Source organism: Acidipropionibacterium jensenii DSM 20535 (genome assembly GCF_000425285.1).
Classification (GTDB): Bacteria; Actinomycetota; Actinomycetes; order Propionibacteriales; family Propionibacteriaceae; genus Acidipropionibacterium; species Acidipropionibacterium jensenii.
Map to the genome: position 1 here is coordinate 115,124 of NZ_AUDD01000005.1, position 57,083 is coordinate 172,206.

Here is a 57,083-nt window from a genome sequence, read left to right on the forward strand (position 1 = left end):
GGTTGACCTGGGCGATCACCATCGGGGTCATCATCTTGACGACCTCGTCGAAGGTGAGCGGCACCGGGGTCATCGACTGGCCGACGAAGCCGGTCACCGACGGGGTGTGGCGCACCGCACCCCAGGACTCGTCGGTGAGGTCCATCCGCACCAGGACGTAGCCCGGCAGGTAGACCCGGGTGACGGTCTTGCGGGCGCCGTTGCGGATCTCCACGACCTCCTCGGTCGGGACCACCGTCTCGTAGATGTAGTCCTCCATGTTGAGGGTCTGCACCCGGGCGTCGAGGTTCTGCTTCACCTTGTTCTCCATGCCGGAGTAGGTGTGCACGACGTACCACTCGCCGAACTTGGCGCTCAGGTCGTCCTTGAGCTTCTCGATTGCGGCGTCGACGGCGTCCTGGTTGTCGTCGGCCTCCTCCTCGGGAGACTCCTCGTCCTTCTCCTCGTCGGCGCTCTGGCCGATACCGAGGTTCCGGGCGACGTCCTCATCGCTGGGCCCCTCCTCGGCGGCGTCGAAGTCGAGATTGAGGGCCGGCTCCTCCGGCTTCTCGTCGTCGCCGCCCAGGGCGCCGAGATCGATGTCGAAGTCGGGCTCGGACTCCTCGTGGTCGGAGTCGTCGGTTCCGACCGCGCCGAGGTCGATCTCCGGCTCTGCGGGAGTCGTCGGCTCCTCGGTGTTGTCGGGGTCGTTCACATCAGGGGTGTCAGTCACCGGTAAATCTCCGTTGTCGTCATGGCTCGTAGCGTGGAAAGGGGCAGGATCGCTCGTCGTCAGCCGAGGAACTTCAACAGCGCCTTCGCGAACAGCGCGTCGAGCCCGCCCACATAGGCGATGATCACCAGCACAAAGACCAGCACCACGATGAAGTACTGGCTGGTCTCCGACCCACTGGGCCAGCGGACCTTGCGCAGCTCACCGGCCGACTGGCGGACGAACATCACCGGGGTGGTGCGCTTCTTGCCGGACTTCCCGTCCTCGGCGCTGCTGCTCCTGCGGCGCACCGGGGCCTGGGTGAGGGTGCGGACCGGCTTGTGCTCGGATCCGTCCCCGGACTTCTCGGCCTCCGCCGACGCGGCGGCCTTCTCGGTGTCATCAGACTCGGTGTCATCGGCTCCGGCCGTCCTGCTGGCGGCGGCCTTCCTGCGCACCGGCCGGCTCGAACGAGCCTTGCGAGCGGCCCGCTCGGCGGAGTCGAGCTGCTGGGGGTCATCGATCACCACATCGGCGGGATCGCCCTTGTCCGGGGTGTCGTCGACGGTGTCATCGGCATTCTCGAGTTCCTCGGCCTGATCGTCGGCGATCTCCAGATCGTCGGTGCCGGGCAGCTTCCCGGACGCCAGGTCCTCGCCGCGGGGCGAGAGCTTCCCGTCTGAGGACGGGGATTCCCCTTCGTCTCCATGGGGGTGCTGCTCGTCTGTCACGCTCGTCCTTCGGGCTCGATGTCGTCTCTCGACCGTACCGCGTGGCCGCGAGAGACAGGATGCCGCAGTATCCGGCTTCGCCACGACTGCGCGCTGCAGGACTCTCGTCCTGCCTCGCAGGGCACGAGGGACTTGAACCCCCAACCTGCGGTTTTGGAGACCGCTGCTCTGCCAATTGAGCTAGTGCCCTTCGTCGCCGTCCACACGAGGACGCCGACAGCACAGGAAGTATACGGGCGCCGATCGACCGAGGACAAATCCTCACCGCGGGCGGCGCTCCCCCTCGCCTCCGCCGCCTCCCCCACCGGGCGCGGCAGCGACGAGGGGCCGGCTCTCAGCCCAGCAGCTTCTCGGCCGCTGCCACCAGGACGCAGGTCGCCACCCCGTCCATCGCCGCTGCCAGCTCCCCCTCGCTGGGGAAGCTCGGGGCCAGCCGGATGGTCCGGTCGTGGGGGTCGCGGTGCAGCGGGTGGGAGGCTCCGGCCGGGGTGAGCGCGATGCCGGCCTCCTTGGCCAGCGCCACCACCCGAGAAGCGGTGCCGTCCAGCACGTCGAGGGTCACGAAGTAGCCGCCACTGGGGTGGGTCCAGCGGGCCACTCCGGTACCGCCGAGTCGGTTCCCCAGGATCTTCTCGACGATCGCGAACTTCGGGGCCAGCAGTTCGCGGTGCCGGCGCATCAGGGCGCGAACCCCCTCGGCGTCCTTGAGGTAGGTGGCGTGACGCAGCTGGTTGACCTTGTCCGGGCCGATGCTGCGGATCCCGGCGTGCGACAGGTACCAGTCCAGGTTGCCGGTCGAGGAGGCCAGGAAGGCCACCCCGTCACCGGCGAAGGTGATCTTGGAGGTGGAGGCGAACTCGAAGACCCGGTCGGGGTGCCCGGCCTGCTGGGCCATCTGGAGAATCGGAAGCGGTCGCGGTTGCGCATCGGTGAGGTGGTGCAGGGCGTAGGCGTTGTCCCACCAGATCCGGAAGTCGGGGGCGGCCGGCATCGAGACGAGCCGTCGGGCGGTCTCCTCGTCGTAGATCACCCCGTCCGGGTTGGCGTACATCGGCACCACCCACATGCCCTTGACCGACGGGTCGGCGGCCAGCGCCTCGACCTCGTCCATGTCGGGCCCGTGCTCGCCCATCTCCACCGGCACCATCTCGATCCCGAGGTGCTCGCAGATGGCGAAGTGCCGGTCGTACCCGGGGACCGGTGCGATGAACTTGATCTCCTGGCGGCCCCAGGGCTCGGTGGCGCCGTGGATCCGGTGCAGCATGGCGTAGCTGAGCAGGTCGTGCATGATCGACAGGCTGGAGTTGTCGGCGGCCAGAATGTGGTCGACGTCGACCCCGAGCAGGTCGGCGAAGATCGCGCGGATCTCCGGCAGACCCTTGGCCCCTCCGTAGTTGCGGACATCCTGACCGTCGGCCGCGTGGACCGGGACCGTGATGCTCAGCAGCTCCCGGCTGAGATCGAGCTGACGCGGGGACGGCTTGCCTCGGGTGATGTCCAGCTTGCCCCCCCGTGCCTTGAGCTCGGCGTGCAGCGACTGCTGCTCCTCCAGGAGATCGGACAGCTCATCACGGGACATTGCTGGCAACTCAGTGCTCATGCAGGCATCGTCCCATAGTTCCCTCAGAGGGTGGCACCCCCCTCGGATGCCGGCCCCTCAGACCCCGCCCCTCATGACCGACCCCTCAGATACCAACCCGCCAGACACCGACCCTCAGATACCGACACAGCGGGGCTCGGGAACCAACGCGATGCCGTAGGCGCGCTGCACCCCGTCGATGACCGTTCGGGCCAGATCGGCGATCTGCGCGGCACTGGCCCCACCGCGGTTGGTGAGGGCCAGGACGTGCTTGGTCGACAGGGCGGCCCGGCTCTCGCCGATCCGGAATCCCCGGCCGAAGCCGGCGTGGTCGATGAGCCAGGCGGCCGAGGTCTTGACCCTGCCGTCGGGCTGGGGGAATGCCGGGGCGCCGTCGGGGACCCGGTCGCCGGTGATGATCGGGTTGGTGAAGAAGGATCCGGCGCTCCAGGTGTCGTGGTCGCCCGGATCCAGCACCATTCCCTTGCTCCCGCGGATCTCCAGGACGGTCCGCCGTACCGTGCTGGCCAGCGCCCGACCCTTCGGCTCGACGCCCAGCCGTCGCGCCAGTTCGGCGTAGCGGATCGGCAGGGACAGGTTCCCCAGCAGGAACTGCATCGTGACGTCGAGCACCACGTAGCGGTCCGGCTCGGCCTTGAACCGGCTGGTCCGGTAGGCGAATCCGCACTCGCTGGCGACGAAGGTGTGCTGCTCGTCCTTGACCCGGTCCCAGGTGCGCACCCGGGCGGCGAACTCGGACACCTCGACCCCGTAGGCCCCGACATTCTGGATCGGGGTGGAGCCCACCAGGCCGGGGATTCCCGACAGCGCCTCGGGTCCGCGCCACTGGGCGGCGATGCAGTGCTGGACGAAGTCGTCCCAGACCACGCCGGAGGCGATGGTCGCCAGCGCTCCCCCGCACCCCGAGACCTCTGCGGTCATCCCGCTGGTGGCCACCCGCACCACCGTGCCGTCGAATCCCTGGTCCCCGATGAGGATGTTGGACCCGCCGCCCAGGACCAGGCAGGGCTCGCCGCGGTGGTCGCAGTCGCGCACCGTGGAGACCAGCTCGTCGGTGGTGCGGGCCACCACCAGGTGCGCCGCCGGGCCGCCGACCCTCAGGGTGGTCAGCCCGGCCAGCGGGACGCCGTCCCCCGAGGAGGGCAGCGGACGGTCGTCGGCGATCGACGACTCCACGTGCTCCAGGTCGCAGGAGTCCACCAGTTCGGCGTCCGGCGAGTCCCCGTCGATACCGGTCAGAGCCTCGATGGAGGCTCCCCACGTCTCACTCATGCTGTCTCCTGCGGATTGCTGACCTCGACCTCGACGCGGCCGAGTACTGATCTGCCCTCGTGGCTGACGTCCAGCCTGAGAGTGGCCACCCCGTCGGCGACCGCGATGACGGTGCCGCTCACCTCGATCCGGGTGCCCTCGTCGGTGTCGGGGACCAGCACCGGACGGGTGAACCGGGCCCGCTGGGACCGGATCCTGCCCGGATCGCCGATCCACCCGACGGCCGCCCCGAGGGCGGCCCCCATCGTCCACATCCCGTGGGCGATGACCCCGTCCATCCCGGCGACCCGGGCGTGGCGGTCCGACCAGTGGATCGGGTTGAAGTCGGTGGAGGCGCCGGCGTAGCGCACGATCCGCGACCGGTCGACGGGAATGGTCCTGGGGCCGAAGGTCTGGCCCTCGACCAGCACGGTGGCCTCGCTGATGTCGGTCATGCCGCCTCCTCGCGGGTGTGCCACAGGGTGGAGAAGGCGGTGGCCAGGTGCTCGCCGCCGGGGGTGTCCAGGCTCACCGACAGCCCGATGATGTCGGTGTCGCGTCGCCGCCGCACCGAGGTGATCTCCAGGGTGGCGGTCACGGCGTCCCCCACCCGGAGCGGACGGTCCCACTGGAAGGACTGGTCTGCATGGATGGTGTGGTCCAGGCGCAGGCCCAGCTCGGGATCGGCGAACAGGTGGTGCCAGGCCTGGGCCGCGATCACCATCGCGAAGGTGGGTGGGGCGATCGCCCCGGAGCCGTGGTAGGCCGGGCTCTCATCGGCCAGGGCCGCGGCGAACTCGTCGATCTTCGCCGCCGAGACGACATAGGGGTCGGTCGCCGGGTACCGGCGTCCGACGTGGTCGGGACTCAGCCCCGCTGGCTCGGTGGTGGTTGGCATATTAGGAAGCCTAATCCCCTGCCCGGGTGCAGCACTGCGGAGCCGGAAAGGCCCGGCAGGACAGGAGCCCCGGGAGGCCACGACGCCGCAGGCGTGGAGCCCCGGGAACGCAAGGACTCGGCGACACCCGAGGGTGTTGCCGAGTCCAGAAGTCGTCGAGGCGGTGCCTCAGCGGGTCTCGCGGTGCGCGGTGTGCTTGCCGCACTTCGGGCAGAACTTGCTCAGCTCCAGCCGATCAGGATCGTTACGACGGTTCTTCTTGGTGATGTACGTGCGGTCCTTGCACACAGTGCAGGCAAGGGTGATCTTCGGTCGGACATCCCCGGACCTCTTGGCCATGATTCCTACTTTCACGAACTGAGTAAGCCTGCTGAACGGATGGAGCCTACGCCCCGTCTGGTAGCGGAGGCGGGAATCGAACCCGCGACACAGCGATTATGAGCCGCTTGCTCTACCCCTGAGCTACCCCGCCATGGTGATCACCGGCGTTGCTCGCGCAACCAGACCCACGGGCGATGGGGCCGGCTCCCACTCAGAGCCCCCAAGCAGAATCGAACTGCTGACCTTCTCCTTACCATGGAGACGCTCTACCGTCTGAGCTATAGGGGCAACGACGTAGAAAGCTACACGGGGCGAACCCCGCAACGCAACTCTCATTGTCTGCTGCATTGCGATCCGGCCCCGAGGGGTCCGATCACGACCTTCACCAGTGCTGCGATCGACGATCACGGCGCTGACGCCGGTATGTACAGCCTCCGGACCCATCCGGCCCGGAGGCTGCGTGGCAGGTGTTGGATTCGAACCAACGTAGGCATAGCCGACGGTTTTACAGACCGCTCCCATTGGCCACTCGGGCAACCTGCCGTGCTGGACTCAGCCAGCGACGAGAGACACTACCAGCCAGCGCGAGCCGTGCGCCAATCGGGTCGCGACAGGGCTCCCGAACCCGTCCCGCCCGCACCCGCCCGCACCCCTCCGGTGCGGCCCGTTACGATGGCCCCGCAGACCCACGGCACAGCCATCCGACATCACCCCAGCGCAGGAGGATCCCATGGCCTCGGAGAGCTCATTCGACGTCGTCAGCAAGGTCGACCACCAGGAGGTCGACAATGCCATCAACCAGGCGGCCCGCGAGGTCCGCCAGCGGTTCGACTTCAAGGGCACCGACACCACCGTCGCGTGGTCCGGGGACGAGGGGATCGAGATCGTCTCGCAGACTGAGGAGAAGGTGAAGGCGGCCCTCGACGTCCTGCAGTCCAAGCTGGTCCGCCGGAAGGTGAGCCTCAAGGCCCTGGACGCCGGCGAGCCCCGGGTCTCGGGCCGGACCTGGCACATCGACTGCGCCCTGCGCGAGGGAATCTCCACCGAGAACGCCAAGAAGATCTCCAAGCTGGTCCGGGACTCCGGACCCAAGGGGGTCAAGGCGCAGATCCAGGGCGAGGAGCTGAGGATCTCCTCGAAGAAGCGCGACGACCTCCAGGCCGTCCAGAAGCTCATCAACGACGCCGACTACGAGTTCGCGGTGCAGTTCACCAACTACCGCTGAGCCCCGGGCGGACCGCGGACACCCCACCTCCCGGCGTCGGGCGGTGGGATACTGCTGTGCCGTGAGAGTGGAGACCTGGGAGAGGAAGTCCGAGGTACCCCTCACCCTGCTTGCCCTGGCCTTCCTGGTCGCCTACGCCTGGCCGATCCTGGATCCGCGGATGGACGCCGACATCCGGACCTCCCTGAACCTGGCGACCTGGACCATCTGGGCGGCCTTCGCCGTCGATCTCGCCATCCGCCTGTGGTTGGCCGATCGCACCGCCAGCTACGCGCTGCACCACTGGTACGACGTCGCCCTGGTGGTACTGCCGATGCTGCGCCCGCTGCGCCTGCTGCGGCTCATCGCCCTGGTGCGGATCCTCGACCGCTCCGCCACTACATCACTGGTCGGACGGACCGCGGTCTATCTGGCAGCGGCGGCGTCGGCCTCGGTGGGACTCGGGTCGCTGGCGATCCTCGACGCCGAGAGGGGCGCCCACGGGGCCAACATCACCACCTTCGGGGACGCCCTGTGGTGGGCCTGCGAGACAGTCACCACGGTGGGCTACGGGGACCGCTACCCGATCACCGGCCAGGGGCGGGCGGTGGCCGTGGTCCTGATGCTGGTCGGCATCGGACTGATCGGCTCGGTCACCGCCACCGTGGCCGCCACCATCCTGGCCCGGGTGCAGACCGAGTCTCACAGGTCGTAGTCCACCACCACCGGCGCGTGGTCGGAGATCCTCTCCTCGTAGGAGTCCGCACGATCCGTCCCGCCGACCCTCGCGCGGGCCGCCAGGCCGGCCGAGGCGAGGTGGTAGTCGATCCGCCAGCCGGCGTCGTGGGTGAAGGCCTGACCCCGCCAGCTCCACCACGAGTAGGGGCCCTCCTCGCCGGGATGCAGGGAGCGCACCACGTCGACCAGGGTGCGCGGCGACAGGATCGAGCCCAGCCACTCCCGCTCCTCGGGCAGGAAGCCCTCATTGCGCTGGTTGCTGCGCCAGTTCTTGAGGTCCAGGTTCTGGTGGGCGATGTTGAAGTCCCCCATCACCAGGAACTGCCTGCCGCGGGCCGCAGCGGCCCGTCTGGCCGCGGTGAGGTGCCGGGCGAAGCCGCGGGTGAAACTCATCTTCCGGGCCTGTTTGACCAGAGTTTTCTGGTCGGCGGGGTCGGGGGTGGCCCCCTTCGGCAGGTAGAGGCAGCCCACCGTCAGCGCGGCATCGGCCAGGTCGACCTCGACATAGCGGCCCTCCTCGGCGAACGGGTGCAGGGCTCGCGGCAGCCCCTTCACCGATCCCTCGGTGACCTCCGGCTGCTCCCGGGGTCCACCGAGCAGCAGACCGGACCCCCACCCCCGGACCGCCTCCGGAGCCTGCCGGGTGAGCAGTGCGACGCCGTTGCGCCCGGCCAGGCTGCCCGGCTGCCAGGCCACGTGGTAGTCCCCGAAGGCCCCCTCGGGAAGGTCGGCGGGACGGCACCGCACCTCCTGGAGGGCCACCACGTCGCAGCCTCGCTGCGACAACCAGTCGGCGAATCCGCGTTTGTGGGCGGCCCGGATGCCGTTGACGTTGAAAGTGGCGATACGCATGGGCAGTACCCTGCCACGCCCGGCGGGGTACTTACCCGAACATCTTCTCGACCTCGGCCCGGGTGACGTCGGCCAGGCCGGCGTGACGCCACCTCGGGTGGTGGTCCTTGTCGACCAGCTGGGCCCGGACCCCCTCGCAGAAGTCGGACCGCCTCATGAAGGACCGGCCGAGCCTGCGGTCGGTGTCCAGCACCTCCTCGAGACTGCCGGCGTGCTCGGCCCGACGCACCGCCTCCAGGGCCACCGCCACCGACAGCGGGGAGCGGGTGGCGATGAGGTCGGCGGTGCTGCGGGCCTGGGGCTCCGGTCGTCTCCTGAGGGCCTCGACGACCGCCACCGGGTCGGCCGAGTCGTAGCAGGCCTCGATCCAGTGGGCCGAGCGGGCCAGCGCGCTGGCCTGCGGGTTGACGTCCAGCTGCCGGCCGTTCTCGTCGACCACGACGTCGACCAGTCCCGCCCACAGCGCCGAGGCGGCGTCGATGGAGCATCCCGTCATCGCCAGGTGCCGGCCCGCCAGCCTCGGTGCCCGCGACAGCTCGAAGGTGGCCCCGACATCGGGCCACAGCCCGATCCCGACCTCCGGCATCGCCAGCACCAGGTCCTGCCGGGCCTCCACCCGCGACAGCCGCAGGGACAGCCCCAGACCGCCCCCCATGCTGATTCCGTGCAGATGGGCGGTCCCGGTGCCGACCCGGGCGATCGCCAGGTCGATGGTGTACTCGACGTCGAGCCACTCCCCGGCCTGCTCGGGATCGCTCAGCGCCAGGGTGCGCAGCTCGCGGATGTCGGCGCCGGCGCAGAATCCCTTCGGCCCGGCCCCGGTCAGATCGACTCTCCGGGCCCCGGCCACCTCGGTGCCGATCGCCGCCAGCATCCGGCCGGACAGCGAGTTGATGGCCCGTGGCCGGTTCAGCTCGATGGACACCCCGGTGGGATCGCGGCTGATGATGAGATCACTCATTGCTGCTCCTTGTCTGCAGGCTCTCCGGAGACCGGCCCGGAGGAGGGTCGGGAGCACGGTTCGGGACCGACGCGGCTGCGGCGTCCGCGCCGGAACGCACCCCGCCTGGTCCAGGCCTGGCCGGTTCTGCGCTCGTGCCAGATCATGGTGACCACCAGCATGATGGCCGCCACCACCCCCAGTGAGAGGTAGTCGTTGCGCCACGACAGGTTGACCGCTCCGTAGGCCAGCAGGGCGGTGGTGGTCCAGGTGGCCGGCCGGACGTAGCGGGCGGCGTCGTCGACCAGCGGCAGCAGCAGGAATCCCCACAGCACGTACCACGAGTGCAGGGCCGGGGCGGCCACCGTGACGGTGAGATAGGCCAGCGCCAGGAAGGTCAGCGGCCGGCGCGGCAGTTCCCGGACGGCCAGCACGACGATGACGACGATGCCGCAGGCCAGCCCGATCGTCTGGCTCACCTGGATCGCACCGACCGCCGCACCGGTGGCACCCACCAGGTTGAGGACCTGGCGGACCCCCAGCCCGATGAGGGTGGCCGGGGAGACGGTGATGACCATCCCGGGCACCCCGACGGCGTGGTACCAGCCGAAGCCCAGGCCGGTGAGCCACGACACCACGCAGAACGAGATCACCGACAGGGCCAGCGAGGTGAGGATCCGGGTGAGCGCCAGGCTCACCTCCCGGCCGCGCCAGGATCTCATCGGGTGGCGGATCAGCGGCAGTGCCAGGGCCGCCATGAAGGCCGGCTGCTTGATGGCCGCCGAGACCCCCACGATCAGGGCGCCGAGCACCCAGGAGCGCCGCCCCAGGGTGGCGACGAACAGGGCCAGCACCACTAGGCCCATCATGAGGGAGTCGTTGTGCGCCCCGCCGATGAAGTCGATCACCAGGATCGGGTTGAGGGTGGCGAACCAGGCGGCGAAGTGCGGGTCGTGACCGGTGCGCCGGGCCAGCCGTGAGCTGAGGATGCCGATCAGGATGACCCCCAGCAGTGCCGGGATTCTCATCGCCACCGCGGACCAGTAGGGGTTCTGTCCGGCGAACTCGACCATCAGGTGCTGGATCTGGATGGCCAGCGGACCGTAGGGGGTCTTGGTGTAGCGCCACTCCTGGGCCACCTGGTCGGCGAAGGCGCCGGGCAGCAGCCCGGGGTAGCCGTCATAGGGGCTGATGTCGTTGATGACCAGCCATCCCTGGGCGGCGTAGGAGTAGGCGTCGTGGCTGAAGATCGGCGGGGCGAGCAGGAAGGGCAGCCCCCACACCCCCAGCACCGCCCATGGGTGGACGCCGGCCCGGAACCATCCGGAGCCGGCGGACCGGCGTCCGGGACGGACGCCGTGTCCATCACTGCGGCCCGGCTCCGCGCCCTCGCGGTGCTGGACCCGGCGACCCGGTCGCAGCCGCAACCAGGAGTCGATCAGCAGGGCCAGGCCGGTGAGGACCAGGGCGGTGCCGACGAACCGCCAGCTCGGCCCCACCAGCCCGAACCGGCCCAGCCTGGACCACCACGGGGAGTTGTTGGGGAGATAGGCGGGTGTCAGTGATCCCAGTGCGATGAGAGCGGTGCCGGCCAGCCCGATCAGCACCACCGGGCTGGACCACGCCATCAGGTAGCTCACCAGTCCGCGGCGGGCGAACCTCAGGACTCGCTGCCACGGGGAGGGCGAGGGGTCCCCCCGTCGAGTCTGGGCGACCACCCGATGGTCCCCCGGCAAGCCCGCACTGTGCACCGCCCCACCCTATCCGTGGACGGTCGATGTCCCCGCCGGGCCCGGGCGCCCCGGGCTGGTAGTCTCGCAAATCGGCCACATCTGAGAACCATCATGAGGAAAGAGGTCTCAGTGCCCACACGACCAGTGCACACCGCAAGTACAGCGCCGTCCAGCACCGCTGCATCGGCCCCACGTGAGGTCACGCCCCTGCCCAGGGTCGTCATCCGGTTCGCCGGCGACTCCGGCGACGGCATGCAGCTCACCGGGGACCGGTTCACCGCCGAGTCGGCGGTCCACGGCAACGATATTTCCACCCTGCCGAGCTTCCCCGCCGAGATCCGCGCCCCCCAGGGCACCATTCCCGGCGTCTCCAGCTTCCAGGTCCACTTCGCCAACTACGACATCGTCACCCCCGGCGACCAGCCCGATGTGCTGGTGGCGATGAACCCGGCGGCCCTGGCCGCCAACCTCAAGGACGTCCGCCGCGGCGGGCTGATCCTGCTGGACTCCGCCGAGTTCACCAAGCGCAACCTCACCAAGGCGCAGTTCGACGCGGATCCGCGCACCGACGGGACCCTGGAGTCCTACCAGGTGGTCGAGCTCGACCTCACCTCCCTGGCCGTCGGCGCCGTCGAGAAGTACGACCTGGGGCGCAAGAACTCCGAGCGGTCGAAGAACATGTTCGCCCTGGGGCTGCTCAGCTGGCTCTACGGACGTCCGCTGGAGCCCAGCGACCGGTTCCTCAAGTCCAAGTTCGCCTCCAAGCCGCTCATCCGGGACGCCAACATCGCCGCCCTGCACGCCGGTCACGCCTACGGCGAGACCTGCGAGCTGTTCACCGTCCGCTACCAGGTGGCTCCCGCCCCGGTGCCGGCCGGACGCTACCGCCAGATCACCGGGAACCAGGCCACCGCCCTGGGGCTGGTGGCCGGCGCCAACCGCGCGGGGCTGCAGCTCTTCCTGGGCTCCTACCCGATCACCCCGGCCTCCGACATCCTCCACGAGCTGTCCAAGCACAAGGCCCACAACGTGGTCACCTTCCAGGCCGAGGACGAGATCGGCGGAGTCGGTGCCGCCCTGGGCGCCTCCTTCGCCGGAGACCTGGGGGTCACCACGACCTCCGGGCCCGGGATGACCCTCAAGGGCGAGGCGATCGGACTGGCCGTGATGACCGAGCTGCCGCTGGTCGTCGTCGACGTCCAGCGGGCCGGCCCCTCCACCGGCATGCCGACCAAGCCCGAGCAGGCCGACCTGCTCCAGGCGATGTACGGGCGCAACGGGGAGTCCCCGGTCGCGGTGATCGCGGCCAAGTCCCCCTCCGACTGCTTCGCCACCGCCGTGGAGGCCTGCCGGATCGCCATCACCTACCGCACCCCGGTGGTGATGCTGTCCGACGGTTACCTGGGCAACGGCGCCGAACCCTGGGAGATCCCGACCCTGGCCGACATCCCCCGCATCGACCCGCACTTCGCCACCGCCCCCAATGCCACGGCGGCCGACGGGTCCGACCGGTTCCTGCCCTACAAGCGGGACCCGAAGACCCTGGCCCGACCCTGGGCCGTCCCGGGCACCAAGGGCCTGGAGCACCGGATCGGCGGCCTGGAGAAGGCCGCCGACTACGGCAACATCTCCTACGACCCGGCCAATCACGAGCAGATGGTCCACGACCGGGCCGCCAAGATCGCCGGAATCGTCCAGGACATCGACGATCTGACCGTCGACGATCCCAGCGGCCGGGCCGACGTCCTGGTGATCGGCTGGGGGTCGACCTTCGGGCCGATCACCGCCGCGGTGCGCCGGGTGCGCGACCGCGGGGACGCCATCGCCCAGGCCCACCTGCGCCACATCAACCCCTTCCCGGCCAACCTCGGGGAGGTGCTGCACCGCTACCGCCGCGTGGTCCTCCCCGAGATGAACACCGGCCAGCTGGCGATGCTGCTGCGCTCCCGGTTCCTGGTCGACGTCCGCAGCGTCACCCGGGTGCGGGGCATCCCGATCTCCCCGGTCGACCTGTGCGAGGTGCTGTGCGGCTACTGCGAGGAGACCACCGGCGCGACGCCGGCCGCCGCCCCGCAGGACATCTCGACGTCCGACATCACCTCGAAGGAGGCCCGATGAACACCCACCAGATCACCACCCCGACGGGCTCCACCACCTCTCCGGTCCCCGAGGGCCCGACCACCACCGCCGTTCCGGCGGGTCCGGCCGCCTCGGCCGCACCGGTCAGCGAGGGGCTGGCCGGCGTCCCGTTGGCCCTGACCGCCCTCAAGCGTCGCGACTTCGTCTCCGACCAGGAGGTCCGCTGGTGCCCCGGGTGCGGTGACTACTCGATCCTGTCGACCTTCCAGGCGGTCCTGCCCGAACTGGGGATCGCCCGCGAGAATGCCGTCGTGATATCCGGGATCGGCTGCTCCTCGAGATTCCCCTACTACATGAACGCCTACGGGATGCACTCCATCCACGGTCGCGCCCCGGCGATCGCCACCGGAGTCGCGATCGCCCGACCCGACCTGGCGGTCTTCGTGATGACCGGCGACGGGGATGCCCTGTCGATCGGCGGCAACCACCTCATCCATGCCATGAGGCGCAACATCAACCTCACGATCATCCTGTTCAACAACGAGATCTACGGGCTGACCAAGGGCCAGTACTCCCCCACCTCCGCCCAGGGGCTGGTGACGAAGTCCTCGCCGATGGGATCGGTGGACTACCCGTTCAACCCGCTGTCGGTGGCCCTGGGAGCCGGCTGCACCTTCGTCGGCCGGGCCATCGACTCCGACCGCAAGGGCCTGGACGCCACCCTGAGGGCCGCCGCCAAGCACCGCGGGACCTCCTTCGTGGAAGTCTTCCAGAACTGCCCGATCTTCAACGACGGCGCCTACAGGGACATCAAGGGGCCCGACGCCGCCGACCACCTGGTCCGGCTGGCCGACGGCGAGCCCGTCCTGCTGGGCGCCGACGGCAGTCGCGGGGTGGTGCGCGACCCGGTCTCCGGCGCTCTGACCAGCGCATCGGTCGAGGAGGTCGGGATCGACCACATCCTGGTACACGACAGTCACCGCGAGGATCCCTCGCTGGCCTTCGAGCTGTCCCACCTCACCGACTCCGGCCAGATCACCCAGACCCCGATCGGGATCTTCCGCGACGTCGTCAAGCCCGCCTACGACGACATGGTCCGCGACCAGCTCACCCGCGCGGCCGGCGACCACACCAGCCCCGAGGACCGTGACGACGCCCTCCAGACTCTGCTCAACGGGGTGGACAACTGGACCGTCACCGAGGATGGTCAGGTCATCGAGAACTAGGGTCGGCGATCCGGGGCCGGTCGGTGCCGCCCGCCCGTCAGAGGAGGAACACCGTGACCACATCCCTGCGACCCGACGGTCGACGTCTGCCCTGGTACGGCAGGTTCGGCGCCCCGATCACCCTGGTGGTCGGGGTCGCCGCCTATCTGCTGATCCTCGACGTGATGATGGAGACCCAGAACCTCAACCTCTTCCCGACCCTGCTGCTGGTCGGGGCGGTCACCGTCCCCGCCGCGGTGCTGCTGCTGGCCTTCGCCGTCGACCTGCCGGCCCGGGGACACGGCGCCCTCATCGCGGCCACCGCGGTGGCCGGCGGCGTCGTCGGCACCACCTCGGCGGGACTCCTGGAGTACCGGGCCCTCACCGCCATGCCCTGGCTGGGAATGGTCGCCGTGGGATTCATCGAGGAGGCCGTCAAACTCATCCTCCCGGTGCTCATCCTGATCTTCTACCGGAAGCACCCGAGGGGTCTCGGGGTCGTGCTCGGCATCGCTTCGGGAGCCGGCTTCGCGGTGCTGGAGACGATGGGCTACGGGTTCACCGCCCTGGTGACCACCAGGGGAGACGTCGCCGCGGTCGACAGCACCCTGCTGCTGCGCGCCCTGCTGTCACCGGCCGGCCACGTCGCCTGGACCGGCATGACGGCCTGGGCGCTGTGGCGGCTGCGCGACGTCCCCCGGCCCCGGCACGGGGTGCGGACCGCCATCGGCGCCTACCTGCTCGCGGTCGCCCTGCACGCGGCCTGGGACGGTGCCGGGTCGAGCCTGCCGGTCCACATCGCGGTGGCCGTCCTCAGCGTCGCAGTGCTGGTCGTCCTGCTGGTCGCCTCCCGAGCCCCCGGGCGGCCTGCCGGCAGGTGAATAGGGTGGGTTCGTGACTACTGCTGAACTCTTCCCCGACCTGGACTCCTCGGTGAGCCCCGCCGACGACCTGTACCGCCATGTCAACGGACGCTGGCTGGAGCGCGCCGTCATCCCCGACGACCAGGCCTCGACCGGATCCTTCAGGCTGCTGCGCGACGCCTCCGAGGAGGCCGTCCACCAGATCCTCGAGGAACTGTCGGCGGGCAATGGCGCCGATCTGGTCGCCGCCGCTCCCGAGGCCACCGAGCACGAGGCCGGACTGCTGGCCGGCCTCTACCGCCGGTTCATGGACACCGAGGCGGTCGAGGCGGCCGGCGTCTCACCGCTGGCCCCGATCCTGGCGGAGGTGGCGTCGATCTCCTCGGTCCCCGAGCTGATCGCCTTCCTCGGCCGCGGCGTGCGCCGGGGAGTGGCAGGACTGTTCTACCTCGAGGAGGACTCCGATCCCGGCGATCCGGACCGGTACGTGCCGTGGACCGGTCAGGCCGGAATCGGGCTTCCCGACGAGGCCTACTACCGCGACGACGACAAGGCCGAGATCCGCGACTCCTACCTCGCCCACGTCCAGCGCTCCCTGGAGCTGGCCGCGGTGCCCGGCGACGCCGCCGCTCTGGCCCGTCGGGTGATGGACCTGGAGACCGAGATCGCCTCCCACCACTGGGACCAGGTGCGCAACCGCGACATGCAGGCCACCTACAACCCGACCTCCTTCGCCGACCTGTCGACGTCCCACCCCGGACTCCTGCTGGACACCTGGCGGCAGGCCGCCGACATCCCCGAGACCGTCCTGAGCACCGTGGTGGTGAACCAGCCGAGCTTCTTCGACGAGGTGGAGCCGCTGCTGAGGGACGATCGCCTGGCGGACTGGCGGGCCTGGGCGGCCTGGAACGTGGTGCGCTCCTACTCCCCCTTCCTGTCGGCAGACCTGGTCGAGCAGAACTTCGCCTTCTACGGCCGCGTGCTGTCGGGCACCCCGCAGCTGCGGACCCGCTGGAAGCGCGCGGTCGGCTTCGTGGAGTCGGTGATGGGAGAGGCGCTGGGCAAGTTCTACGTCGCCCGGCACTTCCCGCCGGCCGCCAAGCAGCGGATGGACCAGTTGGTCGCCAGGATCCTGGAGGCCTACCGGGTCTCGATCTCCCGGCTGGACTGGATGGGCGAGCAGACCCGGGCCGAGGCCCTCACCAAACTGTCGAACTTCCGCCCCAAGATCGGCTACCCGGACAAGTGGCGCGACTTCAGCGGCCTCCAGCTGCCCGAGGGAGGCCTGTTCGAGGCGGCGCAGGCGGCCACCTCCTTCGAGGTGGACCGGATGATCGAGAAGCTGTCGGGGCCGATGGACCCCGACGAGTGGCTGATGTACCCGCAGACCGTCAACGCCTACTACCACCCGCTGCGCAACGAGATCGTCTTCCCGGCCGCCATCCTGCAGCCGCCGTTCTTCGACGTCAACGCCGATGACGCCGTCAACTACGGGGCGATCGGGGCCGTCATCGGGCACGAGATCGGCCACGGCTTCGACGACCAGGGATCGACCTGCGACGGCCACGGACGACTGCGCGACTGGTGGACCGAGGACGACCGGACCGCCTTCAAGGCCAGGACCAGGGCCCTCATCGACCAGTACGACGCTCTCGTCCCGGTCCAGCTGCAGCCCGACGGCCCGCACGTCAACGGAGCACTCACCATCGGCGAGAACATCGGCGACCTGGGCGGGGTCGGGATCGCCTTCCTGGCACTGACCCTGTCCTTCGCCGACAGCGGGGAGCCCGCCCCGATCGACGGGCTGACCTGGCAGCAGCGGTTCTTCCTGTCCTACGCCGCCATCTGGCAGGGCAAGTACCGCGACGAGGCGCTTCGGTCGCGGATCGCCACCGATCCGCACTCCCCCGACGAGCTGAGGTGCAACCAGATCGTGCGCAACGTCGACGCCTTCTACCGGGCCTTCGACGTCACCCCCTCCAACCGGCTCTGGCTCGACCCCGACCAGCGGGTCACCATCTGGTGACCCCCGGCAGTCCCGGGGCGGCTCGGTGCGCTGCGCCGCCCCGGGACTCTCGGCTGGCCGACACGCTCAGCCGGCCGAGATGGCCTGCGCTCAGTCGGTCGAGATGGCCTGCGCCATCGCCAGCACCCGGCGTGCCGTCTCGACGTGGAGGTTCTCGATCATCCGGCCGTTGTAGGTGACCACGCCGGACCCCTCCCCGGCCTCCCAGGCCTCGATGATCCCGTGCGCCTCGGCGATCTCGTCGGCGTCCGGGGCGAAGACCTCGTTGGCGGGGCCGACCTGGGAGGGATGGATGAGGGTCTTGCCGTCGAATCCCATCAGCATCGCCTCGTGGGCCTGGGAGCGGAATCCCGCGGCGTCGCGCACATCGTTGTAGACGCCGTCCAGGATCACCCGACCGGCCGCCCGGGCGGCCAGCACGCACATCTGCAGGGCGGCGGTGACCGGCCCCCGGCCGGGCACGTGGCTGGCCCGCAGCTCCTTGGTGAGGTCATTGGTGCCCATCACGAGCACATCGAGACGGTCGGAGGCCTCGGCGATCGCCAGGCAGTCCAGGACCGCCCTGGGGGTCTCGATCATCGCCCAGATCGACATCTCGGGGCCGGCTCCGGCGGCCGACATCTCGGCGGCGATGGTGCGCACCTGGTCGGCCGAACCGACCTTGGGCACCGCGATCGCGTCGGGGCCGGCGGCGACCGCCGCGACGAGGTCCTCCCGGTACCAGGGGGTGTCCATCCCATTGATCCGGATGACCACCTCGCGGGACCCGTAGGGTCGCGAGGACACCACCTGGGCCGCACGGTCGCGGGCCTCCGGCTTGGCCGCGGGGGCCACCGCGTCCTCCAGGTCGATGATGATCGCGTCGCAGGGAAGGGTCTTGGCCTTCTCCAGGGCCCGGGCGTTGGCTCCGGGCATGAACAGGGGTGAACGGCGGGGGCGCAGCACTGGATCCATGCCGCCAGTTTTTCACGCCGGCCCCAGACCTGCGCCAGACCCCTGCCGATCGGCCCTCGGACCGGCCCTGCCGATCAGTCCCCGGACCGGCCCCGCCGATCGGCCCCTGCCGGGCCGATCTCGCCGCGGTCGGGAGCGTCGATCTGTCCGCCGTCGTCCTTGAGACTCACCCCGGAACAGCCCAGCTCCATCGCCCCGCGGGCCAGCCGTGCCAGGGTGGCGGCGGCCAGCCGGTAACTCAGCCCGTCAGGACGGATGTTCGAGACGCAGTTGCGTTCGGAGTCGCGTCGGCCCGGCCGGGGACCATGGGTGAGATAGCCGCCCAGGGAGTCGCTGACCGACAGTCCCGGGCGTTCCCCGATCAGCACGATGACCTCGCCGACACCCAGCCCGACGCCGATCTCGTCCCCGATGGCCACCCGCGCCTGACTGGCCACCACCAGCGGGGCGAGCCGGAACTGCTCCCCCAGCTCGCCGACCAGGGCGCGGGCCACCGGCACCGCGTGGGCCGCCACGGCGGCCGTCGACAGTCCGTCGGCGATGACGATCGCCAGGCTCGGCTTTCCGTCGGACCCGCTGCCCTCAGACCCGCTGCCGGTGTGGCCGGGGGCCTGCACCTCGGTCCGGCAGGAGGGGTCCAGACGACGTCCCAGATCGGGCCGGCGCAGGTACTGGGACCGGTCGGCGGCCATCGAGTGGACCGCCAGGGGGTCTCCCAGCCGGGCCAGTTCGGGAACCTCCCGGATCTGGCGGCACAGCCGGTCGACGTCGAGGGGCAGGTGAATGGCGTCGCGGGCCACCGCGTGCGCCTCCCGCAGCTCCAGCAGGGCCGAGGTGGGCAGCGAGTCGCCGCGGCGGCCCAACCCGACCCGCGAGGGAGTGGCGGCCCGGACGGCCTCGAAGAAGGATGCCGGTGTGATCTGCGAGGTGCGCGTCATGCCGCCAGGCTCCTGTCCGCCAGGGCGGTGATCGCCGCCGGCAGGGCGGTCTCCCGGACCCGCCCGGACTCGTCCAGGAGTCCGACCCGGTCCAGCCAGGAGTCGAACTCGGGAGCCGGGCGCAGGCCCGCCACCCGGCGCGCGGTGAGCACGTCGTGGAAGCTCAGGGACTGGTAGCCGAGCATGATGTCGTCGGTGCCGGGCACGCAGATCACATATCCGGTGCGGGCGGCGACCAGCAGGGTGAGCAGGGTGGACATGTCGTCGGCGTCGGCCTCGACGTGATTGGTGTAGCAGACGTCGACCCCCATCGGGACGCCGAGCAGCCGGCCGCAGAAGTTGTCCTCGATGCCGGCGCGGATGATCTGGCGCCCGTCGTAGAGGTACTCCGGGCCGATGAACCCGACCACCGTGTTGAGCAGCAGCGGGTTGAACTCCCGGGCCAGCCCGTAGGCCCTGGCCTCCAGGGTCTGCTGGTCCACCGGCACCCCGCCGACCCCGTGGTGGGCGTCGGCCGACAGCGCCGATCCCTGGCCGGTCTCGAAGTACATCACGTTGTCCCCGACGGTGCCGCGGGCCAGCTCGTGGGCGGCCTCGTCGGCCTCCCGCAGCATCTCGATGGTCACCCCGAATCCCTCGTTGGCGGCCTGGGTGCCGGCGATCGACTGGAAGACCAGGTCGACCGGGGCGCCAGCCTCGATGAGGTCGATGGTGGTGGTGACGTGGGTGAGCACGCAGGTCTGGGTGGGGATCTGGGCCCCGGAGCGGATCCCGTCGAGCAGGTCCAGGAGCCGCCGCACGGTGCGGGGGCTGTCGGAGGCCGGGTTGACGCCGACCACGGCGTCCCCCGATCCCATCAGGAGTCCGTCGATGCACACCGCGGCCACCCCGGCCGGGTCGTCGGTCGGGTCGTTGGGCTGGAGCCGGGTGGCCAGGGTTCCTGGCCTCCCGATCGTCGACCGGAAGCCGGTGACCACGGTGATCGCCGAGCTCACCGCGATCATGTCCCCCACGGTCATCAGCTTGCTCACCGCCGCGACCATCTCGGGGGTGAGTCCCCACTTGAGGGCTGCCAGCACCTGGCTCGCATCGGGGCGGGCACAGACCGCCAGCAGCCAGTCACGGAACTGCCCCACGCTCATCGAGGAGACCGGGGCGAAGGCCTGCGGGTCGTGACCGGCCAGGATGAGCCGGGTGACATCGTCGGTGTCGCGGTCGATGACGTCCTCGGTGAGGAACTGCGTCAGCGGCACCTCGGACAGGGCACGTTGGGCGGCGGCGCGCTCGGCCGCGCTGCCGGCCGCACAGCCGGCCAGTTCGTCACCCGACCGGGCCGGGGTGGCCGCCCCCATCAGGACGGCGAGGCTGTCGAAGGAGTACCGGTGTCCGCCCGCCTGGGCGCTGTACCTCATGAGCGTCGCCCGCTGGGACCGCTACCGACCAGGTCTGTGCATGACATGGTGGTGAGGCTAGAGCGATGGTGTTTCGATCGTCCGCGCGAAGATCAACCGGGTGTTCTGGTCGTGTAAACAGTGTGTTGCGCGGCCCGGAGACCGAGTCACCGGGGAGGACCGCGCGGGGCTCAGGAGGAGCGGCCGACGACCTCGTCGCACAGTTCGGCCAGGGCGAGCCGGGCCTGCCCCTCAGGCAGCGCCGCCAGCTCGGCGCGGGCGCGATCGGCGCGGGCCCGGATGTCGGCCCTCGCCTCGTCCATCACATGGCTGGAGCGCAGCGCCGACAGGGCCTGTGCCAGTACCTCGTCGCTGGACAGGTCGGCGTCCAGCAGATCCTTGACGGGCTGGTCGGCGGGGTCGGTGGAGGCGCGCAGCAGCAGCACGGGCAGCGTCGCGACGCCCTCCCTCAGGTCGATTCCCGGGGTCTTGCCGGTGCGTGTGGAGGTGATGTCGAGCAGGTCGTCGGCCAGCTGGAAGACGATCCCGATCTCCTCGCCGAAGCGCCGCAGCACCGCGAGGGTCTCGGGGGACTGGCCGGAGACCATCCCGCCGAACACCGCCGCGGCGGCGATGAGGGAGCCGGTCTTGTCCGCGACCACGTCGAGATAGTGCTGGAGGGGGTCCTCACCGGCCAGCGGTCCTCGGGTCTCGGCGATCTGTCCCTGGACGAGCCGCGCGAAGGTCTGCGCCTGGAGGCGGACGTACTCGGTGCCCAGCCGCGACACCGTCTCCGAGGCGCGGGCGAACAGGAAGTCGCCGACCATGATGGCCACCGAGTTGCCCCAGCGCTGGTTGGCCGACTCCGCGCCACGGCGCAGCGTCGCCTCATCCATCACATCGTCGTGGTAGAGGCTGGCGACGTGGGTGAGTTCCATCACGACCGCGGCCCGCACCAGGTCCTCGTCGCTCACCCGGCCGCCGAGCTGGGAGCAGATCACCACCAGCAGCGGGCGGAACCGCTTGCCGCCGGCGGAGATGATGTGGTTGGCGGCCTCGGTGACGAAGGGCGTGTCGGCACCGGCCTGGCGGGCCAGCTCCTCCTCGACGAGATCGAGTTTTCCGGCGACGAAATCGGTGAACTCGTTGCTGACGGGTTGCGACACGGTGCTCCTGTTCCGACCGGGCGATCCCGGTGTTCCTGCCTGCGGTGGCTCGGCTGTGGGGCCGACCCGCACACTGCGCCATCCAGCCTAACGGCTGGATGGCGCTGGCGCCCACCCGTCCGCGGCGCACCGGCGGTGCGCCCGCGCGGGGGGTCGGCTCTCCACTACCGGAGAAATGTACCGGCCTGTTCGAAGACCTCGATGAGCGGCTGCGGGTAGACGCCGAAGAACACGGTGGCCAGGGCGCACACCACCAGGACGATCCAGGACCCGGCGCTGATGGCCGACACCTCCACCGACCTGGCGGCCTCCCCGGGTGCCCGGAAGAACACCACGGCGATCACCCGCAGGTAGAAGAAGGCCGCCACCACGCTGAACAGCACGCCGACCAGGGCCAGCCAGGCGAATCCGCCTCGCCAGCCGGCGCTCAGCACGAGCAGCTTGCCGACGAAGCCGGCGGTCAGCGGGATGCCGGCGAAGCTCAGCATGAACACCGTCACCGCCACCCCGAGCCAGGGGTACCGGCGTCCCAGGCCGGCCCAGGAGGCCAGGTCGTTGGACTCGCCGCCCGACCTGCGCACCATCATGATGATGACGAACATGCCGATCGTCGCCAGGCCGTAGCCGGTGAGGTAGACCATCACCGAGGCGACCGACCCCGAACTGTTCTGCGCCATCCCGGTCTGGACCGTGTAGGCACCGGCGATGGCCACCATGATGAACCCGGCGTGGGCGATCGAGGAGTAGGCCAGCAGCCGCTTGATGTCGGTCTGCACCAGGCCGATGACGCTGCCGAGCAGGATCGTGGCCACCGCCAGCAGCGCGATCAGCGGCTGCCAGTCCCAGCGCATCGCACCCAGGCCCACGTAGAGGACCCGCATCATGCCGATCACGCCGACGATCTTGGTGGCCACCGACATGAAGGCGGTGACCGGGGAGGGAGCACCGGTGTAGACGTCGGGCACCCAGTTGTGGAAGGGCACCGCGCCGATCTTGAACAGCAGCCCGACGCTGACCAGCACCATCCCGGCCAGGGCTACCTTCGAGGATCCCGGCTGGGCGACCATGGCGGCGTCGATGTTGGCCAGCTCGAAGGAGCCGGAGGCGCCGTAGAGCAGGGCCGTGCCGTAGAGGAAGACCGCCGAGGACAGCGCACCGAGCAGGAAGTACTTGAGCGCGGCCTCCTGGGAGATGAGCCGGCGCCGGCGCGCCAGGGCGCACAGCAGGTACAGCGGCAGGGAGAAGATCTCCAGGGCGATGAACATCACGATGAGTTCATTCGACGAGGCGAAGAGCATCATGCCGAGCACCGCGAAGAGCATCAGCGGGTAGACCTCGGTCTGCTCCTGGTGGGCTGCCGCGGCCTCCCTCTCGGCGGCCGACCCGGGAACCGTGGCCGCACTGGCCACGAATGCCGTCTCGGTTCCGCCGGTGCGTTCGGCGAACAGCGCCACCACGCCGATCGAGCAGATCAGCAGCAGGGTCCAGGTGGCATAGCTCGGGGCGTCCAGGGCCAGGGTCTGGCCAGCCGCCAACTGGTAGCTGGCCGCCGTCCAGTTCCCGAGGGTTCCGGCCAGCGCCGCAACCATCGCGACCAGGGTCAGCGCGATCTGGAGGGGACGCCGGGAACCGCGGGGTACGAAGGCCTCCAGCAGCACCGAGACGCAGGCCGCCGCCATCATGATGAACAGCGGGAGCAGGATGCCGTACTCGAGGGTGGGTGCGGTGATGTCGAGCGGGGTGGAGATCACTTGAGGCCCTCCTTGACGACGGGCTGCGGATCACTCATGCCCACCTGGGACATGGTGGCTCTGGCCGCCGGTTCGATGGCGTGCAGCATCGGTCGGGGGAAGAACCCGAAGACCAGCAGCACGATGATGAGCGGGGCCAGGACGAGCTTCTCGCGGCCCACCAGATCGGTGATCGGTGGCGCCTCGGGCACCATCTCGGTCGCCGGCTGCGCCTCCGGTCCGGTCATGGTGCGCTTGTAGGCGCGCAGCACGTAGACCGCGGCCAGCACCATGCCGATGGTGGCGATCGCCACGTAGACCGGGTGGCGGGCCCAGGCGCCGGCCATCACCAGGAACTCGCTGGCGAAGCTCGCGGTGCCCGGCAGGCCGAGGGTGGCCAGGCCGGAGACCAGGAACAGTCCGGCGAGCACCGGCGCGCTGTGCTGGATGCCGCCGAAGTCCTTGATCTGGGCGCTGCCGCGCCGGTGCACCAGGAATCCGAGGACCAGGAAGAGCGCCGCGGTGGAGAAGCCGTGGTTGAACATGTAGAAGATCGATCCGGTGATCGACGGGGTGGTCACCGCGAAGATGCCCAGCACCATGAAGCCGAAGTGGCTCACCGAGGTGTAGGACACCAGCCTCATGAGGTCCTTCGAGGTGGCGGCCATCATGGCCCCCCACAGGATCGAGATGACGGCCAGAACCAGCACCACCGGGGTGGCCCAGGCGGCGGCCTGGGGGAACAGCCCCAGGCACAGCCTCAGCATCCCGAAGGTGCCGATCTTGTCGAGGATGCCGACCAGCAGGGTCGAGGCCCCGGGACTGGCCTGCTCGGCGGCGTCCGGCAGCCAGGTGTGCACCGGGACCATCGGCGCCTTCACCGCGAAGGCGATGAAGAACCCGACGAACAGGTACCGGCCGATGGACCCGTCGAAGCTGGTGCGCGCCAGATCGGCCAGCAGGAAGCTGGGCTGACCGGAACCACCGGAGTGGACGCCCAGTCCGATCACGGCGGCCAGCATCACCAGTCCGCCGGCCAGCGAGTAGATCAGGAACTTGATCGCCGCGGCGCGACGCCGGGGACCCCCCCAGCCGCTGATCAGGAAGTACATCGGGATCAGGGTGGCCTCGAAGAAGAGGTAGAAGAGCAGGACGTCGACGCTGACGAAGCAGTAGACGGCCAGCCCCTCCAGGACCAGTGCCAGCCCGAAGAACATCGAGGTGGGCAGCGGCGCGGTGGACTCGGCTCCGGCCTGCACGGCCCGCTCTCCGATGTGCCACTCGGCGCCCAGCACCACCGGCACCAGGGCGACGGTGAGCAGCACCATCGTCATCGACAGCGGATCGGAGCTCAACGCGTACCAGGCGCCGATCGAGGAGATCCACTGGTGCTTCTCGGACATGTCGGTGCCGTTGACGGAGGCCACGAAGGCCACCACGCCCAGCACCAGGACCAGCAGGGAGGCCAGCAGACCGACCGCCTTGGCCAGGCCGCCTCGCAGGAACATCACCAGCACGCCCGCCACGATGGGCAGCAGGGCCAGGACAGTGAGGACAGGGAAACTCATCTCATCTCCTCCCTCAGGCCATCCGGCCGAGGATGACGACCACACCGATGACGACCACGCCGATCGCCGTGGTGAGGCCGTAACTGCGCACATACCCGGTCTGCAGCTTGCGCAGTCCGGTGCCGAGGCCGGCCATCAGGCCGGCGCTGCCCATCGCCGCGCCATCGACCACGTGCCGGTCGACGGCGGCCACACCATGGGCCAGGGCGGTGCCGGGCGCGACGACAACAGAGTCGTTGACGGCCCGTCCGTAGAGGTCGTTGCGCCCCATCAGGGCGATCGGGTTGCGGGTCCAGGGCTGTTCGTCCGGGACGTCGCGACGGTTGAGCAGCCAGCCGACCACGATGCCGGCGGCCACCACCACCAGGGTGATGACGCCGATCGCCGAGAGGTGGAACAGACCGGTGTGCTCGACGTGGGAGCCGGTGGCCGGAGCCAGCCAGTCCCCGATCCAGTTGTTCATCACCGCACCGGCCCCGATCGACAGGATCGCCAGGATCACCAGCGGCACCGTCATGGTGGCCGGCGACTCGTGCGGGTGCACCCCCTGGCGCCAACGACGTCGGCCCCCGAAGGTGAGGACCATCAGGCGGGTCATGTAGTAGGCGGTGATGCCGGCTCCGATCAGGGCCAGCACCCCGAACACCGGGCCGCGCTCGAAGGCGGCCTCGATGATGTGGTCCTTCGAGAAGTAGCCCGAGGTGCCCGGGAACCCGATGATCGCCAGGTAGCCGCAGGCGAAGGTCCAGAAGGTGATCGGCATGACCTTCGCCAGGGCGCCGAAGTGGTACATGTCGGTGTCGTCATCGGTACCGTGCATCACCGATCCGGCTCCCAGGAACATGTTGGCCTTGAAGGCGCCGTGGGTGATGAGGTGGAAGATCGCGAAGGCCGCGCCGATCGGGCCGAGCCCGGCGGCCAGCATCATGTAGCCGATCTGGCTCATCGTGGAGCCGGCCAGCACCCGCTTGATGTCCTTCTTCGCCGAGCCGATCCAGGCTCCCATCAGCAGGGTGATGGTGCCGATCACGGCCACCGCCAGGGAGGCGGTGTAGCTCTGGGCGTAGATGGCGTGGGAGCGCACCACCAGGTAGACGCCGGCGGTCACCATGGTGGCCGCGTGGATCAGCGCCGAGACCGGGGTGGGACCCTCCATGGCATCCATCAGCCAGTCCTGCAGGGGGAACTGGGCGGACTTCCCGCAGGCGGCCAGCAGCAGCATCAGGCCCAGCAGGGTGGCCCAGCCGCCCGACAGGCCCGAGGCCCGCTCGGAGACCTGGACGAAGTTCACGGTGCCGAACTGGGCGAGCATCGTGAAGATCGCCATCGTCAGTCCCAGATCGCCGATCCGGTTCATGATGAAGGCCTTGTTTCCGGCTGCTGCGGCGGCCGGTCGCTGGTACCAGAAGCCGATCAGCAGGTAGGAGCACAGCCCCACTCCCTCCCAGCCGATGAACAGCATGAGGTAGTTGTCGGCGAGCACCAGGGTGAGCATCGAGGCGATGAACAGGTTGAGGTAGCCGAAGAACCTGCGCCGGTTCGGGTCGTGGGCCATGTAGCCCACCGAGTAGATGTGGATGAGGGATCCGACGAAGGTCACCAGCAGCACGAACAGGATCGACAGCTGGTCGATCTGCAGGTTCAGGGTGAGCTTCCAGGAGCCCAGGTCGATGAAGTCGTAGACCGGCACGGAGACGGTGCGCTGGGCGGCGTCCCTGCCGAGCAGGTCGATGAACAGGACCAGTCCGATGACGAAGGACACCACGGGGGCCAGAACCCCGAGCAGGTGGCCCCAGGCGTCGGCGGCACGGCCCAGCACGAGCAGCAGTGCGGCGCTGAGCAGCGGGACGGCGATCATCAGCCAGGACAGGCTGAACAGCCCGGTGGCTGCGACCGGATTCACGGTTTCGAGAAGATTCACGCCAGTGCTCCTCAGTGCTTCAACAGGTTGATGTCGTCGACCGAGGTCGAACGGCGGGATCGGAAGATCGTGACGATGATCGCCAGTCCGACGACCACCTCGGCGGCGGCCACCACCATCACGAAGAACGCGCCGATCTGCCCGTCGAGGGTGCCGTGCACGTGGGAGAAGGTGACCATCGTGAGGTTGACGGCGTTGAGCATCAGCTCCACCGACATGAAGATCACCAGCGCGCTACGCCTGTAGAGGAACCCCAGGACGCCAATCGAGAACAGGATGGCGGACAGCACCAGGTAGTCGTTCGGGTTCATTTCAGTTCTCCTTCGGGCAGCGTCCCGTCGGCCTGGGCCCGGGCAGCGGTGATCGTCGCGAAGGCCCTCTCGGTCGGGGCCCGCAGCTGGCCGGCGTCGACGATGCCGCCGCGGCTGCGCAGCGCCTGGGAGACCGACTCCGGGGCGACCGAGCCGTCGGGCAGCAGGGCCGGCGCTCCAATCTGGTTGTTGCGGGCGTAGACCCCGGAGTTCGGCTGGGCGCCGGGGTGGACGCCGTCGGTGGCATAGGCCTTCATCCGATCCTCGAACCGTTCCCGCTGGTGCTTCTTGCGGTGCAGCAGTTCGCCGTGGGCCAGCACCATGGTGCCGACCACGCCGGTGATGAGCAGGGCCGCGGTGGCCTCGAAGGGGATCACGTAGCGGCTGAACAGCAGGGCTGCCAGGGAGATGACGTTCGTGCCGTGCTCGGCATTGGCGCTGGTCAGCCCGGCGGCCCCGGTGATCCCGAGCTGGCCGCGGGTCACCGCGCTGCCGACCGCCACCACGAGCATCGCGGCCAGGATCACCGCGGTGATCACCGAGGCGACCCGGTGGCTGCGCAGAGTGTCCGAGACGACGTCGCGGGAGTCGCGCCCGATCATCATCACCACGAAGACGAAGAGCATCAGGATGGCGCCGGTGTAGACGATGATCTGCACCACGAAGAGGAAGGGCGCCTGGAGGCTGGCGTACTGGACGGCCAGGCAGATCATCACGACTGCCAGGCACAGGGCCGAGTGCACCGCCTTACGGGTGAGCACCATGGTCAGGGCCGCGATCACCATGATCGGGGCCAGCAGCCAGAAGGCCCACTGGGCGGCTGTCACCATTGCGATCATCAGTGACCCTCCTTGGTGCCGGCGGTCCGGGTGTCCGGCTTTCCGGTCGCCGGCAGCCCGAGGAAGTAGTCCTTCTCGGAGTCTCCGAGACGCCGCGGATGGGGCGGCTGCTCCATCCCGGCCACCAGCGGGGCGAGCAGCTCCGCCTTGGTCCAGATGAGCTTCTCCCGGCTGGTGTCGGCCATCTTGAAGTCATTGGTCATGGTGAGGGCGCGGGTCGGGCAGGCCTCGATGCACATCCCGCACAGGATGCAGCGCAGGTAGTTGATCTGGTAGACGCGGCCGTACCGCTCCCCCGGCGAGTAGCGCTCATCCTCGGTGTTGGCACCGCCCTCGACGTAGATCGCGTCGGCCGGGCAGGCCCAGGCGCACAGCTCGCAGCCGACGCACTTCTCCAGACCGTCGGGCCAGCGGTTGAGCTGGTGACGCCCGTGGAAGCGCGGCGCCATCACCTTCTCCTTGCCCTTCTCCGGGTATCCCTGGGTGAAGGTCTTGCGGAACATCGTCCGGAATGTGATTCCGAACCCGGACCAGGCTCCCATCAGTGGGCTCCCTTCTGAGTGGTGGCCTTCTCGGTACCGGTCGGCCCGGTACCCGTCGACGCAGTACCCGTCGGCCCAGTTCCCATCGACCCCGAGGGGACGCCGTCCGCAGCGGCCACCAGGGTGTCGGCCTGCTGACCGGGAAGCGGAGGCACCGGGTATCCGCCGGCGAAGGCGTCGAACTTCTGGGGTTCGGGCTCCGGCTTCTCGGCCGAACCGCCGAACAGGATGTAGATGATGAGCCCGACCACCACGACGAGCAGTCCGCCGAGGAAGACCGGGTTGCTCATCCAGCCCTGGGCTCCGGCCGCACGCATCACCGCGACGAGCATCACCCAGACCAGCGAGATCGGGATGAGGAACTTCCAGCCGATGTTCATGAAGTGGTCCCAGCGGATCCGGGGCAGGGAGGCCCGCACCCACACGAAGAAGAAGATCACCAGCTGGGTCTTGAGCATGAACCAGAACAGTCCGAACCACCCGCTGTCCAGCACCCCGATGAGGTTGAACGGCCAGGGGGCTCGGTAGCCTCCCAGGAAGAGGGTGGTGCAGACCGCCGAGAGGGTGGCCATGTTGATGTACTCGGCCAGGTAGTACATCGCGTAGGGGAATCCGGAGTACTCGGTGCTGTAGCCCGAGACGAGCTCTTGCTCGGCCTCCGACTCGTCGAAGGGCAGCCGGTTGGACTCGCCGAACATCGTCATCACGTAGATCACGAAGCTCGGCAGCAGGAGCAGCCAGAAGTGTCCGGGGATGTGGGTGTTGTGGCCGAACCAGACCATCGTGCGGGCCTGGGCGTTGACGATGTCGGAGGTCGCCATCGACCCCGAGATCATGAAGACCGCGGCCAGGGACAGTCCCATCGCCACCTCGTAGGAGATCATCTGGGCGCTGGCGCGCAGCGAGCCGAGCACCGAGTAGGGGCCGGAGGAGGACCAGCCGGCGAGCACGATGCCGTAGATCCCGATGCCGGCGACCGCGATGATGAACAGCACCGCCACCGGGACGTCGGTGATCTGGAGCATGGTGCGCTGCCCGAAGATCGAGACCTCCCCGCCCAGCGGGATCACTGCCCAGGAGGTGAAGCAGCAGATCCCGGCGATCACCGGTGCCAGGTAGAAGACGATCCGGTCGGCCCCCTTGGGGGTGACCATCTCCTTGAAGACCAGCTTGATGCCGTCGCCGACGGCCTGGCCGAGACCGCGGATGAAGGCGGCATTCATGATCGGGCCGAGGCGGTTCTGCATCCGGCCGAGCACCCGGCGCTCGAACCAGACATTGAACAGAGTCCACATCAGCAGCAGCATGAAGACGCCGACCACCTTGATGATGGTGATCCACCAGACGTCGGCGCCGAACAGGGCGCTCTCCAACGGGATCATTCCGCACCTCCCTGTGTCGTGATCGATGAGCTCGCCACCGACAGCTCAACCGGGCTGCCGGGCAACACTCCGAGTGCCTCGTGGATCGGCGGTTCACCGGACCGCGGCCCGACGGGCCCGCTCCAGGGCACCCAGACGGCGCCGTCGATCATGGTCGTGTCGACCGCCAGCGGCAGGGTCACCGATCCGGACGCTGCACTGACCGTCACCGGCGTCCCCTCGCTGGCACCGAGCCGGTCGGCCGCCGCCGGGCAGACCCGGACGACCGCGGGGCGGGCGCTGGCCTGCAGGTCCGTGGCGCCGTCCAGTCCGGCGGACCGGTCGAGCAGCTGCTGCCAGCTATCCAGCACCGCGGCCGGGGAGCTCCCCGGGGAGTGCGGGCGGCGGGCCGGGGCGGCGGTCGCCTCGGGACCGTCGGCGGTCTCGCCCAGGGCCGGACGCCGTCCGGTCCAGGCGCCGGTCTCGGCCCAGGACTGGTGGGCCTCGACGACCGTGCGCATCCCCAGGTCCGATCCCATCGCGTCGGCCAGTGCGGCCAGCACCCGGATCTCGTTCATCGGGGTGGCGGCCTGGGTGTTGACCACCCGGACCCGGCCCGGCCGGTGCTCCCAGTCCAGGAAGGTCCCGGAGGTCTCCTCGAGCAGGCACACCGGCAGGACCACGTCGGCCCGCTCGGTGACCTCGGAGGCGCGCTGCTCCAGGCTCACCAGGAAGCCGACCTTCTCGAGGGCCTCCCGGACCTCCGACGGGTCGGCGAAGTCGCGGGGCTGGACGCCGGAGACCATCAGGGCCCCGATCGCCGGCTCCGCCTCGAGCTCCTCGCCCTGGGGCTGCAGCACTGCGGCGAGCATCTGCTGGGCATCCAGGCCGATGGTGGCGGGCAGTGTCCGGGCGGACCAGATGGCCCCCATCTCGACCCTGGCCACCGGATCGGTGACCGGCCGGCCACCGGGCAGCAGGCCCGGCAGACAACCGGCCTCCACGGCCCCGACCTCACCGGCGCGGCGAGGCACCCAGGCGAGCCGGGCGCCGCTGACCCGCACCGCGTCGACCACCGCGGTGAGAGCCCCGGGGCTGGCCGCAGCGCGCTCGCCGACCAGCACGATGGTGTGCTCGTCGACCGCACCGCCCTCGACCAGCCGCACCAGGGCGGCGTCCTCGTCGCCGGGCAGGCAGGGCTCCAGGGTGGCGCCCATCTTGAGTGAGCCGCGGGTGAGATGACTGCCGATCACGGTGACCGGGAGTTTCCTGGCGCGCCACGCCTTGCGCAGCCGCAGGAAGATGATCGGCGCCTCGTCCTCGGGCTCCAGATCGACCAGCACGACGCGGCCGGCCCGCTCCAGATCCCGGTAGCTCACCGACTCGGCGAGATCCCGACCGGCCACCTGGGAGGCCAGGAAGTCCGCCTCCTCGGCCGAGGAGACCCGGGAGCGGAAGTCGATGTTGTTGGTGCCCAGCACCAGTCGGGCGAACTTCGACCAGGCCAGGTTGGCCTCCACGGTGAGCCGTCCGCCGGTGAGCACGCCGACCCGGTGGCCGGCGGCCCGCAGCCCGGCGACCGCCGCATCCAGGGCCTCGGCCCAGGAGGCCGGCTGCAGGACGCCGTCGCGGCGCACCAGCGGCCGGGTGATCCGGTCGTCCTGATGGCCGTAGCGGAAGCCGAACCGGCCCTTGTCGCAGTTCCACTCCTCGTTGACCTCGGGCAGGTCGCCGGCCAGCCGGCGCTTGACCCGGTACTGGCGGTGGTCGGTGCGCAGCTCACACCCGGCGGCGCAGTGCTCGCAGGTGGTGCGGGTGGAGACCAGGTCGAAGGGCCGCGAGTGGAACCGGTAGTCCTTGCTGGTCAGGGCTCCGACCGGGCAGATCTGGATGACATTGCCCGAGAAGTAGGAGTCGTAGCCGTCCTTGACGTAGTCGCCGATCTGGGAGGCGGCGCCACGCTCCTGGAGGTTGATGAAGGGGTCCCCGGAGATCTGGTCGGAGAACCGGGTGCACCGCTGGCACAGCACGCAGCGCTCGCGGTCCAGCAGGATCTGCGCCGAGATGCTGATCGGCTTGGGGTAGGTCCGCTTGACGCCCTTGTAGCGGGACTCTCCGCGACCATCGGCGATCGCCTGGTTCTGCAGCGGGCACTCGCCGCCCTTGTCGCAGATCGGGCAGTCCAGCGGATGGTTGATGAGCAGGAGTTCCAGCATCCCCTCCTGGGCGTTGCGGGCCAGCTCGGAGGAGACCTGGGTGCGCACCACCATGCCCTCGGCCACCGGCATCGTGCAGGAGGGCTGGGGCTTGGGGAAGCCGCGTCCGTTGCCGGCGTCGGGGATCTCGACCAGGCACTGCCGACAGGCCCCGGCGGGGTCGAGCAGGGGGTGGTCGCAGAACCGCGGGATGGCGGTGCCGATCTGCTCGGCGGCCCGGATGATGAGGGTGCCCTTGGGCACGCTCACCGTCCGCCCGTCGATGGTGAGGGTGACCAGGTCGGGCCGGGCCACCTCTGCCGAGTCGCTCTTGGTGTCGACGCTCATGCCTTCACTCCCACCCTGGAGTCGAGTCCGCTGTCCGCGAGGTCCTCATCGTTGAACACCGTGCTGCGCTCGTAGGGCAGCAGCTGCCATGCGGGGATCCCCCGGCAGCCGGCCTCGAACTCATCGCGGAAGTTCTTCACCGCACCGTTGACGCAGCCGACGGCGCCGTCCGCCAGGGTGCAGAAGGATCGCCCGCCGATCCGGTGGTTGATGTCGAGCAGCTTGTCGACGTCACCGGGCTCCCCCTCGCCCTGCTCGATCTTGCGCAGCATCTGCACCATCCACCAGGTGCCCTCCCGGCAGGGGGTGCACTTGCCGCAGGACTCGTGCTTGTAGAACTCCATCCAGCGCAGCACGGTGCGCACCACCGAGGTGGTCTCGTCGAAGCACTGCAGGGCCTTGGTGCCCAGGATCGATCCCGCCCCGGCCACCGACTCGTAGTCCAGCGGGACGTCGATCTCGGCGGCGCTGAACATCGGCGTCGAGGATCCTCCCGGGGTGAAGAACTTCAGCTGGTGACCGGCGCGCATCCCGCCGCTGATGTCGAGCAGCTGGTGCAGGGTGATGCCCAGCGGGGCCTCGTACTGCCCCGGGTTGGCGACATGTCCCGACAGCGAGTAGAGGGTGAACCCGGCCGACTTCTCGGTGCCCATCGACTGGAACCAGTCCTTGCCGTGGGCCACGATGGCCGGCACCGAGGAGATCGTCTCGGCGTTGTTGACCACCGTCGGGCTGGCGTACAGACCGGCCACCGCGGGGAACGGCGGGCGCAGTCGGGGTTGGCCCCGGCGTCCCTCCAGGGAGTCGAGCAGGGCCGTCTCCTCGCCGCAGATGTAGGCGCCGGCACCGGCGTGCACGATGATGTCCAGGTCGTAGCCGGAGCCGAGGATGTTGGCCCCCAGGTATCCGGCGGAGTAGGCCTCGCGGACCGCCTGCTGGAGGCGTCGGATGATGTGCAGCACCTCGCCGCGCACGTAGAGGAAGGCCATCTTGGCGTGCACCGCGTAGGAGGCGATGATCGCCCCCTCCACCAGGGTGTGGGGGGAGGCCATCAGCAGCGGCATGTCCTTGCAGGTGCCCGGCTCCGACTCGTCGCAGTTGACCACCAGGTAGGTCGGGTTGGGGTTGTCCTTGGGGATGAAGGACCACTTGAGGCCGGCCGGGAAGCCGGCTCCGCCGCGTCCCCTCAGGCCGGCGTCCTTCACCAGGGAGATGACCTCGTCGGGGGCCATCGACAGGGCGGTGCGCAGCGCCCCGTAGCCGCCGCGGCGCTCGTAGTTGAGGATCTTCCAGGCGCGCGGGTCGTCCCAGTTCGCCGATAGGACCGGGGTCAGTGGTGCGCTGCCCTTGGACATCTCGAGGCTGACGCGGGTCTCGGTCACTTCGACTCCTCCTTCGGCTCGAGCTTCTCATCGGTGCCCGGAGCGCTCCAGCCGTGCTGGCGGGCGATCTTCAGGCCGCGCAGGGAGGCCTCGCCGGCGGTCGGACCCTCGTCGGCCCGGTCGTCGGGGAAGCCGGCGAGCACCCGCTCGGACTGCTTCCAGCTGGTGATGGTGGCTCCACGGGTGGACCGGACCGGCTCATCGGCCGCCAGCGCATCCAGGATCTCGTCGGCCTTGCGCGGGGTCATGTTGTCCATGAACTCCCAGTTGACCATCATGATCGGCGCGAAGTCGCAGGCCGCGTTGCACTCGATGCGCTCCAGCGAGAACTTCCCGTCGGGGGTGGTCTGGCCCTCCTTGATGCCGAGCTTGCGCTCGACCCGGTCGAGCAGCAGGTCGCCGCCGAGGATCGCGCACACCGAGGTGGTGCAGATGCCGATGTGGTGCTCGCCGGCCGGGCGCCGCTTGTACATCGTGTAGAAGGTCGCCACCCCCGACACCTGGGCGGCGGTGATGTCGAGCACCGTGGCGCAGGCCTCGATGCCGGCCGGGGAGACCCGTCCGTCCACCGACTGCACCAGGTGCAGCATCGGCAGCAGGGCCGATCGCGGCTCGGGGTAGCGGGCGGCCAGCGAGCGCAGCTCCTCGATGGTCTCCTCGGTGATGGCGGTCGACTGGTCGGACTGGTCGACGCCGCCGGTATCGGAGAAGTGCGAGTGGAACTCCTCCTCGAAGGGGTAGGACGACTGGGTTGACTCGCTCATCGGTCAACACCTCCCATGACAGGGTCGAGAGAAGCCAGGGATGCCACCACGTCGGGCAGCAGCGAGCCCTCGCAGATGGCCGGGATGGACTGCACGTGAATGAATCCGGGATCGCGCAGATGGGAGCGGTAGGGCCGGGTCCCGCCGTCGGAGACGAGGTGGCAGCCGAGCTCCCCGGCGGGCGCCTCGACGGTCTGGTAGACCTGCCCGGCCGGCACCTTGAATCCCTCGGTGACGATCTTGAAGTGATGGATGAGAGCCTCCATCGACTCCCCCATGATGTGTTTGATGTGCTCGTTGGAGTTGCCCTGGCCGTCGGGGCCGATCGACAGCTCCGCGGGCCAGGCGATCCTCTTGTCGGCCACCATGTGCGGGGCCCCCTGGGTGTCGATCAGCCTGGTGAGGCACTGCTTGAGGATCTTGATCGACTCGAACATCTCGTGCAGCCGCACCAGATAGCGCCCGTAGGCGTCGCAGGAGTCGGCGGTGCACACCTCGAAGTCGTAGTCCTGGTAGCCCGAGTAGGGCTGCTTCTTGCGCAGATCCCAGTCGAGACCGGTGGAGCGCAGCACCGGACCGGTGGCCCCCATCGCCATGCAGCCGGTCAGGTCCAGATATCCGACTCCCCTGGTCCGCGACCTGAAGATCGGGTTGGCGGTGAAGAACTGGTCGATCTCGGGGATGTTGTCCTCCATCCTCTTGATGAGATCGCGCAGCCTGTCCAGGCCGTCCTCGGGAAGGTCGGTGGCGGTTCCGCCGGGGCGAATCCAGGCGTTGTTCATCCTCAGCCCGGTGACGGCCTGGTTGAACTCGAGGCAGATCTCGCGCTCTCTCAGGCAGACCTCCTGGACGGAGGTGGCGTTGAGCTCCAGGGCGCCGGCGCCGACCCCGGTGAAGTGGTTGGAGATCCGGTTGATCTCCATGATCATCACTCGCAGGATCTGGGCCCGCTCGGGGACGTCGTCGGTGATCCCGAGGAGCTTCTCCACGGCCAGGCAGTAGACCGCCTCGTTGAAGAAGTTCGACACGTAGTTGCAGCGGGTCATGAAGGTGACCCCCTGGGTCCAGGTGCGGTACTCCATGTTCTTCTCGATGCCGGTGTGCAGGAATCCGATACCGGGGCGCACGCTGGTGATGGTCTCGCCGTCGAGCTCCATGATGAGGCGCATCACGCCGTGGGTGGAGGGGTGGGAGGGACCGAAGTTGACGACCACCGTCTCGTCGCCGCGCTCGGCCGACTCGGCGACGATGTCGGACCAGTCCCCGCCCTGGGCCAGGAACTCGTCGCGCCTGGGGGTGCTGTTCTCGCTCATCAGTTGTAGCTCCTGCGCTCGTCCGGCGGCGGTGTGACATGGCCCTTGTACTCGACCGGGATGCCGCCCAGCGGGTAGTCCTTGCGCTGCGGGTGGCCCACCCAGTCGTCGGGCATCAGGATCCGGGTGAGTGCCGGGTGACCGTCGAAGATCACTCCGAACATGTCCCAGGCCTCCCTCTCCTGGTAGTCGGCGTGCGGGTAGAACCGCACCACCGAGGGAAGGTGCGGGTGGTGGTCGGCCGGGTCGGCCAGCGCCACCTCGAGCCGGATCCTGCGGTTGTGGGTGTAGGAGAGCAGGTTGTAGACGACGTGCATCTCCTGCCCGCTCATCTGGGGGTAGTGCACGCAGGTCAGCGAGGCGCAGGACTCGAACCTCAGCTGGGCGTCGTCGCGCAGCGCCTGGACCAGCTCCACCAGCTTCTCGGGGCGCACGAAGAAGGTGATCTCGCCCCGGTAGACCAGGGTCAGTCCGGCGGAGAACCCGGGCACCAGCTCGGCCATCCGGTCGGCCACCGCGTCGAACCAGCCGCCGTAGGGGCGCGAGGAGTCCCCGGGGAACTCCACCACCCGGGCCAGCCCGTTGTAGCCGGAGGTGTCGGAGGTGCCCGAGGCGCCTCCCCACATCCCGGTCCTCACCTCCATCACCGGGTTGGCCGCCGGGACCTGCTCGATCCCGGTCCGGTCGGTCGGCTCGTTGCCGGTGGCCGGCGTCTGCTCCCCGCTCATCTCTCGATCTCCTTCGCCGGGGTGGTGGTCGGCATCTCGAGGGTGCTGGGGGCGGCCAGCGCCCGCTGCTCCTTGACTCTCTCGACCTCGGCCATGTGGCCCAGCAGCGGCCAGTGCTGGATCTGCTCGCGCAGCTTGAAGACGGCGTCGATGAGCATGTCGGGGCTGGGCGGACAGCCGGGCAGGTAGATGTCGACCGGGATGATGTGGTCGCAGCCCTGGATGATCGCGTAGTTGTTGAAGATCCCTCCCGAGGAGGCGCACGCCCCCATCGAGATGACCCACTTGGGGTTGGGCATCTGGTCGTAGAGCTGGCGGACCACCGGGGCCATCTTCTGACTCACCCGGCCCGAGACGATCATCAGGTCCGCCTGGCGGGGGGAGGACCGGAACACCTCGTGGCCCCAGCGGGCGGCGTCGGCGCGCGGGCCGCCGTAGGAGATCATCTCGATGGCGCAGCAGGCCAGACCCATCGTCAGCGGCCAGAAGGAGGTCTTGCGCAACCACCCGACGACCGCCTCCATGGAGGTCATCACGATGCCGGCAGGGACATCAGCGTCGAAATCGGCCATATCTTCCTCTCAGTCCTTCAGCTTCTCGGACCCGGTCCGGTTCAGTCCCAGTCCAGACCGCGTCGGCGGTAGACGTAGATGTAGGACACGAACACGGTGACGATGAACAGCACCATCTCCACCACGGCGAAGGCTCCCAGGCTCAGGAACCGGTTGAAGGAGACCGCCCACGGGTAGAGGAAGACGATCTCGATGTCGAAGACGATGAACAGCATCGCGACGACGTAGTACTTCACGGGGAACCGGCCGCCGCCGACCGGCTGCGGGGTGGGCTCGATGCCGCACTCGTAGGTGACGTGCTTGGACGCGTTGTGACGGGTCGGGCTGAACACCTTGTTCAGGCCGATCATCACGCAGACGAACAGCGCCGCCAGCATCATCATGCTGACCAGCGGGATGTAAGGGTTCATCGCCTACCACCTTCGACGTCGTTGTCCGTGGTGCCCGGCTGATCGCCGGGCCTTCCTGTTCTGCTCGGGCACCTCATCCGGTGCGGTACCCATCTGCGGTTGTGTGGTACTTCTCAGTGCCGCTTCTCTGGTGCTCTTGTTCTCATGGTGCCGCGCCACTCATGCGGGTGGCACGATTCTGGTGAGTGTGTTGATCACCCGGTCGGAGAGATCTCCGTCGCGGGAGTCGGTGAGGTTGGCCAGCAGCTTGTTGACCATCCTCATCAGGGACTTGCGCGGCAGCCCGTAGGTGGTGCACAGCTTCATCACCCGGGGGTCGCCGATGAGCTTCACGAAGACGGTGCCGAGTCGGTAGTAGCCGCCGAGCCGGGCCTTGAGCTGAGTCTGGTAGCCCTCCAGGGCCTTCTCGGCCGAACGAGTCCCGACCCCGCGGTAGTGCGCCTCGGCGATCGAGTCGGCGGCCATCTCGCCGGCCTCCATAGCGTAGTCGATGCCCTCGCCGTTGAAGGGATTGACCATTCCGGCGGCGTCTCCCACCAGGAGCAGACCGCGATGGTAGGCGGGTTGGCGGTTGAAGGCCATCGGGAGGGCGGCGCCGCGGATCGGTCCCTCCTGGTTCTCGTCGGTGAATCCCCACTCCGGCGGGGTGTGGCTCAGCCAGCGCTTCATCAGCTGCCGGTAGTCGGTGTTGTGGAAGGCCTCCGAGGAGTCGAGCATGCCCAGGCCGACGTTGACGGTTCCGTCCCCCTCGGGGAAGGCCCAGCCGTATCCGGGCAGCAGCGCCGACTCGTGGGGACGGCCGTCCCACAGCTCCAGCCAGGAGCTCAGACAGTCGTCGTCGGACAGCGGGGAGCGGAAGTAGGCGCGCACCGCCACCCCCATCGGGCGGTCCTCCCGGCGGTGAATGCCCATCCGGGTGGCCAGCCGCGAGGAGACGCCGTCGCAGGCGACGACGACCGGGGCGCTGAAGACGCGGCCGTCGCCGGTGCGCACCCCGATGATCCGGTCGGTGCGCTCGTCGATGACCGGTGCGCTGACATTGGCCCCGGTGACCAGTCGGACCCCTTGGGCGGCGGCGTGCTCGGCCAGCCGCTGGTCCAGCACGGACCGACGGCAGACCATCCCGAAGTCGGGGAAGTCGGCCAGTTGCGGCCAGGGCATCTCGAAGGGGGCGATCCGGCCGCCGTGGATGCGCAGCGCCCGGGTGTGCTTCCACCCAGCCCCCTCGGAGACATCGACGCCGAGACGGATGAGCTGCTTGACCGCGCGGGGGGTCAGTCCGTCCCCGCAGATCTTGTCGCGGGGGAAGGTGGCCTTCTCCAGGAGGGTGACGTGGAGGCCGCGGCGGGCGAGGTGGGCGGCGGTTGCCGATCCGCCCGGGCCGGCCCCGACGACGATGGCATCGGACTCCAGTGAGGTGGCGTCGGGATCCTCGGGGCGTGCGGAATCGGTCCACGTCGTGGACTCGTCACTCCCCTGGAATGTCACCTGTCGCCTCCTCATTGAACCGCGGTACAGAGTCTAAGACCCTCGAGGCGTCCCGTCACATCCGGCCCTACCATTTCCGACAAGGGGAGATACCCCTTCAGGTGCCACTATTTTAGCGAGCTTTCCCTTCGCTAAATGCTGCTGGAGGTGTCTGCCCCGAGGCACCACGGATCTGTCGCGTGAGACTCATGACCTGTGACATGACCGATGACATGCACCAGTCACGTCGGGTGCGTCGGCACCCCTGTCCTGTGCTGATCTCGCTTGAAAGTATGTGCAGCCAACCGGGCGTTCGACCGGTATTGTGCCCAGTGTGATCGTGAACCCGGGTTCCAGTCGACTGCGAGCCCGCACCGTTGCCATTCCCGACCCCGGATCGCTGCAGAAGTACCTTACCGCGCGGTCGAGCATGTGCCTGCTCCACGGCTACGAGGAGATCATCGGTCTGGGTGAGATCGCCCGCTTCGAGACGGACTCCCCCGGGGCCGCCGATGTCTGGTGGGAGGAGTTCTGCGCCGACATCGAGAACGAGACGGAGATGCCCGGGGTGCGAGGCACCGGCCCGCTGGCCTTCGGATCGTTCACCTTCGACGGCGACCGCTCGACCTCGCCCTCGGTGATGATCGTTCCCGAGACCGTGATCGGCCGCAGAGCCGGCTACTCCTGGCTCACCCAGGTCTCCTTCGACTCGGTGCACGCCGATCCGCCACGCATTCAGGCGCCACCTCGCCAACCCACCGGTCTGGAGCTGTCGGACGGTGTGGTGACCGAGCAGGGCTGGGCGGAGCGCGCCGGCCAGGTGCGCGAGATTCTCGGTGACGACGTGCAGCGGGTCCTGTTGATGCGCGACCTGATGGCTCGCGCCGACGATCCGATCGACCCGCGCTGGATCGTCCAGAGGTGCTCCGACCTGCTGCCGGACTCCTGGACCTATCTGGTGCAGGGTGCGGTCGGGACGACGTCCACCCTCCTCCTCCGCCAGATCGACGGGCTGATCACCACCCGGACGCTGTCCCACGGGCAGAGCGCCGTCTCGGGCTCCGACCCCAGACTGCTGGAGGCGCTCAGTGGCACCGGGCCCTTCGCCGAGGAGCACGGCAGTGCGGTGAGATGGTCCGAGGAGATGCTCCGGCCCTTCTGCCGCTCCATTCAGCACTCCCCCTTCCCCGGACTCATCCCCGAGGCCTCCGATCGCATGCTGGTGACCGACGTCACCGGAGCCCCACTGCCCGAGACCCGGTCCCTGACCGCAGTCGGGGCGATGCACCCGGCACCATTCGTGAGCGGCCTGCCGCCGTGGAAGGCCCTCGAGATGCTCGCCGAGGTCGAGGGTGTGGACCGCGGCCGGATCACCGGTCCGGTCGGATGGATCGACTCGCAGGGGGACGGCGAGTGGGTCGTCGACTGGCGCGGCGCCCAGGTCGACGCCACCGACCCCAACCTGCTCCATGTCTTCATCGGCCAGCCGGTCGGACACGACGATGACGTCTCCCTGCTGGCCACCGCTCTGCGGAAGCGAATCAGCGCCACCTTCGCGCTCATGAGGTGAGCCGGGCGCGGGCCCGGTCGATCGCAACCCCCCTCTCGGTCGCAACTCTGCACAACCCAACAGATGCACCTATTGAAATAGTTGCATACATGATCCATGATGGATCCATGCGAAGCGAGCAGCACGAGATCGACGAGGCGGTGCGCCTGTTCAGGGCGCTCGGGAATGCCTCCCGGATCCGGCTGCTCCTGGCACTGATGGAGCAGCCTCAGTCGGTCTCCGACCTGGCCGTGACGGTGGGCCTGACCCAACCCCTGACGTCGCAGTATCTGCGCGTCCTGGCAGATCGCGGTCTGGTCTCATCGACACGACAGGGTCGAGCGGTGATCTACCAGGTGGCCGACCGCCACGTGGTGCACGTCCTGGAGGACGCGCTGACACATGTCTCCGAAACTGCTCCTGACATCACCACCCACGACACGAAGAAAGAAGACACCATGGCAACCATCGAAGCCCATGCCGAGCACACCCTGGCCGAGCACACCCACGGCCCGAACTGCGGTCACAAGGCCGTCCAGCACGGCGACCACACCGACTACCTGCACGACGGCCACCTGCACGCCCTGCACGGCGACCACTACGACGAGCACTGAGACGAGCACTGAGACGTCCGTCGTTCCGAACGGCCGCTGACCTCCTCATAGACCGATCGGATGCAGGTGGGGCCCGTGGCGAACACGCCACGGGCCCCAGCTGCATCCGGTCGATGTCGCCGGCAGGCTACCTCCGGCGGGTGACGACCTTCTTGTCGGCGGGCTTGCCGTGCCTGCTCTCCTCGAGCTCACGGCGGGCGTCCTTCTGCATCTGCTGCATCTCCTGCTGGTCGATCCCACCCATCCGCAGAATCGCGTAGGCGATCACAGCGGCCACGATCGAGAACCAGGGGGACAGCCCCAGGACGATCCAGATAGTGATGAGGGCGACCATGTCCAGGCCCCGCACCAGGTTGAACATCAGGCCAGGCGGCATGGCACCCATCTGGGTGGCCACCATCGGCGCCGAGTAGTCGGCGGACTTCGCCGACACCCACCTGATCGCTCCGATGTACCCGGCTGCAGCGGTGATGAGGGCCAGCATCACGGCCTGCACCCAAGGGGTGTGGCTCGCCGAGCCGACACCGTGGAAGGCAGGAACCACCGCGATCGCCCAGATCCCGGCGAGCACGCCAGGCACCACCGACGCGGCGGTGCGCACCTGACTGGTGCTGAACGGCAGGCAGCGCATCAGCCCCTTGGTGCGCGAGAGCACCCGCAGGCTGGTGAAGAAGGGCACCAGGGCCGCCACCAGCACCAGGGCCGAGATCGTCGAGGAGAACCGGCCCATACCGAGGGCCTCCACGGCATAGGGCACCACCGCGGTGACCGCCAGGGTGATCAGCGGCTTGGGGAATCTGATCAGCCGCTGGACGTCTCGCCAGATCAGCGTCTGCAGGCCCAGTCCGCGCCCGCGGGTGGGGTGCACCTGGCCGCGCTCAACGGCGTCGCGCTCCTGGAGGATGTCGCGCATCAGGGCGAAGTCGAGGGCGAAGGCGGCGCCCTGCATACCGGCCGCCAGCGACCCGCCCGACATCAGTCGGGCACGTCTGATCCGGTTGAGACGCATCCTCGCCAGGACCGCCGAGACCACCAGCAGCAGCACGCCGCCGGCCGCCACCGACCAGGCCGAGGCCACCGCCACCGAGGTGGTGATGTCCAGATGGAACCACCCGGTCGCAGAACCCACCACGGCCAGCAGGGCGCCCAACCCGGCCAGTCCTGCGATTCCGCCGACCAGTTTGACCGTCCAGACCCGCTCCACCCCCTGCTGGGCGGCGGCGAAGGCCACCACCCCGGCGGCGGCCAGCCCGGTGGCCGCGGTCCATGCCACGATCGCCAGCCCCGCCGACCCGGTCAGCGCAGAGACCAGGGCACCGATTGCGGCGCCACCGAGGAACCCGGCACCCACCGCGACCCACAGCCTCTTGACCAGGATGCGCGACCGGCGGATGGGGGCGTCCAGCAGCCAGAATCCCTCCGCGGCCGAGGCGAGCACCGGCCCGAAGATCCGCGCCGCGGCCACCGCGAAGGCCAGCACCCCGGCCAGGGCCGCCCACGGCAGCAGTTCCCGGGCGGTGCGGCAGCCCGCCGCCGAACAGGTCGACGCCTGCCCCTGGGCCTGGATGATGAGGCTGACCAGCATTGCCACGATCACCAGCAGGGAGAAGATCATCACATAGGCGTCGCTCAGCGCCTGCCAGATGTTCCTGGTGGTGCGGCCCTTGCGCCAGTCCCCCATCAGCAGCTGAAGCTGCTTCTCGTCGACCTCACCGGCCCAGAAGTCCTCGGGCCTCTCGTCGATCACCAGTTCCGGGTCGGGCACGTCGGCGGGCTCGGGGGCCTTCGGAGTGGCCTGCGCGGCCGCCTCGGGCTGGTTCTGTCGTCGATTCTGGTTCTTGAACTTCCGGTTCCTGCCACGGCTCATCCGCGCTGCCCTCCCAGGGCGACCGTCCGCGCGCCGAGCGCCTCCAGCAGGGAGGGCTCGTGGGAGGCCATCAGGATCGCCAGATCGTGCTTCATCTCCTCGCTCAACCGCTTTCCGAGCCAGGCGATGCCCTCGACGTCCAACCTGGCCTCGGGCTCGTCGAGGACGAGCAGCTTGCGGGGCCGCACCAGGGCAGTGGCCAGGGCAAGCCGTCGACGCTGACCGGTGGACAGGGTGCCGGGCAGCTGACCCGACTGGGGCACCAGCTGAACCTCCTCCAGCACCTCGTCGACCAGCGAGTCGGCCTCGGCCAAGCCGTGGGCGCGAGCCAGCAGGTCGAGGTGCTCGACCACCGAGAGGTCGGGGAAGAAGTCCAGGTCGTCGATGACGGTGGCCACATTGCGGCGGAACTCGGGCCGGGTCTCGCTGACCGGCTGACCGAGTACCTCGACGGTGCCCGAGGTGGGCCGGTCGGCGCCCACCACGCACCTCAGCACGGTGGACTTGCCCGCTCCGTTGCGCCCGGTCAGAGCCACGGCCTCACCCGCGTGAACGGTGAAGGAGAGATTGTTGATGACGGTGTGGTCGCCGTAGGACTTGGTGAGGTCCTTGACGACCAGGACGGGAGAGCGAGAAGCCATGATCTGTATTCTCTCGCACCGGCCCAGGGCCCCCAAACCAGCCTTGCCCGAGCCCCGATCCGTTGACCTGCTGTGGGAGACTGGGCGCCGTGTTGACGACCAGGGCCACTCTTGACAAGCACCACAGCGACGTCGCCTCGATGTTCGACGGGGTGGCGCAGCGCTACGACCTGATGAACTCCATCATGACGATGGGAGCGGTGGACCACTGGCGCGAACTGGTCGTCGAGGCCGTCGAACCGCAACCCGGCCAGACCATCCTCGATCTGGCGGCCGGCACCGGGACCTCCTCGGCCACCTTCGCCGCCCACGGTGCGCAGGTCTACCCCACCGACATCTCGATGGGGATGCTGCAGGTCGGCCACCAGCGTCAACCCGATCTGCACTTCGTGGGCGGGGACGCCACCCGGCTGCCCTATGCCGACGACGTCTTCGACGCCGTCACCATCTCCTACGGACTGCGCAATGTCGAGGACACCTCCGCGGCCCTGTCCGAGATGCTGCGGGTCACCCGTCCCGGCGGACGGATCGTGGTCTGCGAGTTCTCCACCCCCACCTGGGCGCCCTTCCGGCACCTCTACCGCGACTACCTGCTCAGTGCCATCCCCGCGATGGCCCGGCTGGCGAGCAGCAACCAGGACGCCTACGACTACCTCGCCGAGTCGATCCTGGCCTGGCCCGACCAGGCCGCCCTGGCCGATCTGATGGCCCGGGCCGGCTGGCAGGCGGTCGCCTGGCGCAACATCTGCGGCGGTGTGGTGTCCCTCCACCGGGCGTGGAAGGCATGACGGCAGCGATCCTGCTGGACGCCTGGGCGGCCCGGTCCTGCCCGGTGAAGACCCAGAACGCCTTCGACCCCACCCTCGACCACTCCGATCCGGCCGCGGAGGCCAATGCCGACCTGTTCGCCGGCTCCCGGGACCTCGTCGACCTGGTCTGCGACCGGCTCGCCACCGTCCCCGGGACCGTCGACCTGCGCCCCCTCGCCGAGGGGGACACCGCCGCACACCGGCTCGCCACCGACCGGGCCCTGGCCGCCGGGGCGCCGGTGATCATCGCCCCCGCGCTGCCCGACTCGCCTGCCGGGCACCGCACCGGCTCCCCCGAGGTGCTCGTGCGGTCCGGGGCGCAGCGGTCATCGGCCGGCTGCGGCTACCTTCCGGTGATCATCACCCCGCACCGCGTCCTGGAGCGTCACCACACCCGGGCCCAGTTCACCTGGACCACCGCACTCGCCGATCCGGACCCGGCCGCAGCCACCCTCAGCAGCGACCAGACCTTCCGGTCGGCACGCCAGGGGCCGCTGCTCCAGGCGGCCCACTACTGGCGGCTGCTGGCCGATCTGGACCTGCTGCCGGCCCCGACCCGGCTGCCGGCCGCCAGACTGGCCGGGATCGTCGGTCGTGACCAGGTCGACCAGCTGTCGGGAGAGCACGGCATCGCCTGGCTGGACCTGGACCACCACTTCATCCGGACCTTCTCGCGCACCGCCGCCTCGGGCTGGCGGCGTCGCTCGGTGCTGGACCGCTACGACCACGAGCACGAGTTCCGGGTCGCGGTGGCCCACCACGCGATGAGCAGCCCGCAGCACCCGATGGTCGAGCCGATCGTGGTCGGCGAGTGCGAGTCCTGCCAGTGGTGGAGCACCTGCCAGCCGCGGCTCGACGACGCCGACCTGTCCCTGCGGATCTCCAAGGCGCCGCTGGACGTCCGCGAGATCGCCGCCCTGCGGAGGATGGGGGTCAGCACCGTCGACGACCTGGCCGATGCCGACCTGGAGACCCTGCTGCCGGACTACCTGCCGCAGGTCCAGCACCGCCCCGAGGCCGAGCGGCGGATCCGGTTGGCCGCCCGGCGCGCCCGACTGATCCGCGACGGCGTCTGTCTGGAACGCAATGACGCCGATCCGATCCGGCTGCCCGTTAGCCGCCTGGAGATCGATCTGGACATCGAGACCTCCCCCACCGACAAGGTCTACCTGTGGGGATTCTGGGTCGACGACCGCGACCACCTGCTGGCGGCCAGCCGCGGACACGACGGCCCCTACTACCTGGCCTTCTCCTCCTTCGAGGATCTCGACGACGCCGCCGAGGCCGCCCTCGCCGCCCGCGCCATCGACTGGCTCGACGAGGCCGTGCGCGCCGAGCCCGGCTGCCTCATCGTCCACTACTCCGACTACGAGAAGGTGCACCTGCGCCGGTTCGGGAGGGCCTCGAGTCCCTGCCCGGACCGCACCACCGGTCAGGTCGCCCGACTGCTGGCCAGCGGCTGTTTCCTGGACCTGTTCGCGGTGATGAGGGCGCACTTCTTCGGGACGGCCGGACTCGGCCTCAAGGTCGTCGCCCAGGCCGGCCCGGGATTCCACTGGCGCGACGCCGAGCCCGGCGGGCTCAACTCGCAGATCTGGTGGGACCAGGCCGCCCACCACGCCGATCCGGCCCGGCGCGCCTCGGCGCGCGCCCGGGTGCTGGCCTACAACGAGGACGACGTGCGGGCCACCTGCGCGTTGAGGGGCTGGCTGCGAGCCGGCGCCGTCGTCCCCGGTTCGGCAGCGGTCCCGTCGGCACCTCCGGGGGCGGTGTCGGGGGCGGTCTCAGCAGCCTCCCACTGATCACCGGAGGGCGCTGCGGGCACACGTAGACTTGTCACTCGTGCATTCGTTGACCCGTATCCTCCGGTTCACCAGCTCGCTGTGGCGCCACTACCTCGGTGTCGTCCTCACGGCGGTGGTGGTTGCTCTCAGTGCCCTGGCCGTGCCCTTCGTGATCGCCCGGGCCACCGATCTGGCGGTCGAGGGGGTCCGGACCGGCTCCCACCAGATCGCGGCCATCATGTGGCTGGCGGTGCTGCTGCTGGGGATGGATCTCATCAACTCGGTGGCCACCAATGTCAACGGCTGGCTGGGCGACGTGATGAGCGCCCGGATGCGCGAGATCCTGTCCAGTCGCTACTTCGCCAAACTGCTGTCCCTGCCGCAGTCCTGGTTCGACGAGGAGCTCACCGGCTCGATCACCAACAAGCTCACCCGGTCGATCACCAACATCACCGATTTCGCGAAGGCCTTCTCGAACAACTTCTTCACCCTGCTGCTCACCACCGTCGCGGTGCTGGCGATCTCGGCCTGGTACTACTGGCCGTTGGCGCTGCTGCTGGCCATCGTCTTCCCGCTCTACGTCTGGCTGACCGCCCTCACCTCGCGCCACTGGCAGGCCCGCCAGGACATCATCAATGAGCATCTGGACACCGCATCGGGCAGGTTCCAGGAGGTCATCTCGCAGATCCGGGTGGTGAAGTCCTTCGTCACCGAGAACTCCGAGCAGCGCGGCTTCGACCAGCACTACGACGCCACCGTCGCCACCACCAGGGAGCAGTCCACCCACTGGCACCTGATGGACACCCTGCGCCGGGCGGTGCTCAACGTCATCTTCTTCGGGATCTACGCGATCATCTTCGTCCAGACCGCGCGCGGATTCTTCAGCATCGGACAGATGGTGCTGCTCATCCAGCTGATGACGATGGCCCGCCAGCCGGTGCAGATGATGAGCTACATCATCGACAACGCCCAGCGCGCCGTCTCCGGGTCCAAGGACTACTTCACGGTGATGGAGACCCGGCCCAGCTACACCCGTCCGCTGCCCGACTCCTCCACCCCCCGCGTGATCGACATCACCGATCGGCAGCCGGCCGTCGAATTCCGCGACGCGGTGTTCTCCTACGACGGGTCGAACCGGGTCATCGACCAGGTGAGCTTCCAGATCGGCACCGGCGAGAAGGTCGCCCTGGTCGGGGAATCGGGAGGCGGCAAGTCCACCATCGTCAACCTGTTGCTGGGCCTCTACCCGCTGGACTCCGGCGAGATCGTGGTCGGCGGACAGCCGGTCTCCCAGCTGCCGGTGGAGGAGCTGCGGCACAGCATCGGGGTGGTCTTCCAGGACCCGTCGCTGTTCTCGGGAACCATCAGGGAGAACATCGCCTACGGGTCCCACGCCACCGACGCGCAGATCGCCGAGGCCGCCCGGCGCGCCTACGCCGACCGATTCGTGCGGCGATTCCCCGACGGCTACGACACCCTGGTCGGGGAGCGCGGGATCAAACTGTCGGGAGGCCAGAAGCAGCGGATCTCGATCGCCCGCGCGATCCTCAAGGACGCCCCGATCCTGGTCCTCGACGAGGCCACCTCGGCCCTGGACACCAAGTCCGAGAGATGGGTGCAGGCCGGCCTGGAGTCCCTCATGGAGGGCCGGACCAGCCTCATCATCGCCCACCGGTTGTCGACCATCTCCGGTGTGGACCGGATCGTCACCCTGGACCAGGGAAGGGTCGACGAGATCGGCACCCCCCAGGAGCTGGCCGCCTCCGGCGGCATCTACGCCGAGCTGCTGACCCTTCAGGCCTCCAGCTCGAAGGCCGACCGCAAGCGTCTGGAGCGGTTCGGGATCAAGATCTGAGGCCCCCTCCCGGGATCCCCATCGGGATCTCGGGTCGTGGCATCTCGGGCAAGGGGGATCCGGGGTCAGAGGATCTGGTAGCGGTGCGAGTGCCGGGGGGTGGCCTGCATGTCGGCGACAGTGGCCTTCCAGGCGAGGTAGTGCTCAGTGGTGCGGTGGGCCTCCACGGCGTCGATGTCGCGGTACTCCTCGACCAGCGTGAAGTTGGTCGGCACGTCGAGCTGACGGACCAGGTCGAACCGGGTGACGCCGGGCTCCTGGCGGCTCGCCTGTGCATTGGCGGTGCTGGCGGTGATGAATGCGTCGACGCACTCGGGCTTGATGTCCAGGAATGCCAGGGTGATGATCATCGGCTGTCCTCTCAACAGTGGTGACGGATGACGTCACCAACCTATGGGGACGCCGACGCCGGGGTCAGCCCCTCAGCCCAGCAGCGCACCGATGAGCAGGCCGATCGAGCAGGCCAGGTCGGCGAAACCGGTGTCCCGCAACGCCCTCACCAGCACCATCCCGGAGGCCCCGGTCACCATCGCCCGCACCGGACCCGACAGGAAGATCACCATCGCCAGTCCCAACAGCGCCCCCCAGGTGGTGAGCGCCGCGACGGCGACCACCCCAAGGCAGGCCAGTCCGACCAGGGTGAGGTACAGCGCCCGGGTCCCGGTGTGGCCGAGGCGGGTGGCCAGGGTGCGCTTGCCGGAGACCCGGTCGCCGTCGATGTCGCGCAGATTGTTGGCCACCAGCACCCCGCACGCCAGCAGGCCCAGGACCACCGCGGTCACCCAGCCGGCGGCGTCCACCCTGCCGGCGACCACATAGGTGGTGCCGCCCACCGCGACCAGTCCGAAGAAGACGAAGACGAAGATCTCCCCGAGTCCGGCGTAGCCGTAGGGGTGGCTGCCCCCGGTGTAGAACCAGGCGGCCAGCACGCAGGCGATCCCGAGAACCAGCAGCCACCACTGGCCGGTGAGCACGACCACGGCCAGCCCCGCCAGCCCGGCGACCCCGAAGCAGCCGAAAGCGGCCGCCCTCACCTGCTCGGGGCGGGCCGCCCCCGAGCCGACCAGCCGCAGCGGCCCCACCCGGTCGGGCCCGTCGGAGCCGCGGATCCCGTCGGAGTAGTCGTTGGCGAAGTTGACGCCGACCACCAGGGCCAGGGCGACGACCAGGGCCAGCACCGCCGTCGCGATCCGCAGCTGCCCTATCGAGACGGCTGCCGCCGTGCCACCGATCACCGATGAGATCGCGATCGGGAGGGTGCGCAACCGCGCTCCCTCGACCCACTGCCCGAATGTCGCCATGACTCTCCTGTTCCCCGGGTGCCAACCCGATGTCGCCGGTGCCGGCCCGTGACGCGGATCCGTGCTCCGCTGCGGGCTGCACTTCTGTGCCGACACCACCCGACAGTCTCACACGTTCACAGCCCCAGGCCCTCACAGCCCCGCACCATCAGACACTGCCTGCGCGCGGCAGGGACACAGGGTCTAGCCTGTCCCGGGTCGGATCCTCTGGTCCGGCCCAGATGCACCGAGTGAAACGGGAACCCATCCGGCATGAGAACGATGTTCGCCAGCTTGTCCATCCCCAACTACCGAATCTTCTTCGTCGGCACCCTGATGGCAAACCTCGGACAGTGGATCGCCCGGACCTCGCAGGCCTGGCTGGTCCTGACGATTCTCACCCATGGCAATGCCACCGCGCTGGGCTGGGTCACCGCCATCAACTTCCTGCCGATCCTGCTCATCACACCGTGGGCGGGCGCCCTGGCCGACCGGTTCCCCAAGCGCCGGATCATGGTGATGGCCCAGATCGTCCTGCTCATCGACGCCGCGATCCTGGCCCTGCTGGTGCTCACCGGCCACGCCCAGCTGTGGATGGTCTTCCTGTTCGCCGGCCTCGACGGCATCGCCTCGGCCTTCTACAGCCCGGCGATGCAGGCCTTCGTCTCGGAACTGGTGCCGCTGTCCCAGCTGCCCAATGCGATCGGCCTCAACTCCGCCTCCTTCAACGGCGCGCGGCTGCTGGGCCCCGGCCTGGCCGGACTGCTCGTCGCCGCCTTCGGGGTGGGCTGGGTGATGACCATCAACGTCGGGCTCTTCGTGCTCTTCATCGCCTCGCTCATCATGCTTCGCTCCGAGCAGCTCCACCCGGCGCCCATCGCGGTCGAGAAGGCCACCGTCCGCGACGGCATCAGGTACGTCCGCGCCCGCCCCGATCTCATGCTGCTGCTGTTCATCGGCTTCATGATGGGAACCTTCGGGTTCAACTTCAACATCTCCGACGCCGTGATGGCCACCGCTGCCTTCGGCAAGGGATCGGGGGAGTTCGGCCTACTCGGCTCGGTGATGGGCCTCGGGTCGATCATCGGGGCCCTGCAGGCGGCCCGCCGTCGGCCTCGGCTGCGCTACATCGAGCTCGCCCTGGTGGTCTACACGGTCTCGATGACCGCCGCCACCTTCGCGCCGACGTACCCGGTCTTCGCCGCCATCATGGCCCCGATCGGCTGGGGGGCGGTCTCCACCCTCATCATCGCCAACACCATGGTCCAGATGTCGGTCTCCCCCCAGATGCGCGGCCGGGTGATGAGCTTCTGGGCGATGCTCGTGATGGGCGGCACCCCGCTGGTCTCCCCGGTCGTCGGCTGGCTCGGCGACGCCGTCGGCCCGCGGGCGACCGTCGCCTTCGGGGCGATCTCGCTGGGGATCACCTTCGTCGTGATCACCGCTGTGGTGATGCGCAGCGACAGGATCAGGGTCCACCTCGACCCGAGCAAGGGCGCCCCCTGGCTGCGGATGGTCCGCGGACAGGTGACCGTCGATCTGGACCGCCACGTGCGCTGAGGCCAGCTGGCCGCGGCTTCGTCGCAACGGGATCGAGCGAACCTTGGCCGCGTCGCCACAGGGTGGTTGACTGGACCCTATGAAAAAACTCATCAATGCTGTTGAGGATGTCGTCAAGGACTCATTGGTGGGGGTAGCGGCCGCCCATCCTGACTCCATCACCGTCGATATGGAGAACCAGGTGGTGCTGCGCGCCGATGCACCGCACCGGGGCAAGGTCGGTCTGGTCTCCGGCGGCGGGTCGGGCCACGAGCCGCTGCACAGCGGATACGTCGGATACGGAATGCTTGACGCCGCCTGCTGCGGTCAGGTCTTCACCTCCCCGGTTCCCGACCAGATGATGGCCGCCGACAAGGCGGTCGGCGGAGGCGCCGGCATCCTGCACATCGTCAAGAACTACACCGGCGACGTGATGAACTTCGACATGGCCGCCGAGATGTCGGCGGCAGAGTCCGGGACGCGCGTCGAGTCGGTGCTGGTCGCCGATGACGTCGCCGTCCAGGACTCGCTGTACACCGCCGGTCGGCGCGGTGTCGGGCTCACCGTGCTGATGGAGAAGATCCTCGGCGCCGGAGCCGAGGCGGGACGCAATCTCGACGCCCTGCTGGCTCTGGGATCACGGGTCAACGACGGGGGCCGCTCCTACGGTGTGGCGCTCACCTCCTGCGTCGTCCCGGCCGCCGGCGAGCCCACCTTCGAGCTCGCCGACGACGAGATCGAGCTGGGCATCGGCATCCATGGCGAGCCCGGCCGCAAGCGGGCCAAGCTGGGCACCGCGGCCGAGGTGGCCGAGGAGCTCGTCGAGCCGATCCTGGCCGATCTGGACTTCACCGGGGCTCCGGTGATCGCGATGCTCAACGGGATGGGCGGGACCCCGCTGCTGGAGCAGTACCTGATGTGGGGAGAGGTCTCCAAGGTGCTGTCCGGCAAGGGAGTCACCGTTGCCAGGACTCTGGTGGGCAACCACATCACCTCGCTGGAGATGGCAGGATGTTCACTGACACTTCTGAAGGCCGACGACGATCTGCTCTCTCTGTGGGACGCGCCGGTCAACACTCCTGGACTTCGATGGGGATGCTGAAACATGTCTGATCTCTCGGCACAGATGATCTCGACGTGGCTGAAGGACTATGCCAACGTCATCAACGAGAACGCCAGCTACCTCACAGACCTGGACCGCCAGATCGGCGACGCCGACCACGGATCCAACATGGCCCGCGGGATGACCGCGGTGGCAAGCCTGGACCCGGCCTCCTTCGCCAGCGCCTCGGCGCTGCTCAAGAAGGCCGGAATGACCCTGGTGAGCACGGTCGGAGGCGCCTCCGGACCCCTCTACGGCACCTTCTTCCTGCGACTGGGGACCTCCCTGGTCGAGGACGGCGAGCTCACCTCGGCGGCCTTCGCCCGGGCGATCAAGGCCGGACTCGACGGGATCGTCGCCCGCGGCAAGGCCTCCCCCGGGGACAAGACCCTGGTGGACGCCCTCACCGAGGCGGTGCAGGCCGCCCAGCAGGCCGCCGACCAGGGCAAGGACCTGCCCGCCACCCTCCAGGCTGCGTCCTCGGCGGCCGAGAAGGGCCGGGACGCCACCATCGACATGGTCGCCAGACGCGGCCGGGCGTCCTACCTGGGAGAACGCTCCAAGGGGCACCAGGATCCCGGTGCCACCTCGATGGCCCTGCTCATCGACAGCGCCGCGCGCTGCCTGGCCTGACGACGACACGGACTGACGACGACACGGACTGACGGACTGAGGAGAACACTGTGACATCAGCTCAGCAGAGCCCTGCACCGACCGGCGTGGGGATCGTCGTGGTCTCCCACAGTCGACCACTGGCCCGGGCAGCAGTCGAGCTGGCCGAACAGATGGTGCCGACATCCAGGCCGCCGATGCGGATCGCCGCTGGTCTCGACGAGAACACCCTGGGGACCGACGCCACCGCCGTGAGCGCCGCTCTCGAGGAGCTATCCGAGTGCTTGGGAGTGCTCGTGATGGTCGACCTGGGATCCTCGATCCTGTCGGCCGAGATGGCTCTGGAACTGGTGGATCCCGAGCTGGCCGCGAAGGTCAGGGTCAGCCCCGGACCGCTCGTCGAGGGTCTGGTGGTCGCGGTGGTGACCGCCTCCACGGGAGCCGATCTGGACAGCGTCGCCGACCAGACCGCCCGGGCCCTGGAACCGAAGATCCAGCAGCTGGCCGGCTGAGTCCCGGCCCCTGGATGCAGGACCTGAGACACAGCAGACAGGACCGGGGACACAGCACACAGCACAACGGTGCCGGCGGGTGGTCAGACCACCCGCCGGCACCTTGCGTTCACCGGTCGACCGGGCCCCTCACCAGTCGACCAGACCGTCCTGGTCGAACTGTCCGCCCGGCCAGACCGCCCTCACCACACCGGCCGCGGCCAACGCCTTGCGGCACCCCGGGCACGGCTGATCAGTGACGTAGGCGGTCGCCCCGGCGGTGTCGCGGGTGGCGAACAGCAGGGCATTCACCTCGGCGTGGATGGCGATGCAGAACCCCGGCGTCCCGGGGACGTCGTAGTCGCTCAGCCCGGCGACCTCCCCGTACCCGAGATGTCCTCGCGGGCAGGCTCCCTCCAGGCAGTCCGGCCGGCCGGGAGCGGCCCCGTTGTAACCCGTCGCGATGATCCGATGCTCGTGGACCAGCACCGCGCCGACAGCGCGCCGGGTGCACTTGGCCCTCGCACCCACCGCCTCGGCGATCCCCAGGAAGTAGTCGTCCCATCCCGGCACGGTGATCGGGGAACCCGGCACACGCTTCATCAGTAGCCACCTCCACAGCTCGACACCGGGCATTCTCGCACTGCCGCGATGCCTCGCGCCCGGTGCGAGCCTCGCGCGCCGGCGCTGATCGGATGGGCAGGATCGGCGATCGGTTGGCCCCAGTACCGGGCAGAAGTGGCCGCGGGCCCGCGCGGACGGGCACGAGGCCGCCCGGTCTCCCTAGGATGACTGCCATGACCGATGCCGTTGACGCCCCCCTCGATCCTGTTCGCCACCCGGATGCCCCCGGAGATCTCGACACCCCGCGGCAGGACCGCATCTCCTACGGGCGCCCGCACCGGGCCGTCATCATGGCGCGGGGGCTGGGCACCCGGATGCGCAAGGCCGCGGAGGGAGTCGTGCTGGCCGACGGCCAGGCCGCCGCCGCGGCCGCCGGGGTCAAGGCGATGATCACCCTCAACGACCGTCCCTTCCTGGACCACGTCATCTCCACCCTGGCCGATGCCGGCTATGACCAGATCTGCCTGGTGATCGGCCCAGAGCACCAGATGATCCGCGACTACTACGACAGCCAGCACACCTCCCGCGTCACGATCAGCTATGCCGTCCAGGCCGAACCGCTGGGCACCGCCGACGCGATCGCGGCCGCCGAGTCCTTCGCCGGAGAGGACCGCGTCCTGGTCATCAACTCCGACAACTTCTACCCCGGCCGGGCGGTCGCCCAGCTCGCCGGGGTGCCGGCCTCGGCGACCCTGGGGTTCTCCAAGCGCGCCATGATCGCCGAGTCGAACATCGATCCCGACCGGATCGCCGCCTTCGCCCTGTTGAGGGCCGACGCCGACCACCAGCTCGCCGAGATCATCGAGAAGCCCGCCCCCGAGGTGGTGGCGGCCGCCGGGGACGACGCCCTGGTGTCGATGAACTGCTTCCTGCTGACCCCGCGGATCTTCGAGGCCTGCCGCCGTATCGACAAGTCGGCCCGCGGTGAGTACGAGATCGTCGACGCGGTGCGCTGGATGGTGCGCCACGGGGAGCGGTTCGACGTCGTCCCGGTCGAGGCCGGCGTCCTGGACATGTCCAACCGCGGCGACATCGCCGCGATGGAGGCCGCCCTGGGTGACAAGCGGATCGTCCTGTGAGCCGCACCGACGCGACGGTGCGCTGGTTCGTGCCCGGACGGATCGAGGTGCTCGGCAAGCACACCGACTACGCCGGCGGGCGCACCCTGGTGGCAGCCGTCGACCGGGGGGTCACCATCACCTGCACTCCCCCGGAGGAGCCGCCCCGGCACGCCGGGATCATCGCACGGTCCACCGCCCTTCCCGGCGATCTGAGGATCAGCGCCGGCACCGACCCGCAGCTGCCGCCGGGACACTGGGGACGGTACGTCCAGACCGTCGTCGACCGGCTCACCGACAACTTCGGCCCGCTGGCGCCCTGCGGGATCACCATTTCCAGCGATCTTCCGCTGGCCAGCGGGATGAGCTCCTCCTCGGCCCTGGTGAGTTCCCTGGTGCTGGCCCTGGCCGACGCCAACGGCTTCACCGGTTCCCGACGCTGGACCCGCGATGTCACATCGCGCACCGACCTGGCCCAGTACCTGGCCTGTGTGGAGAACGGGATGAGCTTCAAGGATCTGACCGGGGCGGCCGGGGTCGGCACCTTCGGCGGCTCGGAGGACCACACCGCGATGGTTCTCAGCGAGACCGGCCGGCTGGGCGAGTTCCGGTTCTGCCCGATCCGCCTGGAGAGGCGGGTGGACTTCGCCGAGGACCTCTGTCTGGTCGTTCTGGTGAGTGGGGTGGCGGCCGAGAAGACCGGCGCCGCCCGCGACCTGTACAACCGCGCCTCCCTGTCGACCCGGGAGATCCTGCGCCGGTGGAACACCGCCACCGGCCGCCAGGACGCCGTTCTGGCCGACGCGCTGGCCGCCGATCCGGGGGCGCTGCGGCTGCACCGGCTGATCGCCGACGACGGCTGGCTGACCCGGCGTCTTGACCACTTCCTGGCCGAGTCGGAGCAGATCATCCCGGCGGCGATCAGCGCTCTGGGAGCCGGCGACCTGGCCGGCTTCGGGGCGGCGGTCGACGAGTCCCAACGGATCGCCGACTGTCTGCTGGGCAATCAGGTGCCCGAGACGATCGCCCTGGCACGGATCGCCCGTCAGGACCTGTCGGCGGTGGCGTCGTGCTCCTTCGGGGCCGGCTTCGGCGGCTCGGTGTGGGCCTGCGTGCCGCGCTCCGACGCCGAGGATTTCGCCGCGCAGTGGCTGGGCCGGTACGCCTCGCGGTTCCCCGACCCGGCCGCCAGGGCGACCACCATGGTGACCCGTCCGGGGCCCGCGGCCAGGAGGCTGTGAGGCCCTACAGTTCGATGTCCTCGTAGGAGCGCGGGTCCTCGATGGGTTCCAGGTGTCCCATCACCCGCAACTCCGGCCATCGGGTGATGAGGTCGTCGATGAGGTCCTCCATGACGTCGTGACCGTGTTGAACGGTCCATTCGCCGGGCACCAGCATGTGGAACTCGAGGAAGCGACGGTAACCCGCCTCCCGGGTGCGCACCGCGTGGAACTTGAGGGTCTTGCTGCTGCGCGAGTCGAGGAAGGCCAGGATCTCGTCGTTGACCTGGCTGGGCAGCGCGATGTCCATCAGTCCGGCTCCGGACTGGCCGATCAGCCTCGCCCCGGTGATGAGGATGTTGACCCCGACCGCCAGGGCGACGATGGCGTCCAACCGGTGCCAGCCGGTCAGCCACACCAGCGCGATCCCGACGATCACCCCCACCGAGGTGATGACATCGGTGAACAGGTGGCGCCCGTCGGCGATCAGGGTCATCGACCGGCGTCGTCTTCCGTTGACGCTGAGGATCCGGGCGACGACGCCGTTGATGACCGAGGCGACCACCGAGACCAGCAGGCCGATCCCCAGGTTGTCCAGCGGGGTCGGGTGCAGCAGCCGGTCGCCGGCCTGCACCAGGATCAGCGCGGCGGCGACGAAGATCATGATCCCCTCGGTGGCGGCCGAGAAGTACTCGGCCTTCGAGTGGCCGAACTGGTGGTTCTGGTCCGGCGGCCGGATCGAGATCTTGAGGACCACCAGGGCGATGATCGCCGCGACCAGGTTGACCAGGGACTCCGCGGCGTCGGAGAGCAGGCCCACCGATCCGGTCACCCGCCAGGCCCAGGTCTTGAGGACGATGGTGGCCACCGCCGCCGCGATCGACAGCCATGCGAACCGGCTGAGATCCTCTGGGGGACGATGCCTCGGGCCCGGGTCCCGGGTGCCGCCAGTGTTGTTCACCGCGATGATTCTGCCATTCCAGCTCCCGCGGCGCACCTCACCACC

The 57,083-nt window shown here is 69.2% G+C and carries 52 protein-coding genes and 4 tRNA genes (1 of these 56 cut by a window edge); 17 read left to right on the forward strand and 39 right to left on the reverse strand.

Annotated elements, in window-relative coordinates:
• The 11 genes from nusG to H590_RS0104590 form a co-directional block, all read right to left on the reverse strand.
• Positions 1–712, reverse strand: partial view of a transcription termination/antitermination protein NusG gene (gene nusG / locus H590_RS0104540; protein ID WP_028702633.1) — the 5' portion only. It extends 224 nt beyond the left edge of the window; 712 of the gene's 936 nt are visible here — the first part of the coding sequence; it begins with the start codon at positions 710–712; its stop codon lies beyond the left edge, outside the window.
• A gap of 59 nt (positions 713–771) precedes the next feature.
• Complete coding sequence (secE, locus tag H590_RS0104545) at positions 772–1,422, reverse strand: preprotein translocase subunit SecE (protein WP_028702634.1); 651 nt, start codon at positions 1,420–1,422, stop codon at positions 772–774.
• A 117-nt stretch (positions 1,423–1,539) separates the two neighbouring features.
• Positions 1,540–1,612, reverse strand: a tRNA-Trp gene (locus H590_RS0104550).
• Positions 1,613–1,756: 144 nt separating this feature from the next.
• Positions 1,757–3,022 carry an aspartate aminotransferase type Ic gene (locus tag H590_RS0104555; protein WP_028702635.1) on the reverse strand — a complete coding sequence of 422 codons (1,266 nt, stop codon included), beginning with the start codon at positions 3,020–3,022 and terminating at the stop codon, positions 1,757–1,759.
• Positions 3,023–3,136: 114 nt separating this feature from the next.
• The gene (locus H590_RS0104560; protein ID WP_084149271.1) at positions 3,137–4,294 is read right to left on the reverse strand and encodes a UDP-N-acetylmuramate dehydrogenase; all 1,158 of its coding nucleotides are present in this window, start codon (positions 4,292–4,294) and stop codon (positions 3,137–3,139) included.
• Positions 4,291–4,728, reverse strand: a complete 438-nt coding sequence (locus H590_RS0104565) for a MaoC/PaaZ C-terminal domain-containing protein (protein WP_028702637.1) — start codon at positions 4,726–4,728, stop codon at positions 4,291–4,293. Before H590_RS0104565 ends, H590_RS0104560 begins: the two co-directional genes overlap by 4 nt.
• Complete coding sequence (locus tag H590_RS0104570; RefSeq protein WP_028702638.1) at positions 4,725–5,171, reverse strand: FAS1-like dehydratase domain-containing protein; 447 nt, start codon at positions 5,169–5,171, stop codon at positions 4,725–4,727. The genes H590_RS0104565 and H590_RS0104570 overlap by 4 nt, the downstream gene beginning before the upstream one ends.
• Before the next feature lie 168 nt (positions 5,172–5,339).
• Positions 5,340–5,510, reverse strand: a complete 171-nt coding sequence (rpmG, locus tag H590_RS0104575; protein ID WP_028702639.1) for a 50S ribosomal protein L33 — start codon at positions 5,508–5,510, stop codon at positions 5,340–5,342.
• 58 nt (positions 5,511–5,568) lie between these two features.
• Positions 5,569–5,643, reverse strand: a tRNA-Met gene (locus tag H590_RS0104580).
• 64 nt (positions 5,644–5,707) lie between these two features.
• Positions 5,708–5,780: transfer RNA gene (locus H590_RS0104585), tRNA-Thr, on the reverse strand.
• A 173-nt stretch (positions 5,781–5,953) separates the two neighbouring features.
• Positions 5,954–6,035: transfer RNA gene (locus tag H590_RS0104590), tRNA-Tyr, on the reverse strand.
• A 187-nt stretch (positions 6,036–6,222) separates the two neighbouring features.
• On the opposite strand from H590_RS0104590, the gene H590_RS0104595 reads away from it, so the two are divergent.
• Together H590_RS0104595 and H590_RS14895 are read left to right on the forward strand one after the other, a co-directional pair.
• Positions 6,223–6,717: a YajQ family cyclic di-GMP-binding protein gene (locus H590_RS0104595; protein ID WP_028702640.1), complete on the forward strand. Its 495-nt coding sequence runs from the start codon at positions 6,223–6,225 to the stop codon at positions 6,715–6,717.
• Positions 6,718–6,778: 61 nt separating this feature from the next.
• Complete coding sequence (locus H590_RS14895) at positions 6,779–7,411, forward strand: potassium channel family protein (protein ID WP_126412768.1); 633 nt, start codon at positions 6,779–6,781, stop codon at positions 7,409–7,411.
• Here the strand turns inward: H590_RS14895 and H590_RS0104605 are convergent.
• Genes H590_RS0104605 through mptB form a run of 3 tightly spaced genes read right to left on the reverse strand, consistent with a single transcriptional unit; the run spans position 7,399 to position 10,854 of the window.
• A complete protein-coding gene (locus H590_RS0104605; RefSeq protein WP_028702641.1) occupies positions 7,399–8,286 on the reverse strand; it encodes an exodeoxyribonuclease III in 888 nt (295 codons plus the stop codon). The genes H590_RS14895 and H590_RS0104605 overlap by 13 nt on opposite strands.
• Before the next feature lie 31 nt (positions 8,287–8,317).
• Entirely contained in the window at positions 8,318–9,247 is a 930-nt protein-coding gene (locus H590_RS0104610) for an enoyl-CoA hydratase/isomerase family protein (RefSeq protein ID WP_028702642.1), read from the reverse strand.
• Positions 9,244–10,854: a polyprenol phosphomannose-dependent alpha 1,6 mannosyltransferase MptB gene (mptB, locus tag H590_RS14900; protein WP_169338794.1), complete on the reverse strand. Its 1,611-nt coding sequence runs from the start codon at positions 10,852–10,854 to the stop codon at positions 9,244–9,246. The genes H590_RS0104610 and mptB overlap by 4 nt, the downstream gene beginning before the upstream one ends.
• Positions 10,855–11,070: 216 nt before the next feature.
• Between mptB and H590_RS14905 the strand changes: the two genes are divergently transcribed.
• From H590_RS14905 to H590_RS0104635, 4 genes are read left to right on the forward strand one after another with little or no spacing between them, the layout of a single operon-like run.
• The gene (locus tag H590_RS14905) at positions 11,071–13,077 is read left to right on the forward strand and encodes a 2-oxoacid:acceptor oxidoreductase subunit alpha (RefSeq protein WP_084149272.1); all 2,007 of its coding nucleotides are present in this window, start codon (positions 11,071–11,073) and stop codon (positions 13,075–13,077) included.
• Complete coding sequence (locus H590_RS14910) at positions 13,074–14,264, forward strand: 2-oxoacid:ferredoxin oxidoreductase subunit beta (RefSeq protein ID WP_084149273.1); 1,191 nt, start codon at positions 13,074–13,076, stop codon at positions 14,262–14,264. The genes H590_RS14905 and H590_RS14910 overlap by 4 nt, the downstream gene beginning before the upstream one ends.
• 53 nt (positions 14,265–14,317) lie before the next feature.
• Positions 14,318–15,124, forward strand: coding sequence for a PrsW family intramembrane metalloprotease (locus H590_RS14915; RefSeq protein ID WP_051238177.1), 807 nt, complete (start codon positions 14,318–14,320; stop codon positions 15,122–15,124).
• Positions 15,125–15,137: 13 nt separating this feature from the next.
• Positions 15,138–17,132: a M13 family metallopeptidase gene (locus H590_RS0104635; protein ID WP_028702643.1), complete on the forward strand. Its 1,995-nt coding sequence runs from the start codon at positions 15,138–15,140 to the stop codon at positions 17,130–17,132.
• A 90-nt stretch (positions 17,133–17,222) separates the two neighbouring features.
• Here H590_RS0104635 and H590_RS0104640 read toward each other — a convergent pair whose 3' ends face one another.
• From H590_RS0104640 to H590_RS0104730, 19 genes are all read right to left on the reverse strand, one after another.
• Positions 17,223–18,086, reverse strand: a complete 864-nt coding sequence (locus tag H590_RS0104640; RefSeq protein ID WP_269471498.1) for an HpcH/HpaI aldolase/citrate lyase family protein — start codon at positions 18,084–18,086, stop codon at positions 17,223–17,225.
• A 74-nt stretch (positions 18,087–18,160) separates the two neighbouring features.
• Positions 18,161–19,024 carry an ethanolamine ammonia-lyase subunit EutC gene (eutC, locus tag H590_RS0104645; RefSeq protein ID WP_051238178.1) on the reverse strand — a complete coding sequence of 288 codons (864 nt, stop codon included), beginning with the start codon at positions 19,022–19,024 and terminating at the stop codon, positions 18,161–18,163.
• Positions 19,021–20,436: an ethanolamine ammonia-lyase subunit EutB gene (eutB, locus tag H590_RS0104650; protein WP_028702646.1), complete on the reverse strand. Its 1,416-nt coding sequence runs from the start codon at positions 20,434–20,436 to the stop codon at positions 19,021–19,023. Before eutB ends, eutC begins: the two co-directional genes overlap by 4 nt.
• A 170-nt stretch (positions 20,437–20,606) precedes the next feature.
• Positions 20,607–21,581, reverse strand: a complete 975-nt coding sequence (locus H590_RS0104655; protein ID WP_028702647.1) for a polyprenyl synthetase family protein — start codon at positions 21,579–21,581, stop codon at positions 20,607–20,609.
• A gap of 164 nt (positions 21,582–21,745) precedes the next feature.
• Positions 21,746–23,332, reverse strand: coding sequence for an NADH-quinone oxidoreductase subunit NuoN (nuoN, locus tag H590_RS0104660; RefSeq protein WP_028702648.1), 1,587 nt, complete (start codon positions 23,330–23,332; stop codon positions 21,746–21,748).
• A complete protein-coding gene (locus H590_RS0104665) occupies positions 23,329–24,879 on the reverse strand; it encodes an NADH-quinone oxidoreductase subunit M (RefSeq protein WP_028702649.1) in 1,551 nt (516 codons plus the stop codon). Before H590_RS0104665 ends, nuoN begins: the two co-directional genes overlap by 4 nt.
• Positions 24,880–24,892: 13 nt before the next feature.
• Positions 24,893–26,800 carry an NADH-quinone oxidoreductase subunit L gene (gene nuoL / locus H590_RS0104670; RefSeq protein WP_268919839.1) on the reverse strand — a complete coding sequence of 636 codons (1,908 nt, stop codon included), beginning with the start codon at positions 26,798–26,800 and terminating at the stop codon, positions 24,893–24,895.
• Positions 26,801–26,811: 11 nt separating this feature from the next.
• On the reverse strand, positions 26,812–27,111 hold the full coding sequence (nuoK, locus tag H590_RS0104675) for an NADH-quinone oxidoreductase subunit NuoK (RefSeq protein ID WP_028702651.1): 300 nt from the start codon (positions 27,109–27,111) through the stop codon (positions 26,812–26,814).
• A complete protein-coding gene (locus H590_RS0104680; protein WP_028702652.1) occupies positions 27,108–27,950 on the reverse strand; it encodes an NADH-quinone oxidoreductase subunit J in 843 nt (280 codons plus the stop codon). Before H590_RS0104680 ends, nuoK begins: the two co-directional genes overlap by 4 nt.
• Positions 27,950–28,492 (reverse strand): NADH-quinone oxidoreductase subunit NuoI, encoded by a 543-nt coding sequence (nuoI, locus tag H590_RS0104685; RefSeq protein ID WP_028702653.1) that lies wholly within the window; start codon positions 28,490–28,492, stop codon positions 27,950–27,952. Before nuoI ends, H590_RS0104680 begins: the two co-directional genes overlap by 1 nt.
• Positions 28,492–29,874, reverse strand: a complete 1,383-nt coding sequence (gene nuoH / locus H590_RS0104690; protein ID WP_028702654.1) for an NADH-quinone oxidoreductase subunit NuoH — start codon at positions 29,872–29,874, stop codon at positions 28,492–28,494. Before nuoH ends, nuoI begins: the two co-directional genes overlap by 1 nt.
• Positions 29,871–32,396: an NADH-quinone oxidoreductase subunit G gene (locus H590_RS14920; protein ID WP_051238179.1), complete on the reverse strand. Its 2,526-nt coding sequence runs from the start codon at positions 32,394–32,396 to the stop codon at positions 29,871–29,873. Before H590_RS14920 ends, nuoH begins: the two co-directional genes overlap by 4 nt.
• On the reverse strand, positions 32,393–33,751 hold the full coding sequence (nuoF, locus tag H590_RS14925; protein WP_051238189.1) for an NADH-quinone oxidoreductase subunit NuoF: 1,359 nt from the start codon (positions 33,749–33,751) through the stop codon (positions 32,393–32,395). The genes H590_RS14920 and nuoF overlap by 4 nt, the downstream gene beginning before the upstream one ends.
• Before the next feature lie 23 nt (positions 33,752–33,774).
• Positions 33,775–34,542, reverse strand: a complete 768-nt coding sequence (gene nuoE / locus H590_RS0104705) for an NADH-quinone oxidoreductase subunit NuoE (RefSeq protein WP_028702655.1) — start codon at positions 34,540–34,542, stop codon at positions 33,775–33,777.
• Positions 34,539–35,855, reverse strand: a complete 1,317-nt coding sequence (locus tag H590_RS0104710; RefSeq protein ID WP_028702656.1) for an NADH-quinone oxidoreductase subunit D — start codon at positions 35,853–35,855, stop codon at positions 34,539–34,541. The genes nuoE and H590_RS0104710 overlap by 4 nt, the downstream gene beginning before the upstream one ends.
• A complete protein-coding gene (locus H590_RS0104715; protein ID WP_028702657.1) occupies positions 35,855–36,583 on the reverse strand; it encodes an NADH-quinone oxidoreductase subunit C in 729 nt (242 codons plus the stop codon). Before H590_RS0104715 ends, H590_RS0104710 begins: the two co-directional genes overlap by 1 nt.
• Positions 36,580–37,155 carry a NuoB/complex I 20 kDa subunit family protein gene (locus tag H590_RS0104720; protein WP_028702658.1) on the reverse strand — a complete coding sequence of 192 codons (576 nt, stop codon included), beginning with the start codon at positions 37,153–37,155 and terminating at the stop codon, positions 36,580–36,582. Before H590_RS0104720 ends, H590_RS0104715 begins: the two co-directional genes overlap by 4 nt.
• A gap of 41 nt (positions 37,156–37,196) precedes the next feature.
• Positions 37,197–37,565: an NADH-quinone oxidoreductase subunit A gene (locus H590_RS0104725; RefSeq protein ID WP_028702659.1), complete on the reverse strand. Its 369-nt coding sequence runs from the start codon at positions 37,563–37,565 to the stop codon at positions 37,197–37,199.
• 159 nt (positions 37,566–37,724) lie between these two features.
• On the reverse strand, positions 37,725–38,978 hold the full coding sequence (locus H590_RS0104730) for a geranylgeranyl reductase family protein (protein WP_028702660.1): 1,254 nt from the start codon (positions 38,976–38,978) through the stop codon (positions 37,725–37,727).
• Positions 38,979–39,366: 388 nt separating this feature from the next.
• On the opposite strand from H590_RS0104730, the gene H590_RS14930 reads away from it, so the two are divergent.
• On the forward strand, positions 39,367–40,602 hold the full coding sequence (locus H590_RS14930) for an isochorismate synthase (RefSeq protein WP_172599483.1): 1,236 nt from the start codon (positions 39,367–39,369) through the stop codon (positions 40,600–40,602).
• A 107-nt stretch (positions 40,603–40,709) separates the two neighbouring features.
• Positions 40,710–41,195, forward strand: a complete 486-nt coding sequence (locus tag H590_RS18865; protein WP_197720477.1) for an ArsR/SmtB family transcription factor — start codon at positions 40,710–40,712, stop codon at positions 41,193–41,195.
• Positions 41,196–41,322: 127 nt separating this feature from the next.
• On the opposite strand, the gene H590_RS0104750 is transcribed toward H590_RS18865, so the two are convergent.
• A complete protein-coding gene (locus H590_RS0104750) occupies positions 41,323–43,062 on the reverse strand; it encodes a DUF6297 family protein (RefSeq protein WP_028702661.1) in 1,740 nt (579 codons plus the stop codon).
• On the reverse strand, positions 43,059–43,712 hold the full coding sequence (ccmA, locus tag H590_RS0104755) for a heme ABC exporter ATP-binding protein CcmA (protein WP_232021306.1): 654 nt from the start codon (positions 43,710–43,712) through the stop codon (positions 43,059–43,061). The genes H590_RS0104750 and ccmA overlap by 4 nt, the downstream gene beginning before the upstream one ends.
• Before the next feature lie 131 nt (positions 43,713–43,843).
• On the opposite strand from ccmA, the gene H590_RS0104760 reads away from it, so the two are divergent.
• The 3 genes from H590_RS0104760 to H590_RS0104770 are packed head-to-tail and all read left to right on the forward strand — an operon-like array spanning position 43,844 to position 48,151.
• A complete protein-coding gene (locus H590_RS0104760) occupies positions 43,844–44,491 on the forward strand; it encodes a demethylmenaquinone methyltransferase (RefSeq protein ID WP_169338796.1) in 648 nt (215 codons plus the stop codon).
• Positions 44,479–46,314 (forward strand): TM0106 family RecB-like putative nuclease, encoded by a 1,836-nt coding sequence (locus H590_RS14945; protein WP_084149275.1) that lies wholly within the window; start codon positions 44,479–44,481, stop codon positions 46,312–46,314. Before H590_RS0104760 ends, H590_RS14945 begins: the two co-directional genes overlap by 13 nt.
• A 40-nt stretch (positions 46,315–46,354) precedes the next feature.
• The gene (locus tag H590_RS0104770) at positions 46,355–48,151 is read left to right on the forward strand and encodes an ABC transporter ATP-binding protein (protein WP_084149276.1); all 1,797 of its coding nucleotides are present in this window, start codon (positions 46,355–46,357) and stop codon (positions 48,149–48,151) included.
• Between the two features lie 65 nt (positions 48,152–48,216).
• Here the strand turns inward: H590_RS0104770 and H590_RS0104775 are convergent, their stop codons facing one another.
• On the reverse strand, positions 48,217–48,501 hold the full coding sequence (locus H590_RS0104775) for a putative quinol monooxygenase (protein WP_028702665.1): 285 nt from the start codon (positions 48,499–48,501) through the stop codon (positions 48,217–48,219).
• Between the two features lie 72 nt (positions 48,502–48,573).
• Positions 48,574–49,452, reverse strand: a complete 879-nt coding sequence (locus H590_RS0104780) for a 1,4-dihydroxy-2-naphthoate polyprenyltransferase (RefSeq protein ID WP_028702666.1) — start codon at positions 49,450–49,452, stop codon at positions 48,574–48,576.
• 261 nt (positions 49,453–49,713) lie between these two features.
• Between H590_RS0104780 and H590_RS0104785 the strand changes: the two genes are divergently transcribed.
• From H590_RS0104785 to dhaM, 4 genes are all read left to right on the forward strand, one after another.
• Complete coding sequence (locus tag H590_RS0104785; RefSeq protein WP_028702667.1) at positions 49,714–50,991, forward strand: MFS transporter; 1,278 nt, start codon at positions 49,714–49,716, stop codon at positions 50,989–50,991.
• A gap of 79 nt (positions 50,992–51,070) precedes the next feature.
• Complete coding sequence (gene dhaK / locus H590_RS0104790; protein ID WP_028702668.1) at positions 51,071–52,072, forward strand: dihydroxyacetone kinase subunit DhaK; 1,002 nt, start codon at positions 51,071–51,073, stop codon at positions 52,070–52,072.
• Between the two features lie 3 nt (positions 52,073–52,075).
• Positions 52,076–52,705, forward strand: a complete 630-nt coding sequence (gene dhaL / locus H590_RS0104795; RefSeq protein ID WP_028702669.1) for a dihydroxyacetone kinase subunit DhaL — start codon at positions 52,076–52,078, stop codon at positions 52,703–52,705.
• Positions 52,706–52,755: 50 nt separating this feature from the next.
• Positions 52,756–53,196, forward strand: a complete 441-nt coding sequence (gene dhaM / locus H590_RS0104800) for a dihydroxyacetone kinase phosphoryl donor subunit DhaM (protein WP_036981062.1) — start codon at positions 52,756–52,758, stop codon at positions 53,194–53,196.
• A 129-nt stretch (positions 53,197–53,325) separates the two neighbouring features.
• On the opposite strand, the gene H590_RS0104805 is transcribed toward dhaM, so the two are convergent.
• Positions 53,326–53,778: a deoxycytidylate deaminase gene (locus tag H590_RS0104805; protein WP_028702671.1), complete on the reverse strand. Its 453-nt coding sequence runs from the start codon at positions 53,776–53,778 to the stop codon at positions 53,326–53,328.
• A gap of 311 nt (positions 53,779–54,089) precedes the next feature.
• Here H590_RS0104805 and H590_RS0104810 point away from each other — a divergent pair, with 311 nt between their 5' ends.
• Positions 54,090–54,878: a nucleotidyltransferase family protein gene (locus H590_RS0104810; protein WP_051238190.1), complete on the forward strand. Its 789-nt coding sequence runs from the start codon at positions 54,090–54,092 to the stop codon at positions 54,876–54,878.
• Complete coding sequence (locus H590_RS0104815) at positions 54,875–56,098, forward strand: galactokinase family protein (protein ID WP_028702673.1); 1,224 nt, start codon at positions 54,875–54,877, stop codon at positions 56,096–56,098. The genes H590_RS0104810 and H590_RS0104815 overlap by 4 nt, the downstream gene beginning before the upstream one ends.
• A gap of 4 nt (positions 56,099–56,102) precedes the next feature.
• On the opposite strand, the gene H590_RS0104820 is transcribed toward H590_RS0104815, so the two are convergent.
• Positions 56,103–57,038, reverse strand: a complete 936-nt coding sequence (locus H590_RS0104820) for a cation diffusion facilitator family transporter (RefSeq protein ID WP_028702674.1) — start codon at positions 57,036–57,038, stop codon at positions 56,103–56,105.
• Between the last annotated feature and the right edge of the window lie 45 nt (positions 57,039–57,083).

Excerpts from the sequence above, each read along its gene's own strand:
- dhaK (WP_028702668.1), top strand. The coding sequence starts at position 51,071 with ATGAAAAAACTCATCAATGCTGTTGAGGATGTCGTCAAGGACTCATTG.
- H590_RS0104780 (WP_028702666.1), bottom strand. The coding sequence starts at position 49,452 with ATGGCGACATTCGGGCAGTGGGTCGAGGGAGCGCGGTTGCGCACCCTC.
- H590_RS0104605 (WP_028702641.1), bottom strand. The coding sequence starts at position 8,286 with ATGCGTATCGCCACTTTCAACGTCAACGGCATCCGGGCCGCCCACAAA.
- H590_RS0104760 (WP_169338796.1), top strand. The coding sequence starts at position 43,844 with ATGTTCGACGGGGTGGCGCAGCGCTACGACCTGATGAACTCCATCATG.
- dhaL (WP_028702669.1), top strand. The coding sequence starts at position 52,076 with ATGTCTGATCTCTCGGCACAGATGATCTCGACGTGGCTGAAGGACTAT.
- H590_RS0104680 (WP_028702652.1), bottom strand. The coding sequence starts at position 27,950 with ATGATCGCAATGGTGACAGCCGCCCAGTGGGCCTTCTGGCTGCTGGCC.
- eutC (WP_051238178.1), bottom strand. The coding sequence starts at position 19,024 with ATGACGCGCACCTCGCAGATCACACCGGCATCCTTCTTCGAGGCCGTC.
- H590_RS0104560 (WP_084149271.1), bottom strand. The coding sequence starts at position 4,294 with ATGAGTGAGACGTGGGGAGCCTCCATCGAGGCTCTGACCGGTATCGAC.
- H590_RS0104610 (WP_028702642.1), bottom strand. The coding sequence starts at position 9,247 with ATGAGTGATCTCATCATCAGCCGCGATCCCACCGGGGTGTCCATCGAG.
- H590_RS0104710 (WP_028702656.1), bottom strand. The coding sequence starts at position 35,855 with ATGAGCGAGAACAGCACCCCCAGGCGCGACGAGTTCCTGGCCCAGGGC.
- H590_RS14905 (WP_084149272.1), top strand. The coding sequence starts at position 11,071 with ATGAGGAAAGAGGTCTCAGTGCCCACACGACCAGTGCACACCGCAAGT.
- H590_RS0104720 (WP_028702658.1), bottom strand. The coding sequence starts at position 37,155 with ATGGCCGATTTCGACGCTGATGTCCCTGCCGGCATCGTGATGACCTCC.
- H590_RS0104775 (WP_028702665.1), bottom strand. The coding sequence starts at position 48,501 with ATGATCATCACCCTGGCATTCCTGGACATCAAGCCCGAGTGCGTCGAC.
- H590_RS0104810 (WP_051238190.1), top strand. The coding sequence starts at position 54,090 with ATGGCGCGGGGGCTGGGCACCCGGATGCGCAAGGCCGCGGAGGGAGTC.
- H590_RS0104570 (WP_028702638.1), bottom strand. The coding sequence starts at position 5,171 with ATGCCAACCACCACCGAGCCAGCGGGGCTGAGTCCCGACCACGTCGGA.
- H590_RS0104640 (WP_269471498.1), bottom strand. The coding sequence starts at position 18,086 with ATGGATCCAGTGCTGCGCCCCCGCCGTTCACCCCTGTTCATGCCCGGA.
- nuoK (WP_028702651.1), bottom strand. The coding sequence starts at position 27,111 with ATGAACCCGAACGACTACCTGGTGCTGTCCGCCATCCTGTTCTCGATT.
- H590_RS14920 (WP_051238179.1), bottom strand. The coding sequence starts at position 32,396 with ATGAGCGTCGACACCAAGAGCGACTCGGCAGAGGTGGCCCGGCCCGAC.
- H590_RS18865 (WP_197720477.1), top strand. The coding sequence starts at position 40,710 with ATGCGAAGCGAGCAGCACGAGATCGACGAGGCGGTGCGCCTGTTCAGG.
- H590_RS0104555 (WP_028702635.1), bottom strand. The coding sequence starts at position 3,022 with ATGAGCACTGAGTTGCCAGCAATGTCCCGTGATGAGCTGTCCGATCTC.
- H590_RS0104785 (WP_028702667.1), top strand. The coding sequence starts at position 49,714 with ATGTTCGCCAGCTTGTCCATCCCCAACTACCGAATCTTCTTCGTCGGC.
- H590_RS0104725 (WP_028702659.1), bottom strand. The coding sequence starts at position 37,565 with ATGAACCCTTACATCCCGCTGGTCAGCATGATGATGCTGGCGGCGCTG.
- nuoF (WP_051238189.1), bottom strand. The coding sequence starts at position 33,751 with ATGTCCAAGGGCAGCGCACCACTGACCCCGGTCCTATCGGCGAACTGG.
- nuoI (WP_028702653.1), bottom strand. The coding sequence starts at position 28,492 with ATGGGAGCCTGGTCCGGGTTCGGAATCACATTCCGGACGATGTTCCGC.
- H590_RS0104595 (WP_028702640.1), top strand. The coding sequence starts at position 6,223 with ATGGCCTCGGAGAGCTCATTCGACGTCGTCAGCAAGGTCGACCACCAG.
- H590_RS0104750 (WP_028702661.1), bottom strand. The coding sequence starts at position 43,062 with ATGAGCCGTGGCAGGAACCGGAAGTTCAAGAACCAGAATCGACGACAG.
- H590_RS0104665 (WP_028702649.1), bottom strand. The coding sequence starts at position 24,879 with ATGAGTTTCCCTGTCCTCACTGTCCTGGCCCTGCTGCCCATCGTGGCG.
- mptB (WP_169338794.1), bottom strand. The coding sequence starts at position 10,854 with ATGGCGTGGTCCAGCCCGGTGGTGCTGATCGGGCTGGCCGGCACCGCT.
- H590_RS14910 (WP_084149273.1), top strand. The coding sequence starts at position 13,074 with ATGAACACCCACCAGATCACCACCCCGACGGGCTCCACCACCTCTCCG.
- nuoE (WP_028702655.1), bottom strand. The coding sequence starts at position 34,542 with ATGAGCGAGTCAACCCAGTCGTCCTACCCCTTCGAGGAGGAGTTCCAC.
- H590_RS0104805 (WP_028702671.1), bottom strand. The coding sequence starts at position 53,778 with ATGAAGCGTGTGCCGGGTTCCCCGATCACCGTGCCGGGATGGGACGAC.
- nuoH (WP_028702654.1), bottom strand. The coding sequence starts at position 29,874 with ATGATCCCGTTGGAGAGCGCCCTGTTCGGCGCCGACGTCTGGTGGATC.
- H590_RS0104715 (WP_028702657.1), bottom strand. The coding sequence starts at position 36,583 with ATGAGCGGGGAGCAGACGCCGGCCACCGGCAACGAGCCGACCGACCGG.
- rpmG (WP_028702639.1), bottom strand. The coding sequence starts at position 5,510 with ATGGCCAAGAGGTCCGGGGATGTCCGACCGAAGATCACCCTTGCCTGC.
- H590_RS0104565 (WP_028702637.1), bottom strand. The coding sequence starts at position 4,728 with ATGACCGACATCAGCGAGGCCACCGTGCTGGTCGAGGGCCAGACCTTC.
- eutB (WP_028702646.1), bottom strand. The coding sequence starts at position 20,436 with ATGAGGTACAGCGCCCAGGCGGGCGGACACCGGTACTCCTTCGACAGC.